Here is a 57,671-nt window from a genome sequence, read left to right as displayed (position 1 = left end):
TTATTCATGTCAAATAAAGCAAGTAATTTTTTAGGAGCTACATCGTATCCAGACTCTTCTTTTATTTCTTTAATTATATTTTCAGCTGGCGATAATCCTATGTCGCAAAAACCTCCTGGTAAAGACCATCGATTATCAATTTTTTCTTTTACCATTAAGATTTTGTTATCCTTAAATACGACTCCGCGAACATCTATTTTAGGTGTTGGATAACCTGATTCATTAGTGAATAAATCCTTAATTTTTTGCATTTCTAATCCCGTGTACTCTTGCATCATTTCTTCACTTATCTTTCGTAATTCTTGAAATCGTTCGATGTCGAACACGTCTTTTGAAAAAGCTAAGCCTGCTTGAGATAATGCTTGAATCCTTTTTGCCCATTCCAACCATTTATAACTCATAAGAAACACCTTTATTTAAAAAATGAAAAAGCTCAGATACACGATTAAAATTAGGTTCAATTGCATTTGTTTGTTTTCCTGCATCACAATCAAAAACGAAAGCTTTTATTAAAATCACTTCCTTTATTTTTAAATTTTTTTATCATTCTCCCAAATGTATGAAGAAAGAGGACAACTGATTTCTTTTGTATCCTTATTACCAAATGCTATTCGTGTCAAAAGCTTTTTCCAAATGACCTAAAACATCATCTAATCAAATAATCACGAATCCAAAATTCAAATAGCTCTTTATTCGATTTTCCATTCTATTCTTTTAGGTTTCGATTGGCGACGCTTGGTTACAAAAGTAGGCATAATCACTTAGATTTTAGTTATCTTGTCTATTTGGTTTATAGAAAGTTCATTAATAACGTGCAACATATTGTGCCATCAGAAAAGCATTATTCTGTTCTACATTTACCATGCAAAAAAGCCCGGCAACATGCCAAGCTCTTATCTAGGTCGAGATTGAAGCTCCTCTATGATTTTTTCACGACGAATCGGAAATTAACAGAAAAACTGTATGTATGTAATGATTAGTTCTTTGTCATTTGGATCAATTTTACACATGTCGAGAGTCTTTCACGTACCTGTCTATTTTAAAGGTACGTTCTAATAAAGAACAATGTTTTTTAAAACTTAAACATAAAAATAAGTTGCCATAATTGGGAGGTAAACGACTGAATTCTGTAGTTATATTCTTTTCCCTACGACTCCCGTTTAAAAACCAAAGCACTTTTTCCCCCTACATACGCCATTGGTAAATAAACCGCTAGACCGACGACCCAAAACCAGATCGGATGCGGTAACAATATAAGATTCAACAATCCCATGGCCATCAAGATTCCGCCCGTGACGAGTGGTAAGCGACGTTGATGACGTTTAGCAATGAGTTGAGTGACCAACCCACCTACAAACGAGCCAACTGCCCAGGCGACAGCCACTAGTACTAGTGCTCCAACAGGTGCTTGTTGAATGAATTCGCGAAGTGCGTCTGGATCATTGATGTTTATGTCCGCTGGTGGTGGATAAAAAATATGGCTAATCGTTTCGAGAAAAAAAATGGCTACTCCGCCAGCTACTAAACCAGCTACAACGGCCAAAAAGGTTCTCATGACGGTAACTCCTCTCCATCCATAGAAATTTTTTCTATCCTTATTTTAATATCGAACATATGTTCTTGTCAATTAATATTGAATTATTTATATTTTTGTTCATTGTTCTGTTCTTTATTCGGTAGGAATAATTTTCTCGCTTCCGCAACTAACATCATCCCAACGAGTCGATTGCGTTCGTATTCTTCCGGAAAGATGGTTAACGGTGGATTTGTTTCCCCGACATACGGACTTAATTCAATGGTCATCGCCGGTCTGTGGTACGTTTGAATAAACCAATCGGTCATCCCTGCCCCCATCGCATGTGGATCGGGGGTAGATAGTGGGTACCGAGTCAGACGAAATACCTTAATAGCTAATTGATGATCCCTTTGTGTAAATCTTCCATTATTGTAGAACCAAAAAATTTCACGACCGGATGTATGGTAGCTGATGGCAATCAACGGTTTCCAACCCTGAATCGATCGAACGAGTGCTTTTACTTCCCGCGCTTCAAACGGTCGCTGTCCTTTATAAAATTGATAATACGGAGAGTGAACACCTGTATCTAATTCCTTCCATCCTGCATCGTACTGCCGGTTTAAGTCAATACCAATTCCATTTGCTTTCCATCGTTGAAAGTTGTTCGAATAGTCGTTCATCATCCAGACAGCGTTTCTCCATCGCTTTGGTACGGTATGAAGGCCTTTTTGTTGAATCAACACACCATCGGGATTGATCATCGGCACAAACCAAATGGATACTTCATTTAGTAAGCTCGATGGATAGGGTCCTATGGCTGTTGACTGTTGATACGCTTGAGCATATTCTTCTAACATTTTCATCATCACCATTGTGGATAGCCATTCGCGTCCGTGATGCGCACCGACGATTAAAATGACATCCTTCCCTTTTCCTAAACGAAAAGCCCAAAGGTCTCGTCCAAACGTACTTTTTCCAATGGATTGCACAACAACAGATTCATTAAATTGTTTTTGAAATCGGTGAACATCATTTGCTAACTGTGAATATGAATAAGGTACATCTGTTTGTATATTCGCATGTACAAGGGGAGTAAAAAAGAAAAAACAGCCAATCCAAAACAAAATATGTTTCATACTTCCATCCCCTATTCATTTATTGGTAATGCCGTTATGACGGGATGACCAACTTTTTCAGTGAAACAAACTTCGATTTTCTCATACACTATCCTTAACTCCTTTCGAAGGAGGAATGACCATTGAACAAAGTTGATTACGATCGCGCTTTATATTACACCCACCGTTCAGAGTGGGATAACTTGCTCATCTTAATGGTTCGAACGAAAGACGACTTTCTTTCGAAAAAAATTGAACATTTCTTGCGTGCCTACCAATTTTCACATGATTATTCTGTCATTGAACGAAAATTATATGCATTGTTACGTTATATTGACCATGCCAACGAAACCGCAGCGAATCAGCAATTGGAAGAAACATTTATGTGGATGACATAAACAGGCAACCATCACACACAAAAGAAACTTTCCATCAAAAAACACGGCTTGTTACATAGCCGTGTTTTTATTTAAGGATGATTGATTTACCAATTGTTGGGCTGAAAGAAAAACGACCAATGTAGCAATAATAAGAATAACGGATAAAATATAGAAGCTGACGGTCACGAATTGGTGGGAAACGAGCGCCGTAAAAGTGGATAGCAAAACGATTCGAATCCCTAGACCAATGACTCCAAATAACGCCGTCACCCGTCCTATAATTTGATTAGGGACGATTTCCATGACTAATGTGTTCCGTGCCACCCGTGAACCTGCATTTCCAAACGCCATGAAAAATACGAGTACATAAAAAATTGCCAGTTGCTTAAACAAAAGAACGCTTGTAATTCCAATCGTATACAAGGTGACGGTCATCATGATCGTTTTCATCGAAGTCCATTTTCGAACAAGGATTGGAATCGCTAGCCCGGCAACAATTGCCCCAATGCCATATACCGTTGTTTGCAACGAATACGCCGTTCCACTAACTTGTAATTCTTCCGACAAGTATACTGGAAACAAATAGTTCGTCATCATCACACCAATAAACGGCATAAACGAACCGAGAAGAAGGAAAAACAACATCGGTCGTCTTTTCATATAACGAAACCCTTCCAGCATGTTAGAGAAAAAGGATGGAGAGGTAACATCCCGCTCTCCTTTTTTATAAGGAATGAGCCAAAAAAGGAAACAGGCGAGTAAATATGTAGTCGCATCCAAAAGTAAAATCCATTGTAGATCAACAACTGTCAGTAAAAAACTACTAATTCCACCTGCCAACATCGAAGCAACTTGACCTTGTACTTCCATCGCTCCATTCAGCGTATGGTAAACATCTTCATCAAACACCTCTTGGATAAACGCAAACATCGTTGGATAAAACAAATTGTAATAAAGCGTTCCTATCGCATAAATCAACAATAGTTGAATCGTCTCGTACCCATAAATAAACCCTTGAATGGTAAAGAACGTGATAACGAGAAATCCTAGTGCTTCTCCGGTAAGCAATATTTTTTTTCTAGAGAAACGATCCACCATTAGGCCAATCCATGGGGAAAGAAAAAAATGAATAATGGTCATCGTTAACGCCATTTGCCCGAACACTTTTCCACCATCCACTTGCACGAGCAACCATGGCACAGCAATCATCGTAATTCCTGTTCCAATGGATGAAAAAACGTTCGCGAAAAGTATTAAAAGAAACCGTTTATCCCGAGTTAATGTGCTCATGTTCTTTCCCCTTTCGTTGAAACATGTGAGCTGGTTGATAACTGGGGTACAAAATGGGGTTAATTGGCCACATGGGAAGTGCATGATAGAAATGACTAACGTTTCTTCAATAAAGATTTTTTATCGTAATTCAATCATTCCTCGCCAATTCCAGCAAATTGCTCACTGATTTTGGTATTTTACTTGCAGATTCATTCATTTACTAGGTGACTTTACTTTCCATTTCATTGAATTTACTTGCCGTTTTACGAGATTTACTTTCCATTCCATTGAATTTACTTGCCGTTTGCCGAGTTACACTTGCAGTTTATCTAATTAACATGCCAGTCTACATTTTACTTACTGACTTCGTACCAACAGACCTCTTTCTTGAAAAACTATTCTTAAAATCCACACGTATTTCTTATGATTTTTCCGCGTATAATTTAAGCTCTTCTACTAATTCGTGAACTTTTTGTTGAGCGCTTTCTGTCAATGTATCACCTACAAAATCGACCGGATCTAACACGAGTTGGCGAGGAATGACATTGGCATAGACACCACGAGCTACGGTGCGCATATTCGCTAAGCAGTTGATGCCCCCTTTTCCACCGCCAGCACAAGCAAGTAAGGCCACCGGTTTGTGTGCAAATTGCTCGCTACTTAAAAAATCGAGCGCATTTTTTAACGCACCGCTCATGCCGCTATGGTATTCGGGTGAGGCTAATAGAACACCATCTGCCTCTTCCATTAATGTTCGAAGCTTATGAACAAGAGGATGATGCTTTTGCTCCTCTTCTCCGTTAAAAAGAGGCAGAGGTTGGGTTGCTAAATCGAAAAGCGTCATGTTGTATTGATTTGCTATATAAGTTGCCGCTTTTCGAGTTCGACCATTTTTCCGTGGACTTCCGTTTATAATGACGATTTTCATGTTGAATAACTCCCTTCCAATCTTTCTGTACTATTAGTGTACGCAAATCCATGCAATAAGCTCATCCGCATGAATAAGGAAAATGCCTCGTCAAATCGGTCGATTTTTTGAATCCCTCTTTCCGTCAAAAGTCGGATTTATTCATCCTTCACTAGACCATGTTTGACCGCAAATAACGCCGCTTGTGTTCGGTCGGCCACGTTTAATTTGGCTAAAATATGTGATACGTGCGATTTGACCGTTTTTTCGGTAATAAAAAGCGAGGCCGCGATTTCTTTATTGCTTTTCCCTTTCGCGATTTCTTGAAGAACTTCTTTTTCCCGATTGGTTAACACGCTAAACGGATCTTCTTTCGTTTCTTTTTGGGTAAACCGTTGAAACAAATGCGTGGTTGCTTTTGGATGTAACGTTTTTTCTCCTCGAACGGTCCGACGAATCGCTTCCACCAGTTCATCCGGTTCAATGTCTTTTAACTGATACCCAGCGGCTCCTGCTTCGATCGCTGGAATAACATGCTCTTGGTCGGAAAAACTCGTTAGCATTAAAATCTCTACATTTGGGACGGATTTTTTAATTTCTCGTGTGGCTTCGATTCCATCCATCACCGGCATGACTAAATCCATTAACACGATATCCGGCTGGAGCTTTTTCGCTAGTTCCACTGCTTCTTCCCCGTTCTTCGCTTCCCCGACAATCTCAATATCTTTTTGTGTTTTTAAAAAAAAGACGAGTCCTCGTCGAACCACGTGATGATCGTCGGCAATCAATACCCGAATGGCCATCTATGTTCCCCTCCTAGTATTTAATTTTTACGTTTACTTTCGTCCCCTGACCTGGTTTGGTTTGTAATTGAAAAGAGCCCCCAATCGATTCAGCACGTTCCCGCATACTTTGAATGCCAACCGATGGAAGGTCCGATGTAGGTGAATAATAAAAACCAGAGCCTTGATCGGCAATCGTCAACGATACTTCGTCTTGATCGGCATACAAATGAATGGTGACGTCTTTTACTCCCGCATGCTTTTTACAATTGTTTAACGCTTCTTGACTAATACGCCATAACACTTCCTCGACTTTAGACGGTAGTTTCACGACTCCTTTCACGTTCATTTGGACCGATAAGCCAAGAACATCCGCATACGCTTGAATCGCTTGCACTAAGCCGTGCTCTAATCCTTTTGGACGCAGCTGCCAAATAAGCGCGCGCATTTCCGTTAACGCTTCTTGCGCGAGCTGTTGAATCGTCGAAAATGTTTCTTTTAATTCTGGTGAATCGGTTTGCTCCATCCCGCCTCGAGCCGTTAGCGACAAAGAAAACAACAGTTGATTCACGGAATCATGTAAATCGCGCGCTAAACGATTACGCTCTTCCATGAGGGCGACGTCTTTTTCGTTTTCCGTTAACCGAATGCGCTTAATCGCCGAGCCAATTTGAAAGGCGACCGATTCTAAAAGAGCTAATTCGTCGTCTGTAAACTCTTTTTTATAGGGCGAGGCGACATTGAGTAAGCCGAACCGCTCTTTTCCAGAAATAAGCGGCACCGTCGCATGATACAAAATCCCGTTCGTTTCCTTGCGCTTTTCCTCGAGCACATCTTCAATCCGTTTACACGATATGATATTCGTTGCTTTATTCAAACGACCATTCCGAAATCGGTCAACACACCAACAACCACCTTTTTTCATCGACTGACAACCGTTTCCTGAAAGAGCGGGTGGTAAATTCTCATACGCTGCTAATTGGTGTCGTCCCTTTTCATCGATCAAGAAAAACCAACCGGTCGAAAAACCCGTTAGCTGCAATAACTTCTTCAACACACCGGAAAGCAATGACTCAATGGCCGTCTCTTCATTTACCAGCTCTGCAATTTCTTTCAAAATCCGGAGGTGATTTTGTTTAGGTTGCATACCGTCCCTCTTTTCCTTACAGTCTTACAATTATTATACAAAATTACACTCCCTTCCCCTATTCGTTCAAGGTACGACCCGTTGTCAGACTAAAGTAGGAGAATAAAAAAACACCAGGCAGGGCTGGTGTGGAGAAAAGGTTTAACGTTAAACATTTTTAGAATCATTTATACAAAGAGTTATGTTTTACCCCCATAGTTAAGATAAAAACCAAAGTTTTAGTAAGACTCGCATTACCATATTTATTGGGTTTCAATTCCTCATAGTTAAGATAAAAACTTTTCAATTCGAGATAACATCCGAAGAGGGTATGAATTGTTTCAATTCCTCATAGTTAAGATAAAAACTTCGCCAGTCTCCGCCACTCATTCAAAAGCATTCCAGTTTCAATTCCTCATAGTTAAGATAAAAACTTGTTTCGTCATGGGCAATATTCACTATGATATTCAAGTTTCAATTCCTCATAGTTAAGATAAAAACAAAGAGCACGCATCGCAAAACGAGAATACCAATCCTAGTTTCAATTCCTCATAGTTAAGATAAAAACCGAAACGCTCCGGGGAAAACATGGGTAACGAATGATGGTTTCAATTCCTCATAGTTAAGATAAAAACTTGTTGTCTTCCCGCCACCAGTTCGACCAGTGAGAAGTTTCAATTCCTCATAGTTAAGATAAAAACCCTTTTTTCTTTTCAACCTCTTTTCTGTTTCAATTCCGTTTCAATTCCTCATAGTTAAGATAAAAACTATTCGCTATCAGTTGCGAAACGACTACATCACACCAGAGTTTCAATTCCTCATAGTTAAGATAAAAACAGTATATCAAGCGCGGAACCAATGAGACACCCAATGGTTTCAATTCCTCATAGTTAAGATAAAAACTACTCAACAGAACAAAAAAAGGGGTGTTGAGTATGGGTTTCAATTCCTCATAGTTAAGATAAAAACCAACCAACGTTTCGTGTTTGATTCGGCGGTGTTTCTTTTGTTTCAATTCCTCATAGTTAAGATAAAAACAAGTAAATTAAACAAAGAAGAAAAAGAACGTTTACTGTTTCAATTCCTCATAGTTAAGATAAAAACGAAGAAGCACATCTAAATTCCCAGTGATGGCATCAGGTTTCAATTCCTCATAGTTAAGATAAAAACGCGATTCAATTCGTTTTAGGTTATACTCTCTATATAGTTTCAATTCCTCATATTTAAGATAAAAACGGTAGTAGAACGCGTGTTCGATTTGCGAGGGGGTGGTTTCAATTCCTCATAGTTAAGATAAAAACATGCTTGTTTGGCTATCGCAACAGCTTCATCAATATCGTTTCAATTCCTCATAGTTAAGATAAAAACAGTTTTGCGATCAAGTCCGTTTTGTTTAGCAATCTCGGTTTCAATTCCTCATAGTTAAGATAAAAACGGTTTATGCGTGATACGGACAATATCACCCTTGCGAGTTTCAATTCCTCATAGTTAAGATAAAAACGCATTTTAGCAACCTCAAACAACCAACTGTGACATGGTTTCAATTCCTCATAGTTAAGATAAAAACGATTTCAAGGTGTTTTGCTTTTACTTCCTTCCGCAGTTTCAATTCCTCATAGTTAAGATAAAAACGTGGAAGCGCGCCGAAACGCTTTACTTCGACAAGGGTTTCAATTCCTCATAGTTAAGATAAAAACGAATATGTCGAGTTCGAGAAGTACGACCAAACCGAGTTTCAATTCCTCATAGTTAAGATAAAAACTGGTCAACTTTGTGGAGATTGTGACAAGGGAGGAGAGTTTCAATTCCTCATAGTTAAGATAAAAACAGTCGCCCTCCTTTCGGTTTAGTTTTCGTCTTCGAGGTTTCAATTCCTCATAGTTAAGATAAAAACGGACATTTTGCGCTTGAAAGTCGGCGACGTTCGCGGTTTCAATTCCTCATAGTTAAGATAAAAACGACGTGAATCCGTCTTGATATTCCCCGTTAACATAGGTTTCAATTCCTCATAGTTAAGATAAAAACCGAAAAAATCCAGTCCTGCATGGTATGAGGAGGAAGGTTTCAATTCCTCATAGTTAAGATAAAAACGCTTTACTTTGATGTTAGGGACTGGATAGAGAGTAGTTTCAATTCCTCATAGTTAAGATAAAAACCGCGTGTTCATTATCGGACATCATCGAGGAAACAGGTTTCAATTCCTCATAGTTAAGATAAAAACGGGTTCTTCCCATCACCTGTTTTACGAGCTTCCTTTGAGTTTCAATTCCTCATAGTTAAGATAAAAACTTCCAAACGCTGCCGCAATTTGTAATGCGGTGTATTGTTTCAATTCCTCATAGTTGTTAAGATAAAAACTTGAAAGAAAAGTTGTTGAAAAAATTAAAGTTTTAAACGTTTCAATTCCTCATAGTTAAGATAAAAACTTCAATGCGTTGTTTTGCCTGTTCGACTTCACGAAGTTTCAATTCCTCATAGTTAAGATAAAAACGCGTTTACTCGCCGTTCGGTCACGAAGACATTAGCGGTTTCAATTCCTCATAGTTAAGATAAAAACAGGGATCCAATCACAGGAAAGAGAAGACAGAAAACGTTTCAATTCCTCATAGTTAAGATAAAAACTTCTTATAGTTCATCCGATTATTACAGTCAGCCTGTCTTGTTTCAATTCCTCATAGTTAAGATAAAAACCAGCTTCTTCTTTGTTGGTCATAAAGCCACACTCAAGTTTCAATTCCTCATAGTTAAGATAAAAACATGCTCTGAAATTTGGGATAGTTACATTGAACTGGAGTTTCAATTCCTCATAGTTAAGATAAAAACTAATCCCCATGAGAAACACTCCGAAAGAGAATAGGAAGGTTTCAATTCCTCATAGTTAAGATAAAAACCCCAAAAAACATTGATACTATAATATTTTCATAATAAAAGAATCCCTGTTATTTTCATTTTATCGGTAAGGTAAAAATTTATCAATTTTTTTCTGTGCTTTTCATTTCTTCAATTTTCTCTTCTTTTTTTCTAAAAATAAATTGTCGTCGATCCCCTAGGTTTTTTGCACGATTGGAGGTCGACGACATTTTTTCGTTACTCACCAAGCAATTGTTTAATAGCTTTGACTTTGTCATATTGTTTTTTCTTTTGTTTTTTTACATTCCAATTACCGGTTTGTTGCCAGTATGCTTTTAACGCTTCTGCAGCTCGATGATTTTGTAGGGCTATTACTTCGTTGTACAGTTCTGTTTTACTCTTTTCTTGATCAACAGGGCTATCAGTTAACCTTTCAATCTGAAAAACTAATCTTTCATCCGCTGACATTTCAGTTAGACGTGATTCCTCTTCTTTTCGACGTTTTTCCTCTTCCTCTTTTTGTATTCGTTCTACCTCTAACAATTTTTGTTTTTTTTCTCTTTCCAGCTTACGCGTTTCAACTAAAGGAAAAAACTCGGTTTCAGTCACGTCTTCAATACTGGTAAAATAACCGTACCCCGATGATGTCTTTGAGCCAATTCCTAATTCTGATAAGGCCTGAGCTGTCCAGCTAGCTGCTTCCTTTAATAATTCCTCACTTGATTTTTTATCATACTTACTAGTGGTTAAATAGATATCAACATCGGAAACAGTCACTGTTAAAAATGTTACCGGATTCGGCTTTTGATCATCTGTTGCCGCCTTTCGACCACTATAATAATCATTGAAATGAACCGTTAATACATCCGGTTCAATCGTTAAATGATTCGTTAAGAATATATCATGAAACTGTACCGTTCCTCGCTGCTCCTGTGTTCCAAACACAAGCGCACCTTTTGGATGCAATGCTAATTGTTTTTCTTCCCCATCACAAAACGCTTGGATAAACCAATTGCGGACAACACCTTTTAAACTCGAAGCTGGGATATATGGAACCCCATACACAGGGTGGAGGGTCAGCGATGTTTCGCGAACATGTCCTCCCCCTAATCCGTGGATAATGCGGGCAATCGGTTTTGCATTTAGTTGACGAACGTAATAATAGCTTGATAAATCAGCAAACGCCATTCTTCGTTGTTGTGCTGTATTTTCCGCCATTTTTATTAGCTCGCGGCGAATGGGAATAGGATCAAACTTTTTCTTTGGAACGTACTTGACCTTCCAATTTTTTTCATAAAGAATGTATTGATCGAAATGAACATGGTACCATAAATGGGCAATTTCGTTTTTATTCGCAGGATTAAAAGCTTCTTTCGTATCAATTGGATGAAACAGCATGACATCCTCCCCTTTACGGTTATTTCGCCATGCCATCGGCAAATTTGCGCATCCAGTTTAATAATGCAAGTACCTCCATCGTCAGCACGCGATAGTCTGCACTTTTTAATCCTATGACAACTTCTACGAACTCTTTGTTATGCTCTTTGAAATATTGCGAATACTTTTCCTTTAACCATGTATGTAGTTGATCATAAATCACCCGGTATTCCTTCCCTTTTTGGTAACAAAAAGCCAGTGATTGTCCTAATCCATTCACTTGAATAAGAGAAGGCATTTTTTTCACATATGAACGGTAACTTTCGAATTTCACCTGATTGTCTTGGAAAGCATTCTTTACGCTCTCAAATGCAAACGATGCTCGTCCGTTTTCAATACTAACACGTTCAGCTGCCATGACTTTCAACCCCTTTATACCCAAATTCTCCGAAGCATTCCGCGACCAAGTGTGCTGTTCCCACCAAGCTGGAAGACATCAGGAAACCGTCCTTCCACCACTAAGAATTTTTCCACGTCTTCAGCTGACTTTAACCCTTCAACGCCGTTCCCGCGAATTTGACCAATGTAGAGGAAGCTGTAGAAAATCGTTTCCGGCGGAACATTTTCTTCATACCAAAGTGCTCCATTATCAACTGTTCCTGTCTCTTGGTTAATTTTAATACGCGCATTAATTTCAGTAGATAATTTCACGAAATCTGTAAAATCGTCATCATCTAATACAACGATACGATCACGCAAATCCGTGTACAACTCTTTCTTCACTAAAGAGGACAGTTGTTCAGCGAGTGTTTTTACCTCGTCGGTGATGTTTACGGAGAAATTATATTCTTCTAAAACAATATTCCCGTTAGCAACGATTAATCGTTCAGAAGATACCGTGTTAGCTCCTGGTACCACAAGCGGCTCAAGATTTGATTGATGAAGCATCATTTCATCATTAAAGCGTTTCAATACTTGCGGACATGTAATCCAAGCAAACACACCGCGCATGGATTTAACCGGGAACAATAGTATTCTTGCATCACTTAGTGCAATTGCGCTGGATTGGGTATCGTTATTATTCTGCTCTTTCTTACTTGAACCAAAAATTAGCTCAAATTTTTTCTTTTCATCTGGTTTTAAAGGAGCTTCAATTGTGTAACGAAGTGCCCCTTTTAACGAAGAGCTTTCGATTTTCGGAAAACCAGTATGTTTTTCCCGCTGAATTGGTAAATCTACAAGACCGATTTCACTGCCACTTCCTGCGTGAACAGACGTAATGGCATGTAATAAAAATGGACGAACTAACGTATACATTAGATTTCCTCCTTCATTTGATTTCCGCTGGCGATTACCGCAAATCCAAATCCTTCATGTGCACCTTCATCCGTCAAATGTAAGCCGTTAGCAATAGAAAGCAGTTCTGTAACTTGTCCCTTCTGTACCTTAACATAGAGCACAGAACCAGCCGGAACCATCGGCTTCCGCGGTTTTGGCCGATGATTGGCAATATCCCATCCGCCATATAATTCTGGTCGACCAATGGCAGCGGCTAATAATTTCACTCTAAGTCCGTTTGGCAATATGATGTGTTCACCGTCAAAACTTTCTGGTCGTGAACCGTTTTCCCAAATTGCTGGCGCCAATAATATGATTTTAGCGATGTTCGTCTTCTGGATTTGCTTGGATAATTTTTGCAGCTCTTCCTCCGTCCAAAGCGAGAAAACTTCTTCATTTTGTTTGACAATCCACGGACGATTTTCTCCGCCAATGCGCGCAAATTTTACAGCTGAAAAATCAGGACTAGAAGAAGTGTAAACGACAAAGGCACCCTCCTCTTTAAATCTCCATTTCACCATCTGGTATAGATAATGCTCTTCCGCCTTTCTCTCTTGATAATTAAGCGCAATTCCTAATTTCTCTTCACCCGACAACATCTGAGCGGCATGAGATAAATGGTGAATAGGCTGCTGCTGAAGAACTGCTTCTTTCCAATGCTGAATGGGCACATATTGCTGACTAGAACTTTTCGATTTTTCATTTCGGCTCGAAAATAATCTCCACTTTCCAGGTTGTGAAGAAAGCTGCGTATCTTTTTTTAATTGAAGCGGATACGCAATCGTTTTCTCGTCAGCTTCCACAACTTGATAATCTAAAGGAAGCGGAAGGAATAATGTTTTGTTGTACTCCAACCCGCAATAAGTAATCTGAAATTCTCCAAATTCGTTTTGTGTCCCCATCCATTTTTTTACTTTTTCATTTCTTTGTTGGGCGAACTCTTCAAACGTGGCGTGCTCATGAATAAACGCTGCCCGCAATGCACCATAAATAGTGTTTGGTCTTGGAGGGAAAATACCGTCCATCGCTGTATCATTTCCAGCCTCAGTTACCTGGTGATTTTTAAAGAAAAATGTATCAACCGGTTTTAACGTCAGCTTTTTCACTCTTTTTTCCCTCCGATCTCTTAAAGAATGTCAACATTTTCAACAGATTCAAGAAATCATAGCCTGATCTTGAGGCATTATGTAACATTAACAATACTTCCACGTGCTGTTCCAGCGATTCTAGTTTTCTTCCCTCTTTTACCGAACGCTTTAATAAACGCCGCAATTCCACTTGCATCATCTCATGATTCTTCAGTTTTCGATACTCTTCGCTTTCATGCAGCAGCGGGAAGAAGGCGTGAGAAAAATGATAAATAAACGTAGAAGATAAATCGTTCTGTAACAATGAAATAAAATCGTGCAATAGTTCCACCGTCCGTAACGAACCGATTTCCCACGGCAGTATCGCCTCAGAAATCTCACCTGATCTAGTATGAATGGCCAAAGCTAATGCATTCTTATTCGCTTTTGTTTCAGGATTGACATAGCCTTTCGCCTTTTTCTCCAGTTGGCGAACGTTATTTAACAAACTTTGTAAAGGAGCTTTCTTATGTCCAATGACTAATCCAATGGATGCAGTAGCTTTTTCCCCTAGTCCTTGCTCCGGGTTACTAAACGCAAAACGGAGTGCTTGAGCAACGGATAAAGCTTCCTCCACAGGCACAAAAGCGAGCACATCATCGCCACCAGCATATACAAGCCGCCCGTTGTAATCGCTTTCTACAATCTTTGGCACTACTTTTTGGGAAAAATGAGCTAAACGTTCGCTAATATGGCTATAGTCTTCCTTGTTCTCCCCTGAAAACCAATGCCCCATATTATCTCCGTCCATCAGAAGAATTGCATAATATTTTTCTTCACCGATATTCAATACAGACTGGAAGCGCCGGAAAGCCTTCTTATTCCCTAATTTGTTCGTAAAATAATCCCACGCTGTTCGTTTGCCAAGACAAATTCCGCATAAAAATTCGTTGTCTTTAATTCGCCCTGCTTGCTGTTCCTGATCGCCATTGTTGTTTGAAACTTTATATGTTTCTGAACGTTTTTTCCACGTTTCCGAAAACTTCCGTTTCATATCACCATACTTGTCTTCCAACCTTATATCCTCAAGACATAATGCTTCCCGCTCTTTACAAACACTGCATGTTAATCCGTATTGTACGAAACCCGGATAGTGTTTATCGTTTTTTAATGCCCCTAACCGTTTTTCCGCTCTTTCTCTTATTCCTTGGAAATTTATGTTAGAATCATATGGTTCAACAACCCAATACACTTCTAAAAACGCATCAATTTGATTAACCGCTTTTTTCTTTAGCGTCTCTTTTTCTTGTTTATCAAGGGATGGAAACACGGAGTGAATCGCAGAAGTGCACAAATCATAAAACACTCTCCGTACATGCCCCTCTGTTTCTTGTAGGATAGCCGCTGTCTCTTCTACATCTTTGTGAACAATGGCTGTGAAACGGTTCGGCAGTGAGGCAATATGAAGTGTTTTTACATCTGTTTCTTGTATATTTTTCGGAAAAATAAACTCACACTCCGGATCCAACTTGGATAGCATTTTCATCGCTTCACGGATAAAGTGCGATAATATATAACTCCCGCTCCAAAAATCTTCGGTTTTTCTTGCTGATGCGATAAACGATTGAACGGGACCTACCGTAAAAACAACTAAATGTTGATTGCTCATATCCTCACCCCAACTACGCGCAAAAACTCCGCACGATCACGTTCATACTTGCCGTTTTTATATCTTTCGTCCTTTGCTTGTACTTCCGTCACAATCGGATAATACAAATCTCCTATTTTCCTTACCGTACACCATAGCGGAGAAGCAAACCGCGGCTGCACAGAACCTAAATTGCCAAAGCGATTCGCTCTATGTGACGCTTCACCAAATCGTTTCAACACTTCATGTGGTGCTGCCTTGCCCTCACCAATCCATACAGCGGATAATACAGGATGAGGTGTAGTTGCTGGTTTTTTCCGCTTCAACACACCATCCCCGCTGTTAAAAAACGCAAACGGCTCGGCAACACCTAGTTGTTCCAATATTTGCTTTAGAGAAGCGGCAAACATTTCTTTGTTTTCCCACTTATGTTCTTCCCATTGACATGCACCAAATCCGCGTCTTGCCCGCTGCCCCATTCCCGCAAGATGCATCATATACTGGAAATATAAATGATATAATTCAAAGTGTTCGTCATGCTTGCGCAACGTTTGCATAGTTATCACGGCAGTTGTGTTAGCATCAATACTTTTAGGGCGAAAAGGACTACTTTTATGCGGCAATACATTTTCCTGCCTATTCCCTGTTACAGGTTGTTTGAGAATGAATGACACAGGTGATTTTTGTTTCTTCGTTGTACCGCCAAACCACATCTCTTCCTTTTCGCGCAACACGATTGGACGAGGCTCATCTTGTAACGTTCTCCACCAATAACGCAAGATTCCTTTGACAGAAGGAATCCTAAATTCTGCTATTTCTTTTGGTTTTGCTCCATGCATAACCATCGGAGTAACAAACGTTAAAAAAAAATCTTTACGAACAACCGCTGATATCTCTGCTGACCGAGCGATACTCATCGTTCTTTCCCCTTTATACCGTTTTTTCTTTCGAAATTTCCGACATTTTTTCGAACAATAGCTTTAATTCTTTTAAACTTTTAGATAACTGATTATAAAAAACCTTTGCCTCACGAGCATTGGCACTAGTTCCGGCATGATTAATATCATTGCGGTATTCGGTAATAGCGTTAAACGGCTTTAGCCATTCGCGATACGGTTGAAGCTTATCAATCATCTCTTCAACAAAGTTTATATCGCGGACACGCCATTTCTCCTTTGGAATCCGTTCCAATAAAATGCGAATCGCAGAGTGAATATCGCTGCGCTTGTTTTTATCCGTTTTGTCTATATGAAATACTCGGCAAATAGCGGTGACACAGTTCTCTTGTAACAATGTTAGCCCAGGCTGAATAAGTCGGTTTTCTTCACACCATTTTGCCATTACAAAATAATTGTCCAGTTCATCATCTGTAAATGCTTCATATTTCTTTTCGATTTCATCTAATAACGGAATAAGCGGTTTAATTGCATCGGTTTCTAGCTCACGAACTTTATGAAGCTGCTGACGTAATTTTTTAACTTCCTCCGCAATTTGCAGGCTGCGAGACGTTTGCAACGATTTTCCAACCAAGTCGAGCTGATCAGCTAAACCACGCAGTTCTGCCATTTGCCGTCTTTCTTCCGGCTTAGATGACCGATCACGAAATACTTTTCCGACTTCCGTATTAGTTAACTGTTTAATCATCGATGCATCTCCGGTACGAATAAACTGGTCAACTCCGTTCGTCCAATCGAGCAGCTTTGCCATGTTTGTTACATCGACAATCGGCGCAAGACGCTTTTCTGGTGGGATATTATCGACTTCCCATAGATTGCCCAACTGTTCAAATAAACCGTACATGATTTTTCCGATGGACGCCTTTTTCACGAGCCGTGCATAGTTCAATACAATTAGCGCAACAAATGGAATCGAACGGAAACTGTGGGTAATATCGAAATAAATTTGATCGCCTTCTTCGATTTCCTGCAATATCGCATCAAACAACTGCCAATTCGCTGCTTCATCCTGTGAACTCTCGATTTCTACCAATTTTACATTCGCCTCTGGAGCAATGCGATGAAATGCCGTTTCCAATCCTTCCAGCTTCTCGCCTTTGCGCTTAACTTTATCATGCCAATTTTCCTCTTTTGCTTCTTTCGTTACAAAAATAACAACGTCCATTTCTCCATCATTTTTCATAAATTCATAGATTGCTGTTTGGACAAAACGGGTATAAGTCGATTGCTTGCCTTGGTACGTATAAAAACACGGTTTATATTCACTTCGTCCTAAAAAAGATAATAATATTCTTCTTGACATTTCATTCACCTCGAAACAACGAAAGATAAATCTGTTATATCAACAAAGTCTTGCTTCGCTTGATAAATTCCCTGTCCTTTTGCCGCATCTCGTTCATAGCGATTATGGTTCAGCCATAAATAGTTGGCATATAGCGCATCTTCTTTTTCATCATAACGGTAAGCAAGACGAAACACAGTCTGTCCGTTGCTCGCGCCTTTATAAAGATGGTATTGCACTTTTTGTTGATTAATGGTTGGAAACTGTTTTTCATGCATGATTTCTCCCAACCGTCCCTCACCATGCTTTAATTTTTTCACTAACTCGCGCATTTGCTGGATAATAAAGAGCGATTGATGATGGTTTAGCTCCATAAATTCCCGAACTTGTTTAGATACAAAATATCGCGTATTGAATAAATGCTCATATTTGGTACGTTCAAACAAATATTGACCAAATGGAGATAACCCTACTAATCCTTCTTCCTTTTGAAATAATGAAGGATACTGTTCAATACAAGTTTGCTCAAAAGGAGAGAGTTCTTTAAATTTTATATAATCTTTCTGGCATTTTCGAAGAAGCATGATATTCTCGTGAACGAAATCATCATTAATATCTAGAGGTATTGGAGGAATTTTATGTAAAATTTGATGATATTCATGCAGGTAAGCAGTCGGATAATTTAAAAATGAACCGACGATATAACCAAAGGATGTCATCACTTTATATCCTCCGATGGGAGCAAAACATGTAGAGTTTGGCTCTCCTTGTCCTAAGGCATTACTTAACTTCCACATATAATCCCCGATTGTCTTATTCAGTTGTTTTGGATTTTCGACGTCAATATCAACGTATAAAACTTTCACATCCGCCTGAAACTGTTTCTCAAATAAATAACAAAGCAATTTTTCTGTAATAATACCGCCTACCGTCTTAGTCAAGAGAAGAATGATTGTCGGTCGTTCAGAAAGTTCCCCTCTTTTTCTTAATAAATACAACATGGAGTACTCAGCCGACACTTCTTTAGGTCTTATATTCACTTCATGAGCAATACTTTTTGCATATCGTACCCATTTTTCAATATCCTCGTTCATGCTCGACGTTATTTCTTTTTCCTGCAAAGATACATGCAGCTTAGGAAATCCTTCTCTTTTTATAAAAAAAACATTCGACTCCCCTGTTAATAGCGAAACTCCGCACGTCAACACAACAGTATGGTACATTAAACCTATATCAGCTCCTATTATTGTTTGAATTTACTAAATTTTATATTTATTTTAATTGATTACATAATAATCCATCAATACCAAAATAATAAAAAAATCTCTTAGAATTCTAAGAGATTAACAAATCGTCAAGGTATATCGGGATCAAATACCTATATCTAAATCATCGGAATACCTAGCATTGATCAAATTGCTATTAGCTAGGCTACTTTTATCAAGTGACAATTAATTTCTATGTCACTTATCCTCTTTTAAACCAACATATTAAAAACAAAAACTATGAAAGTAAAAAATATTATAAAAACGATTGGAAAATATCAATGGATGAATGCTCGTACACCATAGTTTCAAATCCTCATAGTTAAGATAAAAACTCGACGGAAGCTATGAAGGGGATTTTGCAACCGATACGTTGTTTCAATTCCTCATAGTTAAGATAAAAACAAATCCACCTGCGGTTTATTGTTGAAAGCCGATAAAGAGTTTCAATTCCTCATAGTTAAGATAAAAACTTTAGTGGGGGTTTATTGATATGATATTTATGGTCCAGTTTCAATTCCTCATAGTTAAGATAAAAACTAACTGGCAGAGCAGGAAGAAATACGAGAAGAGATGTTTCAATTCCTCATAGTTAAGATAAAAACGATTGTGCGTCATTGTCCATGAGCAAGCGCGTCAGTTTCAATTCCTCATAGTTAAGATAAAAACGTTCTTTCCGTCATCGCCAACTACGACACATCGCTGTTTCAATTCCTCATAGTTAAGATAAAAACGATGGGACTATATTACAAACGATCATCATGTTTTAGGTTTCAATTCCTCATAGTTAAGATAAAAACGGTGTGATATAGTCGTTCCGCAACTGGTAGCGAATAGTTTCAATTCCTCATAGTTAAGATAAAAACTTCATCCATTTCTCCATCCCCTAGTACGTTTTTTTGTCGTTTCAATTCCTCATAGTTAAGATAAAAACGAGAGTGAATTAGAGTTTATATGTCAACCTTGTTAGTTTCAATTCCTCATAGTTAAGATAAAAACGACGTATTTTAATCGAGAAAAGGTTATCTATCTAAAGTTTCAATTCCTCATAGTTAAGATAAAAACAAACCTCCTTTACCTTGTTTCACGTTCAAGGTATAGTTTCAATTCCTCATAGTTAAGATAAAAACGTAATAAGTTCACCAGCTTGAACCTTGTATTCTCCGTTTCAATTCCTCATAGTTAAGATAAAAACGGAATTTACACATATAAAACCCTCAATGCAAAGAATTGTTTCAATTCCTCATAGTTAAGATAAAAACCAACGGTACGGGGTGCCCGTACACTTCATACCAATGTTTCAATTCCTCATAGTTAAGATAAAAACAGCGAGGCGGTAGTGAGAGTGGACAATCGTTGGGAGGTTTCAATTCCTCATAGTTAAGATAAAAACTCGATTTTAAACGTCTTACGTCACTATGACGATCTGTTTCAATTCCTCATAGTTAAGATAAAAACAATTTTTTATAGTGAAGAAGACTTACATGACTACTTAGGTTTCAATTCCTCATAGTTAAGATAAAAACTGGGATGCTTTTGAATGAGTGGCGACGACTAGCGAAGTTTCAATTCCTCATAGTTAAGATAAAAACTTATACAATCGGATGTTACAGCTATCGCCTCCAACGTTTCAATTCCTCATAGTTAAGATAAAAACAGAATGTTGAAAGAGGATGTACTTGAACTACCAGAGTTTCAATTCCTCATAGTTAAGATAAAAACGAGGACATCGCGTATTACGTCGATGCCCACGCGGAAGAGTTTCAATTCCTCATAGTTAAGATAAAAACCCCAAAAAGTCGTTGATTATTCAAGGTTTTGATAATAATGGAAATTTTGTTATTTTCATTTTAGCTTAAACAGTAAATTTTATCAATTCTCCGTTTTCTCAGTATTTTTCTTCATTTTTTCATTGTTACTCTAAAAAATAAAATGTCGTCGATCCCCCAGGATTTTTACACGATTGGGGGTCGACGACAAACTCTCTATTACTACAGTTCTCGAATGACACGGAACATCCCAAACCCTTGAGAGTTTCGTCCACCTATTCCGGTTTGCAAAAGAAAAGTTAGATTCTTTGGGGTAGACCGTAAACGATATCTCCCCTGCCAAGCAGTGATATAGTAGTTTTTAAAAATTGTTACAACTTTATGTTTCTTAGTCACATGTAAAGGTTCGATGAACAATCTTTCTTGTGGTGGTTCTCCGTAATAAGCTTCATACTTATTACGAAAATTAGCTTCAATTAAATGTGGAAACACTTCATCATATGGAGAAAAAAACTGTGTTTTCTGTGTGCCATCCACCGTTTCATATGTGCTATAGACAGTTAACGGTGAAAGCATCTCAATTTCAATTTCAGAGCTTTTTACTTCGTATTCCTCCATTTTTACGCTTTGTATCTCTACCAATTGATCGCCTAAGTAAACTGCCTTCTGCAGTAAAAAATATTCCCCTAACTGCTGCGTCAGTTCAGGCAAAACGGTAGAAACGTACCAAGAAATTTCATCATAGAATAAAATCGTTTTCGTATTGAATTGAATTTTATGCTGACCGAAAAGACGGCTAAATGTAAATAATTTATACGTTCTTTTTCCTTTTTGAAAACCAATTTCATGCAAAAATGAAGCGAAACTCTTATCCTTTAACGAGCGATAAAGTAATCCCTGTAATAAATATTGATAATGTAAGGGTAGTATCACAAAATCATTTTTTGGCTTTATGGTTACCGTTAGTCGCATAGCTTGTCCTTCTTTCTACAAAATAAATTCGTCGTCTCCCTTTTTTAATCCAAACTCCTCACGTAACCAATATTTTTGCGTTCGAAATGTATAAAAGATAACCGAATCCTCATCCGGATTCATTATATTTTGCAATTCAATCTTGAGTTTTTTATAATTCGCTTGTGAAATTTCTCCCTCAAAAACAGAATTTTGTACCCAATGAAGATACTTTCTAGCAATTTTCAATGCTTTAGCTACACGTTTCTCATTAAAATCATACACAAGTATGACAAACATAAACATCCCCTACCATTTTGCTGCATATGGTTCATATAGCTTTTCACCAAGTAAATGCTTTTGTAATTTATACAATTCCAAGCGAATTAAGCGTCGGTATGACACAGATTTGCCTAGATGACGATGTTGTACAGTTGTTTGCATTTTTTTATCCAGTTCACTGATAAAAATTTTTCTTCCTTCCTCTGATAACAAAATTCCATCGGTCATTTTTTCAAAATGCTTTTTTATCAGCATTTTTTTATTTACAAGCGAAAAAATTAATCGATCAACGATAATGGGCTTAAATATTTCAGCGATGTCAAGATTTAAAGAGAAGCGTCGAAAATTTGTACTATGTAAAAAACCAATACGGGGGTCAAGATACGTTTTATAAATCTCGCTTAAACACATTGTATATACAATGGAGTTACCGAAACTAAGTAGTGCATTTAATCGATTGTGCGGCGGACGTTTTGTTCTTTTTTCAAAAACAAAATCGGGATGACGAATAATCGTATCAAATGTACGGTAGTACTTTTCCCGTATATGTCCTTCCGATGCCATTAATTGTTCAATGGTTTGAGCTGTTGGCAACTTTAGGAGCTCTTTTTGAAAATCTTCTAGCGTGTCATCAAACACCTCTTTCTCTTCCAAGCGAGAGCGATAATATTTCAAGACGCGGCTCATCTGTTGAATAGATCCTTCAATAAATCGCCTCGCCAAATCCATCCGCTTCTCTTCATCAAGATAGTGTTCCGCTTGTTTTAAAATAACGTGCCCAGCATTTAAGTGCTCGCGAGGATAAAAAGATCCAACATAATATCCATGATGATTAAAATAATGGACAATAATCTCTTTCTGCGCTGCAAACTCCAAAAATTTTTTCGAAACATCCACTTCACCGAAAATATAGATATCGTTTGTATTTTCAACTGGAATGTAGCGTTTTCGTTCTTCTGTTTCAAAATATAAACTATGATCTTTTCGACGAAGCTCACCACTTTGAAAGATATATAGTGTTTTCTTCATATTCATTCCTCCGCCCAACAATATTCACGGTATGCACATTTCCCGCAAAAATGAATTTTCTCTGGTACAGGCGGTACCGGCATGCGCGCAATACGGCGAATATCTTCCATTGTCTGTTTTAGTTCCTGCTTCGCTTCTTCTGTCCATTCTACCGTTTCTTTTTTTCTTTCTTCCGGAAACAGTAACTCTCCTTTTGCTTCAATCCCCATTTGACGAAGTGTGTCTAAATAGTAGAGTAATTGCATTTTGGCGCTTTTCATATATCGTGATGATTTTTTTACTTCTCCAATCACTAATTGACCATCTTCTTGTCGGACACGGTCTACAACAATATTGCCAATTGACATCTCCTTTTTATTTCGTTGATAATATGTTTCTGAAATAAAACGACCAATATCTAAAGCCTCGTCTTCTTTATCTGGTGCGATTTGGTGCTTCATCAGCCATACTTCTCTCTTACAAATGTAGTAATACCAAATATCAGTTCCAGTTATCGGCATTTGGTAATCCATTTGTTTACACCTACCATATGAGACCTTCACTTTTTGTTTTATATCCAAGAGTTTCATCATAAAAATCACTTAATGAATCAATATTGACGTAGCCAATACCATGGACTATTGGAGGTTTATGATCTACTTTTCTTGGAATAGAAATAATATATTGATAAAAAGAAGCTTTAATAGACGCAAATGCTTTTTGCCGTTCTAAAGGGTTCTTTATTTGAATAATGTCTTCAAAACATCTAAATAATTCAGCTGCTTCCTCATTTAATTCAATGAAAACATCGACTTTGTCTTCTCCTGATTCAATGAGACAAAACTGTGAAACAGGTATGCGCTCACTGGTTGCTTCTCCATCAAAGTAAAGGGTTTTTATTCCTCTTAATAGTTGTTTAGACTCCCGATTGCTCATTTTACTTGTTAAGTGTTGAAAATATTGTTCTATTAAATGGAAAAACTCTTTTTCTTCAACCATCTCATAATTTTTTAACATGGACTGCGTTAAATCGATGCGGACTAAATCATAAATATAGCTTGCATATCTCCGCCTTCCATCAGTTAATGAAATAACGTGCACTTCCCCTCTTCTTTGTCCGTGCCGATTACATCTTCCTGCCGCCTGGTGAATGGAATCAAAAGGGGCAAGATCGCGATAAACTACGTCGAAATCAATATCAACACCTGCTTCTACTAGCTGCGTACTGACAACGAACCGATACGTTCCTTTTTTAATTTCATCAATACGACGTAATCTCTCCTTTGGCGGAATATGGGTAGATAAAAAAGTCATTTCTTCTTCATGAACAATTTCTGATAATTGCTCATACAGCTTTTTTGCACAATCAATGGTATTGACAATAAATAAATAACTCTTCTCCGTATCTAGTTCTAATCTGTCTACAAACGACTCAATCGTTAAATTTTCTTCTACATGCGGAAACAGTTCTACTCTTGATAGTGCTTGAAAATAATCATTTGGATTTACAAGCTGTATCATTTTATTCTGATCAAAAATAGCAGGTGTTGTGGCAGAACTAAATAAAAAGTAACAATTCAACTCTTTCGCGAGTACCTCAAACATTTCTTTTACGACTAACCAATATCGATGTGGAATCGCTTGAATTTCATCGATAATGATGATTGAATTGGCTAAGCGATGAAATTTTCGCAACGCCTTATTTTTATTGGTGAAGATTGTATGAAAAAGCTGTACGAATGTTGTTAATACGATTTCTGAATTCCATCCTTCTATAAGCAGCTTCGCAACATCATATTCAACGTTATACTGTTCTTCCTCTCGTTCTACTGAGTAGCTCATCTCCGCTAAATGATGATGCGCTAAAAAGAGGCGATGATCAACAGAAAGCCCGTTAGCTCGAAAGACATTCGTTAATACTATGCTTGTTTGGTCAATAATGCTTAAAAACGGCAAGCTATATATAATACGGGAACAAACCCCTTTTTTCTTTTCAATCTCTTTTCTTAAATTTAATGCAAATTGAAACGAAGCAAGAGTTTTTCCCATTCCTGTTGGCAACTGCAAAGAATAAAAGTGGTTACTTAAATCAATTTCATGGTTTACTACTTCTCTAAATGCTTGCTCTCGCAGTTCGTTCATCGAATTGCTTTCCCATTGTTGTTTTTCTTTATAGACTTGAATCATCTGTGTCGGGAGATGGAGTCGATCCGAAAACGACCATGTTTCCTTTTGCATAATCCCTGCTTCCGATTTATCGGCATCTAAAAGAAGAGAAAACATAAATAACAATTGGACATAAGGCGCAAGTGACTCATTTCTATCATTCCACTGCATAATGCCACGGCGAATCTTACGGCCTTGTGTAAACATATCGTGAATCCACTGCTGAAACTGTGATTTTGTAAATGGTTTTTCTGATAATGTAGGAATTAATGGTTGATAAACTTGATTTAATTGTTCAAAGTCAATTGCTTCAATTTGTTTAAGCAGCTGTTGTTCCATTTCATCACTAAACTGCTTAAACTCTTCTAACCAATCATCTAAATTACCATGGTGGCGTTTAACAATTAAAAACGCAAACCATCTCCAAATCGGTCCAATCTCCTCACCTTGAGCCATAAATTGAGCTAGTAAAAAAGCGGAAAGCAACGCATGACTTCTTAATTTCTGCGGTGCTTCAAATTGACGAATATAATCTTGAAAATAACGATGAGCTTTTCCAATATCATGAAATAATGCAATGTATTCATTCAATGTTTGAAACCATTTTTGATCGGTAAGAGGTAATTTTTTTTCTTTAAGAAATAAAGATGATAATAAACGTACTCCGTCAATATGCTGTTGAAGTGGATAGTCAGGGTGTGAATATAATTCATTCATAAAATTCCCTCCATGTGTAAACAAAGCACGTATGAGTGAACATACGTGCTTTTTCTAGTTGAGAAAGACAATATTTTTACCTTGCTCATTTGTCCAGTATGAAGAAACAGAAGCTATAAGCGGTTGACCGTTTGCTTCGAATAATACTTCATCATAACTCGATACAATCCGTTCACTGTTCATTTCGATAGGTAGCCGTTCTTTTAAATATTCTTTTCCGGCTTCAATCTTCAATGTTTGCAGCAAACGCTCAGGGATTGCTGTTACAATCTCAACAGCTTCCTTATCTGTTCTATTCTTAAATGTTTCTAGAGATACAAACTCGATATTGGCTATGCACTCACTTAACCCCATGGATACAGTGTAAACGTTCTTATGTTCTTTTACATAGTAAACCAGTTGCTGAAACAGTTCCTCATTACGCAAATGAACATAGCACCGAAATCGTGGAAAACGTAAAAACTCTGTACGAATTTGTGTACGGGCTCCTTCTCTTCTTTGTTTTGGTATCCATACATTCCCTTTTGTGTTAATATGATTCAACCCGAGACGTATTTTTTTAACAGAGTTTATCAGTTGTATTGCTACTTTGGTTGTTTCATGATTAATATATTGTAAATACTTGTTCTCCTCTTTTTCTAATCCAATAATAGCGCCTATGATTCCATAAAAAGAGGTTGGTGGAATAATCGAATAGGTTAGGGGTGAAGAAGTCGAATAAATTTTGCGAAAATGACCAAAATCTGCACTGATATCAAAAGTTAGTACATTCATATGCTTCACCCTTAAAATTCTTTTCTCTCTACAGTAAGCCCTTTGCTTGTCAAACTTTCAAATAGATTTTCACTGCATACTAAACGTTCATCTTGCACTAATTCTACCCGCTCAATTCTATCTTTATACTTTTCTAGCAATTGGACAAGCGCGGTTACATCTAATACATAATCATTAACGTCACGAATCTCTTCATCTAGTTTTTCAGAATGTAAAGATACATACTTATCTAACTCGCCAATTTGGAAATGATTTTCTTTATATACAACTCTCATTAACAATCGAGGGATTTGTCCAGCTTTTGAGCGAGAAATGAGGCTTTTTGTTCCATTCCACATTGCTTCTAACATAAATTGAATATCTTCTTCGGTTAAACGTGTATACTTGGCAGCTGATTCATTGATAATACCGTAAAACGAGATAAGAGAATATGGCAATACATATTCTTCACGGAATGTTTTTTGTGACATCTTGCTTCCTGAAGCAAACGCACCTGTACCTTTTATATATTCAAGTTTCACTGCATGCAATGATTGACCCATCTTAAATTGAACAGGACCTGTATGAGTGATGGAGCTTTTTTCTTTATTGCTTTTTTCAATAGGCAATGTTACACCAAAAAGGCGAACATCGATGCAATCGTTCAAGACTTGCTCATTGATGATCGATTTCATCTCGACTAACGATACTTTTGATTTATCTACTTTTTCACCATTTTGAATTAAGAAGTCTTCTGCACGCAATTTCGCATCTTGAATATGCTCATTTTCATCAGCAATTTCACGAACAAAAATTTCCTGGCCACAGTATTCGTGTAAATAATCGCGAATCGTTCGTTTTAAGCGAACATCAGTCACAATGTTTTTTCCTGTTTCTTCATCAATGCGCGGTTTATTTTCATCAACAGGGTCGCCGTTAGGATTGGCCCATTGGATATCATACAAAAATAATAATTCAGAACGATTATTTAGCATCGATCGTCGCCTCCTCTTTAGCAAATAAAATGTCTTTTACCTTTGAAACAAGGTTCATACCGCAAACAAAATAAAAGTTCAACTCATCAACAGATATTCTCCATTTTTTTTGTGCCGTCATAAACAAAGTCGAAATCTCTTCGGCCAATTGCTGATGGCTTCGCTGATACGCATCATACTCTTGTAACTTATTAATCACTTTCGGAAGTAACCCTTTAATTGTTCGTTCGTCCATTTTCAGGCTCATTAACTGCTTTAAAAACGGCTTACTATTCCGCTTGGTTTGCTGCACCTCTAATAACATTTGTGTCAACGCACCAAGCAAAAAGATGGCTTTTTTCTCATTCGTATCCATTTGCTGTCCAAATACTTCAAACAAGGAGTCGAATCGGCTTCCCATTGCATTTCCTCCTTTCCTTTCTAGTACTCCCGACTGTTCTAAAAAAAGAACAACTGCAATTGCCTGTCGCACCTTATAAAAAAATGATGGATTAGATTCAGCTTCGTAAAAATCTTTACGAATTTCTTCCATCATAAATTTAAGTAAAAACGGAAAATGCAACGAACGCTCTTTAAACACGCTGTCAACAATATGTAAAAAATATTTGTCAACAGAACCGTTAAAAAAGGTTCGTATAAATCCAAAATGGAAAGGGTGATTTCCTTCTGAATATAATAATTGCTCAACATAAATTTTCGCTTTAAATAGCTCTTTTAGCCTTGACGGTAATACATCTTCAATCAATAGCAAGATCCGTTCTGCACTTTGAATTTTCTGTAAAAATATTAAATGAACCGCCAATGTATTATTAACATCTGCTAGAGTTTCTAAAATATCTTCCTCAGTTGTCATAAATGATTGTGCTTTCTTATGTTGTAAACGAATTTCCTTATTCTGCCGATAAAGAAACTCAAAAATTAACTGATAATCTTCATCATCTACATTTGGTGGAAGAATAAATTTTGGAACTAACAAATACGATAATCCATAGAAATTGAAACGTAGACGTTCCTCTATTATTCTCCTACCTTCTTCAATAAATGTTTTACAGGTAAGACACACCGGATAATTACGCCATGCTTGCTGTTCATCAAAGCCACCTGCAACAAATCCTGGTTTATCAAGTGTATAAAAGCGAAATACCGACATTTTTCCAATCACTGTATCTTTTCTTTGACCACATATAGAACATATTTGATTAGATGCAGATAATTCTAAATCTTTTTCATTTACAAGAAACAAAAACGCATCAACAAATGCGGGAATATCATATAAGAATTGCCCATTAATCTTTAAGGATAAAATGGCTCGGTCGTTTAATTGTGTAAATTTGTCTTCAAGCTCAGCTAAAATGCTATCTTGCTTATCCGTAAGAAGTTTATAAATAGCAGAAAAATATGTTTTTGTACTATTGCTACTTCGTTGAGCCTTTTTAAACCAACCAAGTACCTTTTGGTTAAATGTGTTGGATAATGTGGTAATCCGTGCTGTAGGTGAATAGTTCGTTCCTCGGGATGAACCATTTCTAAAAAGGTATTGTCTAAAATCCTCACTGGTTTCTTCAATCTCCGTTCCTTCCCAAGAAAATTCACCATTTTTCTCAGTAAATAAGATATTTAGAGAATAAGGATATCCTGGGTCTTCAATTAATTGATCGACTGTTGACTTTTGCTCACATTCCAATGACAACTTTCCTATCTGCGCAACCGCTTCTATCAAATTCTCACCCCAATCTACTAAATTCATATTTTTTTAAATATCGATTTACCTTTTTTAATCACCGCCTGAACATCCTTTAAAGGAAAATGAAAATTTTTATAAGTCAATAAAATTTTAGCAGTATTTACAAATATTTCAATATTTTTGTATAAATTATTTTATTATTAAAAAATGTTAAAATTTTTTGTGTTTACGTTTTCTACTTTTCGGGATAAATATTTATTTCTGACGTGTTTCCTTCCCATTTATATATTTAATTTGTTTGCCAACGCTCGTGGTTGGAGTTTTCGCTAATTATTCCGTATGAGTGAATCGAAAATCAAGAAATACGGGATCCATCATCGGGTTTGGTACGATACTTGAAGAAGAGGTTACATAAAGCACCTAAAAAAAATCGGAACTTTTAAATAAAAAAATCGGGAGCATAGCTAATTCCATACTCCCAAAAATAAAAAAAAGACATCGTGTCCATCGTCTTTAAAAAATTGTGTTCTACAAGTATTTTACATGTTAATGACTAAAAAAGCAGTATGTTAATGGAGGTGTCTGCGACACACCTCCTGCAAGTACATGTTTCAATCCTCATAGGTAAGATAAGAACGACTCACCTGCTACAAGATTCCTATGCCTTATGAGGTTTCAATTCCTCATAGTTAAGATAAAAACAATTTGCTCGTATTCGTACCAGTTGAGCTCAGGCTCGTTTCAATTCCTCATAGTTAAGATAAAAACGTCCTGGGTTTTACCCGATATATTACGTCAATCATGTGTTACAATTCCTAATAGTTAAGATAAAAACTCAGTTCAAGAATTTTTTTCATCCTATTCAACCTCCAAGTTTCAATTCCTAATAGTTAAGATAAAAACTATTGATTGCTTGTCCATATTTGGGGGGAACTGGTATTGAGTTTCAATTCCTAATAGTTAAGATAAAAACGAGTTCGGAAGAATTTCAGCAAAAAACGACGCTGTGGGGGTTTCAATTCCTAATAGTTAAGATAAAAACTAAAAGGTGATAGGAAAAGAGAACGTAGGGCGCAAACGTGTTTCAATTCCTAATAGTTAAAATAAAAACCGTGTATGCTTCAATCGTTATATCAGAGCCATTTTTGTTTCAATTCCTAATAGTTAAGATAAAAACAAATTCCCAAGCAAACACCAAAAGTCCCCCATAGGTAGTTTCAATTCCTAATAGTTAAGATAAAAACACATTTCGTCAGTTGGTGTTGGTATCAACCCTTCTTGTTTCAATTCCTAATAGTTAAGATAAAAACTTGAATTGACGTGTGCCACGTTTATTTGCTTTCCAAGGTTTCAATTCCTAATAGTTAAGATAAAAACCTTGCAAGGCTCGGCGCGTTTGGTGGACGGTTTAATAGTTTCAATTCCTAATAGTTAAGATAAAAACTCCTTTCTTTCGAAGACGATGGATTATTGAATGTTTGTTTCAATTCCTCATAGTTAAGATAAAAACCTTGATAGAAGGAGTGTAGAAAATGAAAGCGGTCGAGTTTCAATTCCTCATAGTTAAGATAAAAACTTTTAGTGGCGTAAAAGACGGAATCAAACAAACGCTGTTTCAATTCCTCATAGTTAAGATAAAAACGTGTGACGTGGGGAAGTGTGGAGCAGAGGACTACTATGTTTCAATTCCTCATAGTTAAGATAAAAACGGTTGACCATATCATACCTATTACGGTTGATTGGTGGTTTCAATTCCTCATAGTTAAGATAAAAACGTGCGGAATGCGCGACAAAATACGCTGACGAAATTGGTTTCAATTCCTCATAGTTAAGATAAAAACGGAAGGTCCTTCGTGTTGACTATAACTTTCAAGTGGGTTTCAATTCCTCATAGTTAAGATAAAAACTAATAAACCCCTCGTTTTTCTGTATGACGAGTGCAACGTTTCAATTCCTCATAGTTAAGATAAAAACACGGGGAAATTGAACGCCTTCAATTTGTCGAAAAAATGAGTTTCAATTCCTCATAGTTAAGATAAAAACCCCAAAAAGTGTTGAAATATTAGGAAATGTTTATTCCATTATACTTGGATTATTTTCCATTTTCAATAAAGCCGAAAGGGTTTTGGGTTAAAGATTTTCTTCGTTTTCCTTCATTTTTCTCAGGATTACTTTCATTTTTAACTAATAATAAAAATGTCGTCGATCCCCTGGGGTTTTGACGCTACTAGTGGTCGACGACATATTCTCTAACAATTTAAAGTGGATTTTATTTCAATTTTTTCTCTAAAATAATCTTTGATTCTCCCTTATTGTCCGTATACGTTCCGATAATGTCAAACCCATGCTTTAGGTTCAGTATGAGCATTTGTTTCCATTTATTTTTTGTTTTCGTTTGGACAATTTTGTATCCACGTTCTTTCAAAATTTGATGTTGCATCGTCATTAGCGTGGAACCAATCCCTTTGTTTCGATATTCTTGATCAACTCCTCCAAGCCAGCTGTAAAATTTATGCTTCTCCAATTCATAGCCCATTTTAAAGCCGACCACTTTTTCTTCATAAATTGCGACGAGTATAAGTAGGTTGTATTTCGTTTTCATTCGCTCTAAGAGACCAGCAGAATCACCAAATATCGTTTCATAAAGGGAAAGAACACCCGTCATCATTTCCATATTTCTATTTGGATCAATCCATTTGTATTCCATTCCGTCCACCTCACTGCCAATACGTATTCATTAAAAACGCCCTCCAATTACTGGAGGACGTACAGTCTTTACTTCACCAACTCATTCACCATTTGATCAATTTTCTCCATCATTTCATCCATATATTGATTTAGCTTGTTGTCGCTTGCTTCAAGTGTTTCGCCGACAACACCAAAGTAGAATTTCACTTTCGGTTCGGTGCCGGACGGACGTAAGCATACCCACGAACCGTCTTCAAGGAAATATTTCAATACGTTCGATTTTGGTAGGTGAAGAGGTTCTTTTTGACCCGTTTGGACATCAATTTTTTCACGGGTTAAATAGTCTTCGTAAGCAACGACGCTTATTCCACCGAGCTGTTTTAACGGCTCGTTTCGGAATTGGGCTAAAATGGACTGAATTGCTTCGGCTCCTTCTTTTCCTTTTAACGTGAGTGATTTTAAGCCTTCGCGGTAGTAGCCGTGTTTTTCATACAAATCAAGAAGCGCATCATATAACGTTTTTCCTTGCTTTTTATAATGAGCACACACTTCTACGGCCATGATGGCTGCTTGAACCGCGTCTTTGTCGCGAGCGAAATCGCCAATTAAGTACCCATAGCTTTCTTCATAACCGAATAAAAACGTATGTTCACCAGACTCTTCATATTGTTTCATTTTTTCTCCGATAAATTTAAAACCGGTTAACACATCTTCGGTCGGAATACCATAGTAAGCTGCTACTTTTCGTCCAAGTTCAGAAGTGACAATCGTTTTAAACACTTTTCCGTTTGCTGGAAGTGTTCCTTTTTCTTTCTTTTGTGAAAGAATGTAGTCCATTAAAAGGGCTCCCGTTTGATTTCCTGTTAACACTACATATTCACCGGCATGATTTTTTACAGCGACCCCAAGACGGTCCGCATCCGGATCAGTTGCAATTAAGACATCGGCACCGACGCGATTTCCTTCTCGAATGGCCAGTTCAAACGCCGCATGTTCTTCTGGGTTTGGCGCTTTTACCGTCGAAAAGTTTGGATCTGGAAGCTCTTGTTCTTTAACAACGACTACATGTTTATATCCAAGGGCTTCAAGAGCACGACGGACTGGCTTGTTTGCTGTTCCGTGAAGCGGGGTGAACACCACCCGAATATCGGAGGTCACCGCCAGGTTCGGTTGTTCTGAAATCGATACGAGCTTTTCAATAAACGCAGTGTCTACGTCTTCCCCGATGATTTGAATGAGCCCCTTTTCTTTTAACGTTGCTTCATCATCTACCTTAATCAGTAATTCGTTTTCGACCTCTGCTACCTTTTCAATAACCTTATCTGCTTCTTCTGGCGGTAGCTGAGCCCCGTCTTCTCCATACACTTTAAATCCGTTATACTCCGGCGGATTATGGCTTGCAGTAATCACGATACCAGAAAACGCTTGCAAATGACGAAGGGCAAACGATAATTCAGGTGTCGGACGTAGTTCATCGAACACATATGTTTGAATCCCGCGAGTCGCTAGGGTCTTCGCCGCTTCCATTGCAAATTCCGGCGATTGATGGCGTGAATCATAAGCGATCACAACTCCACGCTTTTTTGCTTCTTCCCCAAACGTTTCTATGTATTTGGCCAGGCCGAGCGAGGCTTTTCGAATGGTATACACGTTCATTCGGTTCGTCCCTACACCGATTTCTCCACGCATGCCCCCTGTACCGAATTCCAGTTCCTTATAAAACGCATCTTCAAGTAACTTTTCATCCTTTTTTAATTCATCTAGCTGCTGACGTAAGTTGCTGTCCAACTGAGGAAAAGAATCCCACCGTTCAAATGCTGTTTTCCATGACATTGATTTCACCTCACAAGAAGTCTCTCCCTTATTTATTTCCCCATGAAACAGTTATTTCCTTTTAAAACGTTTCGAGTAAATCCGACATATTTTGAAACCTTCGTCATTGTATCACAACTATGAGAGGAAATGTGTTGAGAGATGTCGTCTCTCGTTGAATCTCGGAATAAAATTCTTTATGATGGTTCTAAGAGGTGAAATTATGAACGGATTTGAGCGGAGAAAACAATTAAAAATGCAGCAAATACGTGAGGCGGCCTTAGATTTGTTTTCCCATTTCGGTGTCCAAAAGGTAAGCATTCAAGATATCGCCCAACGAGCAAACGTCTCCCCAGTGACGATTTATAACTATTTTGGCAGTAAAGAAGACTTACTCCTCGATGTGTTATCCAATTATTTTGAAACGAGATTACAACAATTTCTTAAGATAAAAAATAGCGATCTGTCTTTTCAAGAAAAAATCGGGAAAATGGTCGAAGCAAAAGTTGAAGAAACGAAAAAGCTAAGTCCCTCTTTTATTCAATCGATTTTCATGACAACCGGGCCAGTTCGGGAACTCATCCAAACCTTTGCTGCTGAAAAATCCATTCCTCATTTAATGGAACTATTAGAAGAAGGAAAAAAAGAAGGATATATCTCCAATGATCTTTCTCCAGAACTTCTTCTCTTTTATATTCAGCTATTATTCGACGGCATTTCAAAACAATCACACTTATTCTCCAGCGAAGACCAACGAGACAAACATACGAAACAGTTGATTCATCTATTTTTCTACGGTTTGATGGGCCAAAAAAAGGAAGACGAGCCTCCTAATTAAAATGGGGATTCGTCTTCCTTTTCCTTTATTCAGCCCAATGGTAGACGCGAACTTCCCATGGTCGGAGCATAATAGCCCCAGTTCGTTCTTCGCTCACTGGATAGTTCGAAATCCAAAGAGTTTTTTCTGCTGGAACGTCATCTGGGTAGGTGTAGCCTAGTTGATCATTCGACACGTTCCCAATCACTAGGAGATGTTCGTTTTCGTAACGACGGCGATAAACGAATAGCTGTTCATCGTTTTCTTCTAACAATTCAAACGATCCGTACACGACAATTGGATGTTGTTTTCGCAATTGAATGAGCTTGCGGTAATAATGCAGAACAGAATTCGAGTCTTCCGTTGCTTCTTTCACGTTAATGGTTCGATAGTTCGGGTTCACTCCAATCCATGGCGTACCTGTTGTAAATCCTCCATGTTCCGTCTCATCCCATTGCATCGGCGTGCGGGCATTATCACGACCTTTTACGTGAATGGCATGCAAAATGTCTTCTTCTGTCCACCCTTCCTCTAATTTTTCTTTATGCATATTTAGCGATTCAATATCTTTATAGTCTTGGATGGATGGGAAGCGAACGTTGGTCATACCGATTTCTTCCCCTTGGTAAATGTACGGAGTTCCTTGCATCATATGAAGCAATGTTCCCCATAATTTAGCTGATTCTTTGCGGTATTCTTCATCATTGCCAAAACGAGAGACAACGCGCGGCTGATCATGGTTGCACCAATATAGGCTATTCCATCCTTTTCCGTGGAGAGAGACTTGCCAATTCGCTAAAATGCGTTTTAGCTTTACTAAATCCAGTGGAACAAGATCCCATTTTCCATTAGGTCCCGCATCCACATCCATATGTTCAAATTGGAACACCATATTCAATTCATTGCGGTCTTCCCCTGTAAAAAGGATGGCTTCTTCCGGTGTCACCCCAGGCGTTTCTCCAACCGTCATCACATCATAACGGGAAAGAACACGGTCGTGCATTTCTTGTAAAAATTCGTGAATACGCGGTCCGTTGATAAAATACTGGGCCCCGGAGACATATTTTTTTCCTTCTGGATTCGGGGCATCTGGTAAGGACGGTACTTTTGAAATAAAGTTGATTACATCCATCCGGAAGCCGTCGACCCCTTTATCCAACCAAAAGGTCATCATCTTGTATACTTCTTCGCGAACCTTTTCGTTCTCCCAGTTTAAATCCGGTTGTTTTTTCGAAAACAGGTGTAAATAATACTCGCCAGTCTGTTCATCGTATTCCCATGCAGACCCGCTAAAAATAGACTCCCAGTTGTTCGGTTCTTTTCCGTTTTTCCCTGGACGCCAGATGTAATAATCGCGATACGGGCTATCTTTCGAAGATCGAGACTCGACAAACCATTGATGTTCGTCAGACGTATGATTCACGACTAAATCCATGACAAGCTTCATGCTACGCTTGTGAATTTCATCAATCATTTCGTCCCAATCTTCCATCGTACCGAATTCGTTCATAATCGCATAATAATCGCGAATGTCATACCCATTATCATCATTAGGGGAATCATACACAGGCGATAACCAAATGACGTCAATTCCTAACCATTTTAAATAATCGAGCTTGGAAATAATTCCTTGTAAGTCCCCAATTCCGTCTCCATTTCCATCCATAAAGCTTCTTGGATAAATTTGATAAACGACCGTTTCCTTCCACCATTGTTTGTTCATTCAACCATTTCTCCCCTCGCTATATTTTTTGTGCAACCGTTTGCATTTTTCGTTAAAAAAATATTCATTCTTTTTATCTTGAATGACCTTTTAATTTTACTTCTTACTTTTACCATACTATAATTTTGACGTAGAAAAAAGAAAGGATTTGAAAAAAATGCAAACCAATCGAAAAGAAACCAGCCTGTTTATCGCCTGGTGCGCTTCGGTAATCGCGATGCTGGGGAGCCTCTATTTTTCAGAAATTATGCAATACGAACCGTGTGAGCTATGTTGGTATCAACGAATGTTGATGTACCCTCTTACCGTAATTTTAGGAATCGCCGTCGTAAAAAAAGATTATGCCATTTCGTTCTATAGCATGGTTCTATCAGCTATCGGGATGAGCATCTCCCTCTACCATTATTCGATTCAAAAAGTATCGTTTCTAACGGAAATGGCACCTGCTTGCGGCAGAATTCCTTGTACGGGTGCATACATCAACTGGTTTGGCTTTATCACGATTCCGTTTTTAGCATTAACTGGATTTATCATTATTTTTATTTCTAGTTTCATTGTCTATCGTACGTTAAAAAAAGAGGAGGAAAACCGTTGAAAAAAGTTGTTATTTTCTTAGTTATTATTTTTGCACTATTTGGAGCGATTGCTTTTATAACGAAAATGCAACAACAACAATTAACAGAAGGCAATCCGTATGGAAAAGACGATCTCGATCCAGCCACGATGGAACAACTAGACGACCCGAACTATCAAAACATTATTTTACCTGAAGAATTAGAAGCCAAATTAAATAACGGCGAAGACATCACCGTTTATTTTTACAGCCCGATTTGTCCGCATTGTAAAGAAACCACGCCTATTTTAATGCCGCTTATGGACGAATTAGGCGTCGACCTCGTTCAATACAACTTACTCGAATTTGAACAAGGTTGGAACAAATACAACATTGAATACACCCCAACTATCGTCCATTATGAAAACGGCCAAGAAGTCGCTCGCACAGTAGGCTCCAACACCGAAGAATATTTCGAGAATTGGTTTAAAGAACATGTGTTAAATTAAAAAATTCCCCTAAACAACATAGGACTAAACTCCTAAGTCGTTTAGGGGATTTTTATAAAGTTCATTTATTATACAATAGTATCTTATAATATTACTGAAAATTATTAAATTTCTATCTCTTTTCATAGGAGGTATTCTTAATTTGCTAAAACTACTTAATATTAAACACAATATTTCCAAAGGAGGCTACTTACGATACAAACGAAAAAAATTAGGTTGGACACAAGAAAAAGTATGTGAAGGCATTTGCTCGGTTACGTATTTAAGTAAAATCGAAACCGGAAAAGTGGTTCCAAATGAAGAAATTTTCCTTCTTCTTTGTGAACGATTGAATATCTGTCCTAGCGATATTGATCAGTTCCCAACAGATGAATTAGAAGAGCTATTTGATCAAATCTATGAAGCTATTGAATGTCGACAAATTGAAAAAGCAAAAAAACTAGTAGATGAAATCAAACCTTTTGAATCTTTTATCGAGTTGGAACCAGAGCTGTACTTATCCTATATCCTTTTAATGTATTATTTTTATTTAACGATTGGAAATTTTCATAAAGCTAACTATTACATGACGAATCTCATGGATAATAAGGAACACCTTTCTACAGAACAAAAGCTTATGTTTCAATACTTTCGGGGTGTCCATTTATGTATCGATCAACAGTACGAAAAAGGTCTTTCATTTTTATTAGCCGTAGAAAAAACATTAGTGAAACAAGGGATTAAATACGGCAATTTATATTTTCACTTAGCAATGGCGTATAGTTTTCTTCAAAATAGTATTATGGCGGTATACTATGCCCAAACTGCCTTAAAGCTATATGATGAAACAACGAATTATTTACGAAGCCTTGACTGTAAAATGATTCTAGGAATCAACTATGCACGAACGAAAAACTTTCATGCTGCAGAAAAAGAATATCGACAAATTTTAGACTTGGCAACTACTTTACAAATGGACGATATTCTTGCCCGCGTTTATCACAATCTAGGATATATGTATTTTGAAAAAAAGTGGTATCAAGAAGCTGAAAAGATGTTTAAAGAAAGCATTCAATACCGTGAAGAACATCATAAGCAACGGATATGGACAACCTTATATTTAATTGACCTTTATATTGAACAACAACGTTTTGAAGATGCAAATACTTATTTACAACAATTAAGACATCATCATGCTATTCAAGAAATGGAAATTGAAATTGAATACCGTTTGAAACGAATGAATTACCTTCAACAACCCGATAAAGGAACATTTGAAGAAGCATATATCGATTTTGTAACTACTAACTATTTGCCATACATCGAAAAAATAAATGAGCATAAAAAAAGAACATTTCTACTAACTGAATTAGGGAATTATTTTTACAAAAAGAGAAAATATAAACTTGCTGCGGATTATTTTCGATTAGTGAATGAATATCAAATATCCTATTAGCACTTTTAACTTTATTTTACATGATTATTAATTTTTTTGAAGATTTAATTTTATGAATAATTGAATCTGTCCGCTTCCTTCAAAATTTTGTCCACAGTAGCAGGTCTTAAAAGTGTCTAGAAAACAAAACAAAATTATCCGTAAACTACAAAAAAGGTGAGAGCTATAATAGCACTCACCTTTTCTAATTTAATTATTGTTGTCTACTTGTACACTGCTTACCCCGAACCACGGTGGATGGTCTTCCGCTGCTGCTACTCCTGCAAAGAGAGTTGATAGTAAGCCGATAATGATAGCGGAAATGAAAATTTTTTTACCTTTTTTCATCAAAATTTAACCTCCTAAGTAATTAAAATTAATTCACAACCGCCAATGAGAATTTTTGCGTACCGCTTGGAACGTTGTATGCTTGAACTTCAATGGTGTACGTTCCTGATTGTGGATTGTTAATAAAGACGTTTTCGACGTTGTTGACGCCGTCCCAATTGTTGTCGTATGGATACGAGAAGTCGTTTCCGACATAGACTTGACCACTAGGAGAAGTAACAACTATGTCAAGGTCGTTTACTAATGAGTAGTAAGCGGATGTACTTCCAGGATAATCCGTCCATACAAGTGAAATGCGTAACGGTTTGGAGCTAGTTGCGTTGAATGTATATGTTGCTTTTTGCCCTGTTGATAGAGCAGTAGATTCATTGACATAAGCCACATTTAACGAGGTTTCCATGTTCACTCGTCCCCAGCCTTGGCTGTTGTTCGATAAACCGAGGTTAGTGGCACCAGCGATTAACGCTGCTTTTAATAAGGACGGCTTCGGAGTAATGCCGTAGTTCTTAATAAAGTTTTCACGAAGTAAGGCCACATTTCCTGCTGTTAATGGCGTGGCCATCGATGTTCCGCCCATGTACGCGTATTTACTATTATAATTTGCCCAGAAAGATGAATCTGGTGCAAGCGACGATCGGGAAGATAAAATATATGTTCCCGGAGCAACGACGTCTGGTTTTACACGACCATCTTTTGTTGGTCCACGAGAAGAGAAGCTCGCAATTTGGTCTGGATTATCCGAATACGAACCAAACGAAGGTCGATAATTTTCTGATGCACCTACAGTAATCGCATTTTTCGCTGTACCAGGTGCACTAATCGTTCCTGAACCAGGACCTTCATTACCTGCGGCAAATAAAATCGTCATATCGTTGTTATACACATATTGGTCCACCGTTCGCGAATCGGTCGTATAAGCCCCGTTTACTGGTGCTCCCCAAGAGTTTGTATGAATACGTGCTCCTGCATTATACGCTTGGGAGAATAAGTCGGATAAATTGGATGGTAAACCACCTAATCCACCATTAGCATCCATGATAGATTGGAAGACAAGGCTTGCGCTAGGTGCCATACCTTTAAAGCTCGCATTACCTAACACGGAACCAGCCACATGGGTACCATGTCCGTTCGGGTCACTCGCATTATTTGGACGACCCCATGCATAAATCGCCGTAATTTTCCCTCGGAACGATTCATGCATCGATGAATCATTTACACCTGTATCAAGACCTGTATCGGCAACTGCTACTGTTTGACCAGCACCATATAACCCGTACGTATTATTGGCGATCGTCGTTTTCGTTATGACAGCCGCTTGATCGTTCATCAGTTGAAATTCCGATTCTGGGGAAATATACGTGACATCAGTTTGGAAGGCGTATGAAATGAGCTCATTTAACCCTTTCGCTTCGACTTTTGTTGCCTTTTGATTCGATTTTTTCACAACTGCTTTCACGAGATTAGAAGCACCTTCTTCAAATAGTCGAGGGTCTAGTTTGTATAGTGGCAAATATGGGGTAACAGATTCAACAAGAGTGAGTCCTTCAACTTTTGAAAGGTCGCTATCTTTAATTGTGGCCACAAACGCATAGTCAGGAATGTACTCAATGAGTTGTACGCCTGCAGCTTCTAACATCTCTCTTTCGTCTTGAGTAATTACATCTTTTAATTGAATGACGTATAGTTCATTATTCGCTGGTACTTCTTTTAATGATTTTAATAGACCTTTAGGAATTTTACTTTGGTAGGATTCAATGAGAAAGTGAGCTTTCCCTGTTTTGATAGGTTTTGCTACATCATTGACTGAAACGGTGTTGACTCCTTTATAAACTAATTCACCGTTCGCTGCCGGGGCCGTATTGGGCGTCGAAAACACTAACGTAGAAAGCAAGCCGAGAGTGGTAACGCCCGAAATCAAAACCTTTTTCTTCTTCAAATTCATTCCCCCTTCAATCAAATAGATTACGTAATTATCGTACCACTCTCTTAAATTTCTGTGTATTGATAAAATTCTGATATTTTATGAGGGTAAACGGGACCAAAATAGGCCTTTTTTAGGAAACTTTCATTTAAAATAAGATATTTACACAAGTAATTCATTCGTTACAGGAGTATACGTACTAATGACATATTTTTTGGGACGTTCGAACTGATCGAGGGTAAATGGAAAATGTAAATGATATTGTTGTAAAATTTGTACGTTCCGCTCAAATATTTTTTTGTACCGTTCTCCTAATGCCTGCTTTTCATTTGCTTCGATTAAGGCGATAATTAATTGAAGACTGGAAAGAATTTCGAAGGCATCTTTTAATGTTCCCGTATAATCATGATGTCTTGATGGCGTATGTAACACTTTCATTTTTCGGAAATATTCAACCTCGTCTTCTGAAAAATATCGTGGAAATATGTCGGTGTACATATAGTCAATGAGTTGGTCGATTTCTTCTTCTTGTAATGAAGTTGATGCATACCTTACTTTCATCACTACCACCTACTTGTAAAGTTTGTAATCTTTTTAAAAATTACACTTTAAGAATAACATACTAAATTGTAGTTTTTATCTGGTAATTTTTAACCAGAAAAGGAGCGTAACCATGAATCGAAAAGGTCAAATATTAGAAGTGGATGTCAAACAACAGTGGACATCCTATACAATTGAACAATTGATAAAAAACGTCTGGAACGTACCGAAAAAACTGGCTCATGAACTACGGATGACGAAAGGGGTATTCGTGAATGGAAAAATAGTCCCATGGCATACGGTGTTAACAGAAGGGGACACGTTGTCTTTGAATATTTTGCATGACATAGAATCTCCTTTTTCCCCTTCGTTTGAACCAGTAGAGGTACTGTATGAAGATGAAGTATTAGTTGTTGTGAATAAACCAGCTGGTTTAGATACGCACCCGAATCATCCGACCGATGAAGACACCCTCCTTCAACGAGTGTGTGGTTATTGTTTGATGAATGGAGAGATACGTGCTGTTCAACATGTTCACCGGTTAGATCGAGATACGTCTGGGGCCGTACTTTTTGCCAAAGTTCCGTTTGTAAAAGGAATGTTAGATCGACAGTTAGAAACAAGGAATATTAAACGAACGTATATGGCACTCGTGCATGGTGTCGTTCAAAGAAAACAAGATACGATTTCAGCACCGATTGGCCGTGATAGGCACCATCCAACACGCCGTCGTGTATCTCGTACAGGACAATACGCTGTTACCCATTACCGGGTGCTAGAGACATATCCGAAAGAACGCGTTTCGTTAGTAGAGTGTACATTGGATACAGGACGGACGCATCAAATTCGGGTCCATATGAGTTCCATTGGACATCCGCTCGTCGGCGATACGCTGTATGGTGGAAAACCGGTCGTTCACCGTCAAGCCCTTCATGCGAAACGACTTACGTTTGTGCATCCGCTAACACAAGAAAAGATTACGTGCGAGGCCCCTATACCGGACAGCGTGTTTGAGCCATACATAGAATAAGCGACCGATTGATTGAATCACGGATTTTTTGTGCTGTTTAGCTGAATTTATTTCAGTTCGGACCATTTTATTACCGGTTGGACGTACTTAATTTCTAGTTCAAAAGTTTAAAATTTCCACTTATAAAAAAAAAAAAATCACCGTTCATCCGATTATTTAACGGTGATTTTTTATTTGCCAGTTTTATTTCGAAATATTCTTTTTTCCACCTTAAATCATGACAGTTTTGGCATAAATATAAGGCTGACTCACCTAAAAAAGGTAGTAGTCAGCCTTACCTCATTATTTTTGAATTCCGTTTTTCACCCATTGGGCGACTTCAACGGTACGTTTTGCTTGATGTTTCACTGCTGCTTCCACATCTTCGATCATATTGCCTTCTTGATCCACAGTTACAGAAGTGCCATACGGATTTCCACCAGCAGCAAACGCAGAACCATCCGTATAACCAGGTGCGGCAATAATCGCTCCCCAGTGCATCATCGTCGTGTATAGAGCTAAAATTGTTTGTTCTTGACCACCGTGCGCGTTCGCCGCTGAAGCCATAGCGCTCACTACTTTATTGGCCAGTTTTCCTTGCGCCCATAAGCCACCTGTTGTATCAAGGAATTGTTTTAACTGGGAAGGCACATTTCCGAAACGAGTAGGAACACTGAAAATAATTGCATCGGCCCACTCTAAATCTTCTAATGTAGCTGTTGGTACATCTTTTGTTGCTTCATAATGAGCTTTCCATGCCGGATTAGAAGCGATTGCGGATTCAGGAGCTAGTTCTTCTACTTTTAACACTTTTACTTCTGCTCCAACTTCTTTTGCCCCTTCTTCAGCCCATTTTGCTAATTGATAGTTCGTACCTGTAGAGCTGTAATAAATGATGGCTAAATTTACATTTGTCATTGAAATCTCTCCTTTAGTTTTTTATTATTTTCCATCCAACCATTAATGGTTAGAAGGTAAATCAATGAGCATGAAACGACTGTCTTCATTCGCTTTTATGTGTAATTTCGTCACATCCGTAATGCGTGCGGAATCTCTACGACCTAACGTAAACTCATCGTTTAACGTCACGTTTCCTTCAATGACGAAAAAGAAAATATAACGGTCAGGTTGCTGCGTAAAAGTCAATTCATTTTCTTTTTCAAGATCGGATAAATAAATCGTTAAATCTTGATGAATATAAGCAACTCCTTCTCCGGCTAATTTTTTGGATACTACCGGGAGAAGTTGATTTTTTAACTTGTTCACATCAAATTCCGTTTTTTCATAGGAAGGCGGCAAGCCCGGTGTATCTGGGACAAACCACATTTGTAAAAAATTCACTTCTTCCGTATCGGATGGATTCACTTCCGAATGAACGACCCCAGTACCAGCGGTCATCCGTTGAATTCCACCAAACGTTGTAATGGCCGATTGACCGGTGCTATCCTCGTGTTTTAATTGGCCTTTTAACACGATAGAGACAATCTCCATTTCTTCATGCGGATGAGCCCCAAATCCTCGAAGTGGCTTCACGACATCGTCATTAAGTACTCGCATCGGACCAAACATCATATTGTTCGGATCAAAATAATGAGCAAATGAAAAACTAAAATAGCTTTTTAACCAACCATGATCAGCAAAAAACCGTTCCTTTGCCGGATAAACTTGGATCATTTAGGCTTTCCCCCTATCGTTAAAACAAGAACGCGTCTAATGAATAATCTCCTGCACCAATGAACGCAACGGCAATCGCTACAACTAGTAACACTAGGTTGTATTCATAGCCGTTTTGTGTAATCCAAAGACCGTTCGCTCCATGAACTTTTGCAATCGCTACGACCATCGTTAAGGCGATCAATAGAGCCCCTATCGGCGTAAACAGACCGAGTGCAAATAATAATCCTCCAACAAACTCCATTAAACCAGCCAGTAGCGCCATCGTCTTTCCTGGTTTAATGCCAATTGAATCAAAATATTGTCCAGTACCTTCTAGACCATAACCGCCGAATGCACCAAAAAGCTTTTGGGCACCATGGCCAATAAACAACACCCCGATTACGACACGAATGATTAATAACCCAATACTTGTTAACATATAATCTCCTCCTTATAATTCCCTTCACATGTTGAAAAGAACTATTTATCTCGAATTTTATTATTTTGAATTCAAGATATTAATGACAAAAAAAGAAATTTATCTCGAATTCAAGATTTATGATACTATGATATTTTTTCTTTGTCAATAAAAAAATTCGTTTAGTCCGATAACCTTATTTAGCCTTTATAATTCTAAAAATCCGAATACCAATAAAGAAATAGATAATAAGATTCCAAAAAATACTCCTCTTTTTGGAGGAGCTGATCATTATTCATACTTTTAAATATAGTCTCTACAACGATACTGTTGATATTTATATATTCGCTGCAAGCGGACGCTTTCCGCAGGCAAGCCGCTCCCCTCGCTACGCTCAAGTATGGGTCTTGCGGCTTCTTGTTCCCGCTGAAGTCGCCGCCGTGCAAATAACTTACTAAAAATCAACAATGAAATATACATAGCCTATATATAAAACTTCTATCGGCATGTTTTCGTCCCTTGATGAAAGGTCATTTGCCAACGGCCGTTCAGGTGTTTCCAAATGGAGCTACGAAGCGTGTATTCATTTCTAGTCTCATCATAGACAAGATAAGTGGCTAACACAACATTTTCAGCTAATAGACGAATATCGAAGTCTAGAATGGTCATTTGGCGTACCGAGAGTCCTCCAGGTTGAACACAATCCGCTTTTACCCACACGTTTCCAGAGCTTCCAAACTCCATAAAGTCCTCCGCAAGAAGCTGGTCGAGTTCTTCTGGGGCCATTCGAACTTCTGGTTGAAGAAGCTTTTGTTCTAATTGGTAAATCTGCTCTTTCAATGTATCCATATCGTCTCCTCTTTCCTTACCGTTATGCTAACACCAGTGACAAACAAATGCCGAAAAAGATTTTCCGATCGATGACCGTCGCTTCTGGGTGAAAGTGAATAATCGCCATATTCGGATCTTTAAATCGCTGTTGCCATTCGACCGGCATCCATCCTTGTTTAAATTCTGCAATTGTTTTTCCTTGTTCATTAAGTAATTTTAAAAAGAACGCATCTCCTTTAAGCTCATATTTGCCATTCCCATCTTGAAATGTAAACGTTCCTTTTAATTCCCCGCTAAACGATAATCGTTCTTTATATGAACCGATCAGTGTCCCATCTGGTTCATAAAGTTCAATCGACGAATTCCATCCCGGGGTACGGACAATTGCAGCCACAATATTTCCCTCTTTATCCTTCACATGCGCCCGAAACGGTACCCAAAAGGCGAAACTTGTAAAATAGCGTACCCATCTCGATATTTTTTCAGAATCATCTTCGATTGTACCAATGACATCCCCTTTAGGATGAAATAGCAACGCCTGATACGTAAGAGTCTCCCCGCGTTCGATGAGGAGGTCATTTTGCGAAAACAAATGACTATCTACAACAGGGGCGCTATATCGAATTTTATTGATATGTGCAGTTCTTAATTGATTGGCTGCAATAATAAAAAAAAGAAATAGACCCCAAATCACATATTCTACTAAGGTAAGAGCTTTCAAAAAAGCACCTGCTATAAATAGTCCTATAAAGATGATCGCAAAAAGCGTTTGCCATTTTCTCCATTCCATTGCTCTTCCCCCCGTCTTTTTATACGAAGGAACGTACAAAAAGTTCCAAAAATGTGATATTCTTATAAAATTTTCGATAACCATTACAAAAAAGAAGACCGATTTCAGTAATTGACCCGGTCTTCATATAAAACATTTATTTTTATTGTTGAATGAACTGTTCAATCGCTTCTTTCGTCGGAATCGATGAAATGGCACCTTTTCCGGTTGTCGTTAAGGCCCCACTGGCATTTGCAAACATTAATAGTTCCTGATGGTGTTCATTTAACACGTCGACCAAGTTGTCAGGGTTTACTTCTTTTTCAAGAAGTTTATATAAAAAGCCGCCAATAAAGGCATCTCCTGCCCCTGTCGTATCTTGAACGTCTACTTTATAGCCGTTCGATTGATAAGCCGAATTCTTTGTATATAGGTCGGCCCCGTTAGCTCCTTTTGTGTAAATAACAGCTTTTACTTCACCTGTAAATAAGCTTTCAATGGCTTCTTTTTCATCCTTCATTCCAGTAATAAACGCTAATTCTTCATCGGAAATTTTAAGGAGATGGGCTTTTGGAATAAACTCTAAAATTGTTTGACGACATTCTTCTGCCTGATTCCAAAGTGGAAGCCGTACATTCGGGTCAAAGCTAATCAGTCCACCGATTTCTTTCACAAGACGGATTGCTTTTTCATGAGCTTGCTTCATTGGACTTTCTACCAAATCGACCGAACAAAAATGTAAAATATCTCCTTTTTGAAACCAATGTTCTTCGATTTCATCTTCCGAAAGTAATAAGTCGGCCGACGGATTACGATAAAAGGAAAAATCTCGTTCTCCATCTTCTCGAAGGGAAACAAAAGCTAATCCCGTATTGGCTTGATTTGTACGTTTAATTTTGTCCGTTTTGACTCCTGCTTTTTGCAACTCGTCTATTAAAAAGTCCCCGAAGGCATCCATTCCTAGCTTTGTAATCATCGAAGCTTCTGCCCCAAATTTAGCTACCGCCGCCGCGACGTTTGCTGGGGCTCCTCCTGGTGCTCGTACAAAAGCTTGAACATCCTTTAAGGCTTTTCCTTTTTCTTTTGGAATAAAATCAATTAACACTTCACCGATTGAAATTAATCTCCCCATTAGTTAATCCTCTCTTTCATTCATTGGAGATAAATTGTATTTGGTTGTATTTAATGCAACCTTTCCGTTTCTGGAAAAGAAGCGAATTTCTGTACTTTCTGGTCGTGGAAAAATTCGGCTGGTAAACACTTCTTCCCCGTCATTGAGAAAGATTTCAACAGAAGACGTATCAACAAATAGATGCATCTTTAACTTACTGCCTTGAACGATACACTTTCTTGTTGTTCCATACTCTTTCGCCGGAACTTGGCCTGAATGAGTACGGTCTAAGATGACTTTTTGTTCTTTTTTATTAAAGTAGATGACCGTTTTTTCCTCTTTTCCTGCCCGGAATTCGATTCCGACTTCCTCTGCCTCCATGTCCGTAAACTCACAAATCAGTTCATATATTGTTCCAGTAAACCCATCATACATTTTTTTCTCATTATGAAGAATATCTTTCACCTTTACGGAATGTTGACGCAAAGCTTCTAATTCTTTCACAGGGCGCTGAATTAACTTACCATTTTGGACACTCAATTCTCTCGGCAATGTTAAACAATGGGCCCAACCATCTTTGTCTGTTGGATACTCGATTTCAGGAAGACCCATCCAACCAACTAAAAGGCGACGCCCTTTATGATCCACAGTCGTTTGCGGTGCATAAAAATCAAATCCACGATCAAGCTCCACAAACTCTCCATGATGAAATACTTTTTTCTTTAAATCGAGCTTATCACCAAGAATATAGCCAGATTGATAAATATTTTGGAACTGATCCCCATTTGGCTCGACCCCTTGTGGTGAAAAGATCAAAACACCTTTTCCATCTAGTTCAAAATAATCGGGGCACTCCCACATAAATCCAAATTCCTGTAAGTTGGTTTGCACCTCACCTTCAAATGTCCAGTGATGTAAATCTGGTGAGGAATAAAGAACAATACAACCTGTTTTATTTTCCCGCTGAGCTCCAATGACAGCATAAAACGTGTTTTTGTCCTTCCATACTTTCGGATCCCGATAATGATCGGTATACCCTTTTGGAACTTCTTTGATGACGGGCTCACGTAATTTTACAATATGCCCGTCTTCATCCATCACCGCTAAACATTGATAGGGATGACGAACCCAATTTTCATCCCTTGTATTTCCGGTATACATAAGATGTAACTTTCCATTATGGCAAATCGCACTTCCTGAAAAAGCCCCATGGGAATCAAAATAGTCGTTCGGCTGAATACCTATCCCGACATTTTCCCAATGGACAAGATCTTTTGATTTCGTGTGATACCAATATTTTAGTCCATGAACAGGACCGAGCGGAAACCATTGATAAAATAAATGGTATTCCCCGTGAAAATAAGAAAAGCCGTTTGGGTCATTTAAAAGGCCCATTTCCGGTTGAATATGAAAAGATTGACGCCAAATACTTTTTTGGACTTTTTCTTTTAAAGCGTTCAATTCCTCTTGACTAGCCTCTTCTAGCCGTCGATATCGCTGTTCTCTCGTCCATTTCATGTGTCCTCAAACTCCCCTTAAACATGATGGGAGAATCTATGTGATTCTCCCTTCTCACATTCTATTAAGCTACTTTTTTCTGAGTTTGTTCTTTTATTTCTGCACGCTTCGCTAAAAGGATGGTTGTAACGAATGCTACAGCGAAGGAAATCACCATTCCAATGACATATGGAACAATGGAATCAGGTCGAATCGAAATGATACCTGGTAAACCAGCAGCACCAAGGGCAACTGCTTTGACTTTAAAGATTGTAATAAATGCCGATGAAACGGCTGCACCGGTAATCGCGCCAATAAATGGATAACGAAGCTTTAAGTTTACACCAAACATGGCTGGCTCTGTAATACCTAAAAGTGCTGAAATTCCCGCTGCAGACGCAATACTTTTGATTTTCTTATCTTTTACCATCATTAGCACGGCTAATGTAGCAGCACCTTGGGCAACGTTAGACATGGCCGCAACTGGGAAAATAAATGAACCACCTGTTTTCACGAAATCGGCTAATAATTGGGTTTCAACGGCAATAAAACTATGGTGCATACCCGTAATAACGATCGGGGCATAAACGAAACCAAATAAAGCACCACCGATCAAGCCTGTTGTATCATATAACCAAACAAGTCCGTCCGTTAATAGGTTCCCTGCTGAACGTGTAATCGGTCCTACGGCTGTAAAAGTTAACATACCAGTAATAAAAATCGTTAATAATGGGGTTAACAAGTTATCAAGTGCCGATGGTATATATTTACGCAAAAATTGTTCTGTTTTTGCTAAGATATAGGATGCAACTAAAACTGGTAATACGGTACCTTGATAACCGACTTTTTCAATTTCAAATCCGAATATACTCCAAACAGGAATTTCACCATTTACTAAGGCACCACCGTACCCCCAGCCGTTTAATAAATCAGGGTGAACCATTAACATCCCTAAAGTTGCACCTAAGTATGGATTACCACCGAAGCGCTGGACGGCTGAAAAACCAATTAATACAGGTAAAAACACGAATGCTGCATTAGCAAACGTATGAATAAGAGCTGCTAAGTCTGCCAATTCTGGATTCGCTTCAATGAGGGACTTACCTTCCATAAATAAGTCTTGTGCCGTTAACACATTATTAATCCCCATTAACAGACCGCCAGCAACAATGGCAGGAATAATTGGAACGAAAATATCAGATAGCAGTTTCACTAAACGCTGCAAAGGATTGAGATTTTTCGCTCCGGCATCTTTTACATCTTTTGTGGACATTTCTTGTAGTCCGGTTAACTTTTTCAATTCTTGATATACTTTTTGAACAGTCCCTGAACCTAAGATGATTTGAAACTGACCACCCGTTGAAAATGTACCTTTCACGGCATCCATTTGGTCAAGCGCTTCTTGATTCACTTTACTTTCGTCATTTAAAACCAAACGTAAGCGTGTCGCACAGTGAGCAGCAGCCGAAATATTTTCTTTTCCGCCAATAGCCTCTAAAATTCCTTTGGCAATTTGATCGTGTTTCATGGCTTCCTCCCTAAATTGTATATTGGAATAACCGAGAATGGAACCGGTTCCAACAACATATAAAAAATAGGAACCGGATTCAAGTACTTTTTTTGGAACTGGAACCGGTTTCAGTTACATTATAATGAACAACGATTTAAATTGTCAACGCTTTCACGTTCAATTATTTGAAAATTTGATAAAGTCCGTTTCGCAATTGCCTCTTCATTCACAAGCTTCACGATGTTTTGTGCCGCCATTTTTCCAGCTTCCTTAAAGAAAAATTTCACGGTCGTCAATCCAGGATGAATAATTTCAGTAACATCATATCCTCCAAAGCCTGTAATCGAAATATCTTTTGGAATGCTTAATCCTTTTAACTGGGCTGCCCTTAATGCACCAAGAGCGATATTATCTGTTGCGCATACAATAACGGTTGGCTGATATTCTTCTAACATTTTTGACGCTTTTTCTTGTGCGATAAACATATTAAAATCAGTTTCAAAGTAACGAACTTCACAAGATTCAACTTCTTCTATTGCCCGCTTAAAGCCTTCTTTTCTTTTTACGCCAACAGCCACGTCTTTTTCCGTCACACCTAAATAAGCAATTTTTCGATGACCTTTTTGTAAGATGTATTTCCCAATTTCATAGGCTGCCTCATAGTCATTATGAATAAGACTATGCACGCTCGGGTGTTCTTGTCCAACAAGAAGAATCGGGATCTTTACTTTTTTAAAAGCTTCTAGATGAGCTTTTGTAATTTGGGTGGCAAGTAAAATAATTCCTGCTACTTTTTGGCTTGCTAAGTTATAAATCGTTTCGATTTCTCGTTCAATATGTTGGCTTGTATTCGAAATTAATAATTGATAATTTAATTGTTTTAACTGTTCATCAATACCAATTAACGTACGAGATGTCGCATAAGAATCTAAACGTGGAACAATCGTTCCGATAAAATTGGTTTTTTTCGCCTTCAAGCTTTGAGCAAAAGGATTGGGGGTATATCCAGTTTCATTTATCGCCTGCTCTATTTTTCGTTTCGTTGCTTCACTAACCGAACCACCATTTAAATAACGAGAAACCGTACTTTTCCCAACCCCAGCAATTTTGGCGATATCAGCAATTGTTTTCATGATTGGTCCACCTCAAAATACCTTCTCATCTTTTAATTATACGAAAACGCTTTAAATCGAAGCAATGATACTGTTGATATTTATACATTACGCTTGTGGCGGACGCTTTCCGCGGGCAAGCCGCAAGCCGCAAGCCGCTTCCCTCGCTACGCTCAAGTATGGGTCTTGCCTGGCTTCTTGTCCCCGCTAAAAGTCGCCGCCGTGTAAATAACTTGCTAAAATCAACAATGACATATAACATAGCCAAAAAAAATTATCTAATAAAATCGCTAGGATGTTTTCCTATAAAAAACAACCGATGTAGCGGTCGGGTCATCGCCACATAAAGTAATTTCACGTCTAATTCGTTCGTTTCATCAAATACTTCATTTAATGAGCAAATGAACACCACATCGAACTCTAATCCTTTCGAAACATAGGAGGGTACAATGACGAGCTGGTCTTTCGGAATAGAAGCTTTCTCTTGTAACAACGTTACGTTATCTGAAAAAATGTTGGAAAGAAGTCCATACAATTGTTCACAATCCGTTCTTGTTTTTCCGATGATTGCAAACGTTTGATATCCTTCTTTTTTTAATTGATGAACTTGGTGATGGATCAAATGACTGATCTCTTCTACATCATTATAATGCAAAAACTTCGGTGGCTCCCCATGTCGAACAACGGGAGTAACTTTAGGAAATGTGTACGGTAATTTCTGAAGCAATTGATTGGCTTCTTCCATGATCTCTACCGTTGTTCGATAACTTTTTTGCAGCTCCGTATACGTTGCTCGTGGGAAAATTTCTTGATACACTTCTTCCCACGACTGCAATCCTCGATACGAATGGATGCCTTGAGCTAAATCCCCGACGATTGTAAACATATCCGTTTCTAAAGCTACTTTTAACGCCATTAGTTGCACATAACTATAGTCTTGTCCTTCATCGATCACCACGTTTTTTGCCATCAACTCTTTATCTATGCCATACAACTGCTTTTGTAAAAATAAAAGAGCACCTAAATCTTCATATTCATACTCCCCTTTTCGTAAATGTTTCTGAACGTAATGACAGATTTTAGACGCTTCCTGTCGTGATAAACAGCCTTGACTATATTCTACAAGCTTGTCTTCTTGGAATAACTCTTTATAATATTGCCCCAGCTTTTTGTTCTCAAATTGGCGCATAAACGAAGGAACCGCATGGCGAATGGCTTGTTGCACTTCCGCTAAACGTTTCGCTTTTTTATCGAGCGCTTGAGTGACATACGCTTTTCGTTTAGGAGACTGTTTCACATGAAAAAGAGCATACTCAATTTTTTCATCATAAAAAGCCTCTACTTTTTCGAGCATCTTTTTCTTGTTGGAACGAACGTAATTTTGTAGCACATGCTTTAACTTTTCTTTTCGGCGATATAATGGTAAGTATTGATACTCGACTAATAACAAATGATTATATTTTTTCGCCGAAAATAACCGATATTTGTCCACATAAAAATCTTCTTTCGTCGTAAAGCGCTGGGCAATATCGTGAACATATGCTTGTAAAATTTGAAAGAAGAGGCGTGACCCTTTAAATTGGGCGACTTCTGCAGCGATTTGTGCTTCTTTGTCCCCTTGTTCAATGAGTCGAACAAGCTTATCATCAGGACGAAGGCGAAGTTTTTCGTCTAAACAAGCGATCACATAGTCTTGAAACGTCGTTTGGCGGACTTTTTCAACCCCTAATTCCGGTAGGGCTTCGGAAATGTAATCGATAAACAGTCGGCTTGGTGCCAAAATCATCAGTTGTTTAGGATCAAAATAGTTTTTATAACGGTAAATAAAATAGGAAATGCGGTGTAAAGCAATCGTCGTTTTCCCACTTCCCGCCGCTCCTTGGACAATGATGGGCTTATTTAAATCGGCACGGATGATTCGGTTTTGTTCTTCTTGAATCGTCGTAATAATTTCTGTTAGACGATTGGAAGAGCTTTTCGCTAGCGACTCTTGTAACAGTTCGTCGTTTGTTGTTAAATCAATATCTCGTAATTCAACAATTTCCCCGTCTTCAATCATAATTTGGCGTTTTAACGTTAATTCCCCTTCGAACGTTTCATCTTCCGTTTCATACGTCACGTGCCCTAAACGACCTTCATAATACAAATTGGCAATCGGTGACCGCCAGTCCACGATGAGCTGCTCTTGATTTTCCCTTTGGTAGAGGGACGTCTTTCCGATGTAATGGACTTCAGTTTTATCATTATTCCGTTTAAAATCAATGCGAGCAAAGTACGGTTTTTTTCGCGCTTTTTTTAAATGCGCTAGCTCTTCCTTCGACATATCAAAAAAGCTGGCATTCGTTAAAATTTCGATGTACGCACCACTCGATTCTAACCAATCCACATCAGCAAACGCTTCTTGCATGTTTTGACGAAATTGTTCTTTGTTCGTTTCAGCTGTTTTAATGACGACATCCATATACGTTTTGGTAAATTCTAGCCGTTTCTTTTCCTCATGATAATCCGGGTGATGTTCCGGTGCTGTGGTCATACGTTTGCTCCTTTCATAGATAAATGTGGGTGTCTGATGGAGTAAACGAGGTGAGTAAAAATTACAGCAGAGGGCAAGTATCAATATTATCAGAATTATCCCAAAAATACAATAGTTTTCATATGATGTGAAGAAATAATCAAAATCCGTTACAATAAGCGCATACATTAAATGGAGAAAGGATGGATTTTGGATGAAAATCGCTGTCATAAGCGGAAGCTCCCGAAACAACGGTAATACCGAATGGTTAGCTGAACAAGCTGTTCAAGGGTATGACTACAAATTGTTTAAACTTCGTGAAAAGCAAATTCAGCCTATTCATGATTTACGCCATGATCCAAACGGGTTTCAACCAGTTGAAGATGACTATGATGAACTCATTAAAGAAATCTTAGAATATGATATTCTTGTGTTTGCGACACCGATTTATTGGTATGGACTATCAGGATATATGAAAAACTTTATCGATCGCTGGTCTCAAAGCTTACGCGACTGTGAATTACAATTTAAAGAGCGATTAGCAACGAAAAAAGCCTACTTAATCACCTGTGGAGGAGATCAACCGAAAATAAAAGGTCTTCCGCTCGTTCAACAATTCCAATACATTTGTCAATTTATTGGTATGGAATTTGCTGGTTATGTGATTGGCCAAGGAAACGCCCCTCAGGAAGTACAAAAAGATACGCAAGCGGTTGAAGCAGCCAAAGGACTTATTCGCGCGTAATAAAAAGCTTTCTCGTCTCTTCAGATGAGAAAGCTTTTCTCTTCTCGTCTTCCGCCGATGCCGCTCACTAACGAATCGACAGCCCTTATATGTTACGGCAATTGCCACATCCCTTTCCACATAAGAATACACCCCATTTGTATAAGACCATAGGCCCTTAAAAGAAAAATTTCCGTACAATCGAAAACAATAAAAAAACAGCGACTACAAACATCGTAATCACAAGTACTTTTTCTTGTTTATCTCCAAGCATGTGGTCTCTTCCTTTCCCTAAAGGTTTACTTATATTTTACGGCCTATAAGGGAAAATAACAAAAATGAATACTTTTATTGTTCGTCTACCGGACAATCCATCCACTGATTTGCCCATGATTGTACTTCAGCCATAACAGATTTTAACGCCATCCCTTTCTCCGTCAACTCGTACTCAATCCGGACAGGTGTTTCGGCATAGACATTCCGCCGAATAATTCCATGTTTTTCTAATAATTTCAACCGATCCGCTAACACTTTTTCACTGATCATCGGAATTTGTTCGGAAATCATTTTAAAACGCATCGGTCCATCAAATAATACTTTTATAATCAGTCCGATCCAACGCCTCCCTAACAATTGAAAGGCAGCTTCATATTTCGGGCACAAATTGGACATGGTCATCCCCCCGTTCGAACGCTTTTTCTTGACGATAAGTTCACCTTATTTTAAGCTAACAAAGTACTTTACTTACCAAAAGTAAGTAACTATTATTTTGTAATTCATGACAATACTTCATCATGAGGAGGAACAATCATGGCAGATATTTTTGGTGTTATTGAATCACGTCGTTCAGCAAAAGTGTACGACCCAAATCTTCCAATTTCGCGTGAAGAGCTTGTTGAGTTATTAGAAATTGCTGGTAAAGCACCTTCTGCTTGGAACTTACAACATTGGCATTTTATGATTTTTGATAATAAAGAAATTCAACAACGGTTACTCCCAATTGCTTATAACCAACAACAAATTGTTGATGCATCCGCTGTTATCGCGGTATTAGGGGACCTTGAGGCAAACAAAAATGCTGAGCTGGTATTTGCCCCAGATGTAGAAGCTGGTATGATGACCCCTGAAATTAAAAATACGCTCATTCAACAAATTGAAGGAGCTTATCAAAATAAACAATATGCACGCGACGCTGCGTTCAGTAACGCGTCATTAGCGGCGATGCAATTCATGTTAGCCGCCAAAGCGAAAGGCTGGGACACATGCCCGATTGGTGGTTTTAATCCAGTCCAGTTTATGAAAGAATTTAACGTATCTGATCGCTATGTACCAGTGATGCTTATTACCATTGGAAAAGCGATCAAAGAACCACGTAAATCCAATCGTCTCGACATTCATCAATTAATTACGGAAGCAAAATAATTTTCCTAAACAGGGACCAACAACGGTTCCTGTTTTTTTGTTCGTTTATACTCCTACCTATTTTAATGGTTTTATAAAAAAATGGGAACATTTCTTAAAAAAAGGTTGCACATCTCCCAAAAAACGAATATTATAATAATCGTGTTAAAAAATGTTCGTGTTTTGGAGGAGTTAATCATGTTTAAATTGCAAGAACATAACACGACGGTAAAAACTGAGTTAATTGCTGGTTTAACGACCTTTTTAACGATGGTTTATATCGTCATCGTAAACCCGATTATTTTAAAAGACGCGGGTGTTCCATTTGATCAAGTATTCACTGCGACGATCATTGCCACAGTGATCGGAACGTTATGGATGGCCCTTTTTGCCAACTATCCAATAGCAATCGCACCTGGTATGGGTTTAAATGCATATTTTGCGTATTCTGTCGTTGGTTCAAATGAACATGTGTCTTATGCCACTGCCTTTTCTGCGGTGTTTGTCGCTGGTATTATTTTCGTCATTTTATCATTATCTCCTTTCCGTAAAAAATTAATTGAAGCCATTCCAGAAAACTTAAAACATGGAATTACGGCTGGAATTGGTTTGTTTATTGCCTTTATCGGTTTACGCTTAACCGGTATTATTACCGACCATCCAACGAATTTAGTCGCGTTAGGCGATCTTCATTCCCCATCGGCCTTGTTGGCACTTGTTGGTTTAGCGGTGACGCTAATATTGATGGTGTTAAATGTCCATGGTGCATTATTTCTCGGGATGATTATCACGGCCATTATCGCTTACTTTACTGGTCAACTTTCCTTTGACCAAGGGGTTGTGTCCATGCCAAAACTTCCAGAAGGACTTATTGTGTTAAACCCAATCACAGCTTTTACAGATGTCATTCAACATGGATTATACGCCGTTGTTTTCTCCTTCTTACTAGTTACGATTTTTGATACAACAGGAACAATGATTGGTGTGGCTCAACAAGCGGGATTAATGAAAGGAAAAACAATGCCACGTGCCCGAGAAGCATTATTAGCAGATTCGGTTGCCACTACTTTTGGAGCTATGTTCGGTACAAGCCCAACAAGTGCATACATTGAATCTTCTGCTGGGGTAGCGGCTGGCGGACGTACAGGCTTAACGACGTTAACCGTTGCTGTACTTTTCATCCTATCCGCCTTTTTCGGACCTTTAGTCAGTGCGATTTCAGGAATTAGCGCGATTACCGCACCAGCGTTAATTATTGTTGGTAGCTTAATGATGAGTGCCATCACACATATTAAGTGGAATGAATTAGATGAAGCGTTTCCTGCTTTCCTCATTATTTTAAGCATGCCACTTACATCGAGCATTGCGACAGGTATTGCGTTAGGATTTATTTCATATCCGATTATGAAAATCTTCAAAGGACAATGGAAAACGGTTCATCCGCTTGTATACTTATTTGCAATTCTCTTCTTCTATCAATTAGCATATTTACCTCACTAACACCGGGAACCTCTCCCGGTGTTTTTTATATAAAGGCTATTGTTTAAGTCATTGTTGATTTTTAGCAAGTTATTCACACGGCGGCGACTC

The 57,671-nt window shown here is 38.1% G+C and carries 49 protein-coding genes and 4 CRISPR repeat arrays (1 of these 53 running past the window's edge); of the genes, 9 read left to right on the top strand and 40 right to left on the bottom strand.

All coding sequences use genetic code 11. The annotated features are described in order from the left end of the window. The 3 genes from ABES52_RS13990 to ABES52_RS13980 all read right to left on the bottom strand — a co-directional run. Positions 1 to 401, bottom strand: partial view of an NUDIX hydrolase gene (locus tag ABES52_RS13990; RefSeq protein WP_429651800.1) — the 5' portion only. Its footprint begins 217 nt before the window's first position; only the first 401 of its 618 coding nucleotides appear in the window; it begins with the start codon at positions 399 to 401; its stop codon lies beyond the left edge, outside the window. A 746-nt stretch (positions 402 to 1,147) separates the two neighbouring features. Further along, positions 1,148 to 1,555, bottom strand: coding sequence for a hypothetical protein (locus ABES52_RS13985; protein WP_429651799.1), 408 nt, complete (start codon positions 1,553 to 1,555; stop codon positions 1,148 to 1,150). 83 nt (positions 1,556 to 1,638) lie between these two features. After that, positions 1,639 to 2,652 carry a M14 family zinc carboxypeptidase gene (locus ABES52_RS13980; protein WP_429651798.1) on the bottom strand — a complete coding sequence of 338 codons (1,014 nt, stop codon included), beginning with the start codon at positions 2,650 to 2,652 and terminating at the stop codon, positions 1,639 to 1,641. A 122-nt stretch (positions 2,653 to 2,774) separates the two neighbouring features. On the opposite strand from ABES52_RS13980, the gene ABES52_RS13975 reads away from it, so the two are divergent. After that, positions 2,775 to 3,029, top strand: coding sequence for a YhdB family protein (locus ABES52_RS13975; protein WP_429651797.1), 255 nt, complete (start codon positions 2,775 to 2,777; stop codon positions 3,027 to 3,029). Between the two features lie 51 nt (positions 3,030 to 3,080). On the opposite strand, the gene ABES52_RS13970 is transcribed toward ABES52_RS13975, so the two are convergent. The 22 genes from ABES52_RS13970 to ABES52_RS13865 form a co-directional block, all read right to left on the bottom strand. Continuing rightward, positions 3,081 to 4,301 carry an MFS transporter gene (locus tag ABES52_RS13970; protein WP_429651796.1) on the bottom strand — a complete coding sequence of 407 codons (1,221 nt, stop codon included), beginning with the start codon at positions 4,299 to 4,301 and terminating at the stop codon, positions 3,081 to 3,083. Between the two features lie 403 nt (positions 4,302 to 4,704). After that, the gene (locus ABES52_RS13965) at positions 4,705 to 5,211 is read right to left on the bottom strand and encodes an NADPH-dependent FMN reductase (RefSeq protein ID WP_429651795.1); all 507 of its coding nucleotides are present in this window, start codon (positions 5,209 to 5,211) and stop codon (positions 4,705 to 4,707) included. A 137-nt stretch (positions 5,212 to 5,348) separates the two neighbouring features. Next, on the bottom strand, positions 5,349 to 5,993 hold the full coding sequence (locus ABES52_RS13960) for a response regulator (protein ID WP_429651794.1): 645 nt from the start codon (positions 5,991 to 5,993) through the stop codon (positions 5,349 to 5,351). A gap of 13 nt (positions 5,994 to 6,006) precedes the next feature. Further along, a complete protein-coding gene (locus tag ABES52_RS13955) occupies positions 6,007 to 7,119 on the bottom strand; it encodes a GAF domain-containing sensor histidine kinase (RefSeq protein WP_429651793.1) in 1,113 nt (370 codons plus the stop codon). A 249-nt stretch (positions 7,120 to 7,368) separates the two neighbouring features. After that, positions 7,369 to 9,387: a CRISPR direct-repeat array (repeat unit 30 nt; unit sequence GTTTCAATTCCTCATAGTTAAGATAAAAAC). Between the two features lie 106 nt (positions 9,388 to 9,493). Next, positions 9,494 to 9,989: a CRISPR direct-repeat array (repeat unit 30 nt; unit sequence GTTTCAATTCCTCATAGTTAAGATAAAAAC). Between the two features lie 196 nt (positions 9,990 to 10,185). Next, positions 10,186 to 11,346 carry a type III-B CRISPR module RAMP protein Cmr6 gene (gene cmr6, locus ABES52_RS13950; RefSeq protein WP_429651792.1) on the bottom strand — a complete coding sequence of 387 codons (1,161 nt, stop codon included), beginning with the start codon at positions 11,344 to 11,346 and terminating at the stop codon, positions 10,186 to 10,188. 19 nt (positions 11,347 to 11,365) lie between these two features. Next, the gene (gene cmr5, locus ABES52_RS13945; RefSeq protein WP_429651791.1) at positions 11,366 to 11,743 is read right to left on the bottom strand and encodes a type III-B CRISPR module-associated protein Cmr5; all 378 of its coding nucleotides are present in this window, start codon (positions 11,741 to 11,743) and stop codon (positions 11,366 to 11,368) included. Between the two features lie 14 nt (positions 11,744 to 11,757). Next, a complete protein-coding gene (gene cmr4, locus ABES52_RS13940) occupies positions 11,758 to 12,642 on the bottom strand; it encodes a type III-B CRISPR module RAMP protein Cmr4 (protein ID WP_429651790.1) in 885 nt (294 codons plus the stop codon). Continuing rightward, positions 12,642 to 13,769: a type III-B CRISPR module-associated protein Cmr3 gene (cmr3, locus tag ABES52_RS13935; RefSeq protein ID WP_429651789.1), complete on the bottom strand. Its 1,128-nt coding sequence runs from the start codon at positions 13,767 to 13,769 to the stop codon at positions 12,642 to 12,644. Before cmr3 ends, cmr4 begins: the two co-directional genes overlap by 1 nt. Continuing rightward, complete coding sequence (cas10, locus tag ABES52_RS13930) at positions 13,741 to 15,399, bottom strand: type III-B CRISPR-associated protein Cas10/Cmr2 (protein ID WP_429651788.1); 1,659 nt, start codon at positions 15,397 to 15,399, stop codon at positions 13,741 to 13,743. The genes cmr3 and cas10 overlap by 29 nt, the downstream gene beginning before the upstream one ends. After that, complete coding sequence (gene cmr1, locus ABES52_RS13925) at positions 15,396 to 16,295, bottom strand: type III-B CRISPR module RAMP protein Cmr1 (protein WP_429651787.1); 900 nt, start codon at positions 16,293 to 16,295, stop codon at positions 15,396 to 15,398. Before cmr1 ends, cas10 begins: the two co-directional genes overlap by 4 nt. Before the next feature lie 13 nt (positions 16,296 to 16,308). After that, positions 16,309 to 17,637 carry a TIGR02221 family CRISPR-associated protein gene (gene csx2, locus ABES52_RS13920; RefSeq protein WP_429651786.1) on the bottom strand — a complete coding sequence of 443 codons (1,329 nt, stop codon included), beginning with the start codon at positions 17,635 to 17,637 and terminating at the stop codon, positions 16,309 to 16,311. 5 nt (positions 17,638 to 17,642) lie between these two features. Further along, the gene (locus ABES52_RS13915; protein ID WP_429651785.1) at positions 17,643 to 18,839 is read right to left on the bottom strand and encodes a CRISPR-associated protein; all 1,197 of its coding nucleotides are present in this window, start codon (positions 18,837 to 18,839) and stop codon (positions 17,643 to 17,645) included. Positions 18,840 to 19,186: 347 nt separating this feature from the next. Continuing rightward, positions 19,187 to 20,671: a CRISPR direct-repeat array (repeat unit 30 nt; unit sequence GTTTCAATTCCTCATAGTTAAGATAAAAAC). Positions 20,672 to 20,872: 201 nt separating this feature from the next. After that, complete coding sequence (gene cas6, locus ABES52_RS13910) at positions 20,873 to 21,622, bottom strand: CRISPR-associated endoribonuclease Cas6 (protein WP_429651784.1); 750 nt, start codon at positions 21,620 to 21,622, stop codon at positions 20,873 to 20,875. A gap of 15 nt (positions 21,623 to 21,637) precedes the next feature. Next, positions 21,638 to 21,901 (bottom strand): CRISPR-associated endonuclease Cas2, encoded by a 264-nt coding sequence (gene cas2, locus ABES52_RS13905; protein ID WP_429651783.1) that lies wholly within the window; start codon positions 21,899 to 21,901, stop codon positions 21,638 to 21,640. Between the two features lie 9 nt (positions 21,902 to 21,910). Further along, the gene (gene cas1b / locus ABES52_RS13900) at positions 21,911 to 22,912 is read right to left on the bottom strand and encodes a type I-B CRISPR-associated endonuclease Cas1b (RefSeq protein ID WP_429651782.1); all 1,002 of its coding nucleotides are present in this window, start codon (positions 22,910 to 22,912) and stop codon (positions 21,911 to 21,913) included. 2 nt (positions 22,913 to 22,914) lie between these two features. Further along, on the bottom strand, positions 22,915 to 23,424 hold the full coding sequence (cas4, locus tag ABES52_RS13895; RefSeq protein WP_429651781.1) for a CRISPR-associated protein Cas4: 510 nt from the start codon (positions 23,422 to 23,424) through the stop codon (positions 22,915 to 22,917). Positions 23,425 to 23,434: 10 nt separating this feature from the next. Continuing rightward, positions 23,435 to 25,774, bottom strand: coding sequence for a CRISPR-associated helicase Cas3' (cas3, locus tag ABES52_RS13890; RefSeq protein WP_429651780.1), 2,340 nt, complete (start codon positions 25,772 to 25,774; stop codon positions 23,435 to 23,437). Positions 25,775 to 25,828: 54 nt separating this feature from the next. Then, positions 25,829 to 26,548, bottom strand: a complete 720-nt coding sequence (gene cas5b / locus ABES52_RS13885) for a type I-B CRISPR-associated protein Cas5b (protein WP_429651779.1) — start codon at positions 26,546 to 26,548, stop codon at positions 25,829 to 25,831. A gap of 11 nt (positions 26,549 to 26,559) precedes the next feature. Beyond that, on the bottom strand, positions 26,560 to 27,522 hold the full coding sequence (gene cas7b / locus ABES52_RS13880) for a type I-B CRISPR-associated protein Cas7/Csh2 (RefSeq protein WP_429651778.1): 963 nt from the start codon (positions 27,520 to 27,522) through the stop codon (positions 26,560 to 26,562). Continuing rightward, complete coding sequence (locus ABES52_RS13875; RefSeq protein ID WP_429651777.1) at positions 27,512 to 29,206, bottom strand: TIGR02556 family CRISPR-associated protein; 1,695 nt, start codon at positions 29,204 to 29,206, stop codon at positions 27,512 to 27,514. Before ABES52_RS13875 ends, cas7b begins: the two co-directional genes overlap by 11 nt. A 672-nt stretch (positions 29,207 to 29,878) precedes the next feature. Further along, positions 29,879 to 31,249: a CRISPR direct-repeat array (repeat unit 30 nt; unit sequence GTTTCAATTCCTCATAGTTAAGATAAAAAC). A gap of 226 nt (positions 31,250 to 31,475) precedes the next feature. Further along, positions 31,476 to 31,913, bottom strand: a complete 438-nt coding sequence (locus ABES52_RS13870; protein ID WP_429651776.1) for a GNAT family N-acetyltransferase — start codon at positions 31,911 to 31,913, stop codon at positions 31,476 to 31,478. Between the two features lie 68 nt (positions 31,914 to 31,981). Continuing rightward, the gene (locus ABES52_RS13865; protein WP_429651775.1) at positions 31,982 to 33,727 is read right to left on the bottom strand and encodes a phospho-sugar mutase; all 1,746 of its coding nucleotides are present in this window, start codon (positions 33,725 to 33,727) and stop codon (positions 31,982 to 31,984) included. Between the two features lie 202 nt (positions 33,728 to 33,929). On the opposite strand from ABES52_RS13865, the gene ABES52_RS13860 reads away from it, so the two are divergent. Then, positions 33,930 to 34,544 carry a TetR/AcrR family transcriptional regulator gene (locus tag ABES52_RS13860; protein ID WP_429651774.1) on the top strand — a complete coding sequence of 205 codons (615 nt, stop codon included), beginning with the start codon at positions 33,930 to 33,932 and terminating at the stop codon, positions 34,542 to 34,544. Between the two features lie 25 nt (positions 34,545 to 34,569). Here the strand turns inward: ABES52_RS13860 and ABES52_RS13855 are convergent, their stop codons facing one another. Continuing rightward, positions 34,570 to 36,246: a glycoside hydrolase family 13 protein gene (locus ABES52_RS13855; RefSeq protein ID WP_429651773.1), complete on the bottom strand. Its 1,677-nt coding sequence runs from the start codon at positions 36,244 to 36,246 to the stop codon at positions 34,570 to 34,572. A 157-nt stretch (positions 36,247 to 36,403) separates the two neighbouring features. Here ABES52_RS13855 and ABES52_RS13850 point away from each other — a divergent pair, with 157 nt between their 5' ends. The 3 genes from ABES52_RS13850 (at position 36,404) to ABES52_RS13840 (ending at position 38,743) form a co-directional block, all read left to right on the top strand. Further along, on the top strand, positions 36,404 to 36,841 hold the full coding sequence (locus tag ABES52_RS13850) for a disulfide oxidoreductase (RefSeq protein ID WP_429651772.1): 438 nt from the start codon (positions 36,404 to 36,406) through the stop codon (positions 36,839 to 36,841). Then, a complete protein-coding gene (locus ABES52_RS13845) occupies positions 36,838 to 37,308 on the top strand; it encodes a thioredoxin family protein (RefSeq protein ID WP_429651771.1) in 471 nt (156 codons plus the stop codon). The genes ABES52_RS13850 and ABES52_RS13845 overlap by 4 nt, the downstream gene beginning before the upstream one ends. A 142-nt stretch (positions 37,309 to 37,450) precedes the next feature. After that, a complete protein-coding gene (locus ABES52_RS13840) occupies positions 37,451 to 38,743 on the top strand; it encodes a helix-turn-helix domain-containing protein (protein WP_429651770.1) in 1,293 nt (430 codons plus the stop codon). Positions 38,744 to 38,932: 189 nt separating this feature from the next. On the opposite strand, the gene ABES52_RS13835 is transcribed toward ABES52_RS13840, so the two are convergent. The 3 genes from ABES52_RS13835 to ABES52_RS13825 all read right to left on the bottom strand — a co-directional run bounded on the left by ABES52_RS13835 (position 38,933) and on the right by ABES52_RS13825 (position 41,552). Next, positions 38,933 to 39,070, bottom strand: coding sequence for a hypothetical protein (locus ABES52_RS13835; RefSeq protein ID WP_429651769.1), 138 nt, complete (start codon positions 39,068 to 39,070; stop codon positions 38,933 to 38,935). Positions 39,071 to 39,098: 28 nt separating this feature from the next. Further along, the gene (locus ABES52_RS13830; protein ID WP_429651768.1) at positions 39,099 to 41,006 is read right to left on the bottom strand and encodes a S8 family serine peptidase; all 1,908 of its coding nucleotides are present in this window, start codon (positions 41,004 to 41,006) and stop codon (positions 39,099 to 39,101) included. Between the two features lie 147 nt (positions 41,007 to 41,153). Next, positions 41,154 to 41,552: a DUF5365 family protein gene (locus ABES52_RS13825; RefSeq protein ID WP_429651767.1), complete on the bottom strand. Its 399-nt coding sequence runs from the start codon at positions 41,550 to 41,552 to the stop codon at positions 41,154 to 41,156. Positions 41,553 to 41,664: 112 nt separating this feature from the next. Between ABES52_RS13825 and ABES52_RS13820 the strand changes: the two genes are divergently transcribed. Beyond that, positions 41,665 to 42,561: an RluA family pseudouridine synthase gene (locus ABES52_RS13820; protein ID WP_429651766.1), complete on the top strand. Its 897-nt coding sequence runs from the start codon at positions 41,665 to 41,667 to the stop codon at positions 42,559 to 42,561. 282 nt (positions 42,562 to 42,843) lie between these two features. On the opposite strand, the gene wrbA is transcribed toward ABES52_RS13820, so the two are convergent. From wrbA to helD, 10 genes are all read right to left on the bottom strand, one after another. After that, positions 42,844 to 43,458 carry an NAD(P)H:quinone oxidoreductase gene (gene wrbA, locus ABES52_RS13815; RefSeq protein ID WP_429651765.1) on the bottom strand — a complete coding sequence of 205 codons (615 nt, stop codon included), beginning with the start codon at positions 43,456 to 43,458 and terminating at the stop codon, positions 42,844 to 42,846. Positions 43,459 to 43,500: 42 nt separating this feature from the next. Continuing rightward, positions 43,501 to 44,214, bottom strand: coding sequence for a pirin family protein (locus ABES52_RS13810; RefSeq protein ID WP_429651764.1), 714 nt, complete (start codon positions 44,212 to 44,214; stop codon positions 43,501 to 43,503). A gap of 19 nt (positions 44,215 to 44,233) precedes the next feature. Continuing rightward, positions 44,234 to 44,635, bottom strand: coding sequence for a DoxX family protein (locus ABES52_RS13805; protein WP_429651763.1), 402 nt, complete (start codon positions 44,633 to 44,635; stop codon positions 44,234 to 44,236). A gap of 477 nt (positions 44,636 to 45,112) precedes the next feature. After that, on the bottom strand, positions 45,113 to 45,463 hold the full coding sequence (locus ABES52_RS13800; RefSeq protein WP_429651762.1) for a nuclear transport factor 2 family protein: 351 nt from the start codon (positions 45,461 to 45,463) through the stop codon (positions 45,113 to 45,115). Between the two features lie 22 nt (positions 45,464 to 45,485). Then, positions 45,486 to 46,235, bottom strand: coding sequence for a hypothetical protein (locus ABES52_RS13795; RefSeq protein WP_429651761.1), 750 nt, complete (start codon positions 46,233 to 46,235; stop codon positions 45,486 to 45,488). Positions 46,236 to 46,377: 142 nt separating this feature from the next. After that, positions 46,378 to 47,346, bottom strand: coding sequence for a carbohydrate kinase family protein (locus ABES52_RS13790; RefSeq protein WP_429651760.1), 969 nt, complete (start codon positions 47,344 to 47,346; stop codon positions 46,378 to 46,380). Positions 47,347 to 47,349: 3 nt separating this feature from the next. Beyond that, positions 47,350 to 48,843, bottom strand: coding sequence for a glycoside hydrolase family 32 protein (locus ABES52_RS13785; protein ID WP_429651759.1), 1,494 nt, complete (start codon positions 48,841 to 48,843; stop codon positions 47,350 to 47,352). 64 nt (positions 48,844 to 48,907) lie between these two features. Then, the gene (locus ABES52_RS13780) at positions 48,908 to 50,350 is read right to left on the bottom strand and encodes a sucrose-specific PTS transporter subunit IIBC (protein ID WP_429651758.1); all 1,443 of its coding nucleotides are present in this window, start codon (positions 50,348 to 50,350) and stop codon (positions 48,908 to 48,910) included. A gap of 119 nt (positions 50,351 to 50,469) precedes the next feature. Then, positions 50,470 to 51,465, bottom strand: coding sequence for a LacI family DNA-binding transcriptional regulator (locus ABES52_RS13775; protein ID WP_429651757.1), 996 nt, complete (start codon positions 51,463 to 51,465; stop codon positions 50,470 to 50,472). A gap of 253 nt (positions 51,466 to 51,718) precedes the next feature. Continuing rightward, positions 51,719 to 53,977 carry an RNA polymerase recycling motor HelD gene (gene helD / locus ABES52_RS13770; protein ID WP_429651756.1) on the bottom strand — a complete coding sequence of 753 codons (2,259 nt, stop codon included), beginning with the start codon at positions 53,975 to 53,977 and terminating at the stop codon, positions 51,719 to 51,721. 193 nt (positions 53,978 to 54,170) lie between these two features. Between helD and ABES52_RS13765 the strand changes: the two genes are divergently transcribed. Then, on the top strand, positions 54,171 to 54,701 hold the full coding sequence (locus tag ABES52_RS13765; protein WP_429651755.1) for a flavodoxin family protein: 531 nt from the start codon (positions 54,171 to 54,173) through the stop codon (positions 54,699 to 54,701). Between the two features lie 327 nt (positions 54,702 to 55,028). Here the strand turns inward: ABES52_RS13765 and ABES52_RS13760 are convergent, their stop codons facing one another. Next, the gene (locus tag ABES52_RS13760) at positions 55,029 to 55,358 is read right to left on the bottom strand and encodes a winged helix-turn-helix transcriptional regulator (protein ID WP_429651754.1); all 330 of its coding nucleotides are present in this window, start codon (positions 55,356 to 55,358) and stop codon (positions 55,029 to 55,031) included. Between the two features lie 132 nt (positions 55,359 to 55,490). Between ABES52_RS13760 and ABES52_RS13755 the strand changes: the two genes are divergently transcribed. Next, positions 55,491 to 56,102 (top strand): nitroreductase family protein, encoded by a 612-nt coding sequence (locus ABES52_RS13755; protein ID WP_429651753.1) that lies wholly within the window; start codon positions 55,491 to 55,493, stop codon positions 56,100 to 56,102. 177 nt (positions 56,103 to 56,279) lie between these two features. Continuing rightward, positions 56,280 to 57,581: an NCS2 family permease gene (locus tag ABES52_RS13750; protein ID WP_429651752.1), complete on the top strand. Its 1,302-nt coding sequence runs from the start codon at positions 56,280 to 56,282 to the stop codon at positions 57,579 to 57,581. The last annotated feature ends 90 nt before the right edge of the window (positions 57,582 to 57,671 follow it).

The sequence above is a fragment of the Aeribacillus pallidus genome, from assembly GCF_050478865.1.
GTDB lineage: Bacteria > Bacillota > Bacilli > Bacillales > JACDOC01 > JACDOC01.
This window is presented reverse-complemented; position numbering and strand designations above follow the sequence as displayed.

Excerpts from the sequence above, each read along its gene's own strand:
- ABES52_RS13755 (WP_429651753.1), top strand. The coding sequence starts at position 55,491 with ATGGCAGATATTTTTGGTGTTATTGAATCACGTCGTTCAGCAAAAGTG.
- ABES52_RS13835 (WP_429651769.1), bottom strand. The coding sequence starts at position 39,070 with ATGAAAAAAGGTAAAAAAATTTTCATTTCCGCTATCATTATCGGCTTA.
- ABES52_RS13750 (WP_429651752.1), top strand. The coding sequence starts at position 56,280 with ATGTTTAAATTGCAAGAACATAACACGACGGTAAAAACTGAGTTAATT.
- ABES52_RS13870 (WP_429651776.1), bottom strand. The coding sequence starts at position 31,913 with ATGGAATACAAATGGATTGATCCAAATAGAAATATGGAAATGATGACG.
- ABES52_RS13850 (WP_429651772.1), top strand. The coding sequence starts at position 36,404 with ATGCAAACCAATCGAAAAGAAACCAGCCTGTTTATCGCCTGGTGCGCT.
- ABES52_RS13965 (WP_429651795.1), bottom strand. The coding sequence starts at position 5,211 with ATGAAAATCGTCATTATAAACGGAAGTCCACGGAAAAATGGTCGAACT.
- cas3 (WP_429651780.1), bottom strand. The coding sequence starts at position 25,774 with ATGAATGAATTATATTCACACCCTGACTATCCACTTCAACAGCATATT.
- ABES52_RS13915 (WP_429651785.1), bottom strand. The coding sequence starts at position 18,839 with ATGTACCATACTGTTGTGTTGACGTGCGGAGTTTCGCTATTAACAGGG.
- cas2 (WP_429651783.1), bottom strand. The coding sequence starts at position 21,901 with ATGTTTGTCATACTTGTGTATGATTTTAATGAGAAACGTGTAGCTAAA.
- cas1b (WP_429651782.1), bottom strand. The coding sequence starts at position 22,912 with ATGAAGAAAACACTATATATCTTTCAAAGTGGTGAGCTTCGTCGAAAA.
- cas5b (WP_429651779.1), bottom strand. The coding sequence starts at position 26,548 with ATGAATGTACTAACTTTTGATATCAGTGCAGATTTTGGTCATTTTCGC.
- cas7b (WP_429651778.1), bottom strand. The coding sequence starts at position 27,522 with ATGCTAAATAATCGTTCTGAATTATTATTTTTGTATGATATCCAATGG.
- cas10 (WP_429651788.1), bottom strand. The coding sequence starts at position 15,399 with ATGAGCAATCAACATTTAGTTGTTTTTACGGTAGGTCCCGTTCAATCG.
- ABES52_RS13820 (WP_429651766.1), top strand. The coding sequence starts at position 41,665 with ATGAATCGAAAAGGTCAAATATTAGAAGTGGATGTCAAACAACAGTGG.
- ABES52_RS13970 (WP_429651796.1), bottom strand. The coding sequence starts at position 4,301 with ATGAGCACATTAACTCGGGATAAACGGTTTCTTTTAATACTTTTCGCG.
- ABES52_RS13860 (WP_429651774.1), top strand. The coding sequence starts at position 33,930 with ATGAACGGATTTGAGCGGAGAAAACAATTAAAAATGCAGCAAATACGT.
- cas6 (WP_429651784.1), bottom strand. The coding sequence starts at position 21,622 with ATGCGACTAACGGTAACCATAAAGCCAAAAAATGATTTTGTGATACTA.
- cmr1 (WP_429651787.1), bottom strand. The coding sequence starts at position 16,295 with ATGAGTATCGCTCGGTCAGCAGAGATATCAGCGGTTGTTCGTAAAGAT.
- ABES52_RS13865 (WP_429651775.1), bottom strand. The coding sequence starts at position 33,727 with ATGTCATGGAAAACAGCATTTGAACGGTGGGATTCTTTTCCTCAGTTG.
- ABES52_RS13795 (WP_429651761.1), bottom strand. The coding sequence starts at position 46,235 with ATGGAATGGAGAAAATGGCAAACGCTTTTTGCGATCATCTTTATAGGA.
- ABES52_RS13805 (WP_429651763.1), bottom strand. The coding sequence starts at position 44,635 with ATGTTAACAAGTATTGGGTTATTAATCATTCGTGTCGTAATCGGGGTG.
- cas4 (WP_429651781.1), bottom strand. The coding sequence starts at position 23,424 with ATGGATTACCAAATGCCGATAACTGGAACTGATATTTGGTATTACTAC.
- ABES52_RS13810 (WP_429651764.1), bottom strand. The coding sequence starts at position 44,214 with ATGATCCAAGTTTATCCGGCAAAGGAACGGTTTTTTGCTGATCATGGT.
- helD (WP_429651756.1), bottom strand. The coding sequence starts at position 53,977 with ATGACCACAGCACCGGAACATCACCCGGATTATCATGAGGAAAAGAAA.
- csx2 (WP_429651786.1), bottom strand. The coding sequence starts at position 17,637 with ATGTCAAGAAGAATATTATTATCTTTTTTAGGACGAAGTGAATATAAA.
- ABES52_RS13985 (WP_429651799.1), bottom strand. The coding sequence starts at position 1,555 with ATGAGAACCTTTTTGGCCGTTGTAGCTGGTTTAGTAGCTGGCGGAGTA.
- ABES52_RS13855 (WP_429651773.1), bottom strand. The coding sequence starts at position 36,246 with ATGAACAAACAATGGTGGAAGGAAACGGTCGTTTATCAAATTTATCCA.
- ABES52_RS13825 (WP_429651767.1), bottom strand. The coding sequence starts at position 41,552 with ATGAAAGTAAGGTATGCATCAACTTCATTACAAGAAGAAGAAATCGAC.
- cmr4 (WP_429651790.1), bottom strand. The coding sequence starts at position 12,642 with ATGTATACGTTAGTTCGTCCATTTTTATTACATGCCATTACGTCTGTT.
- ABES52_RS13980 (WP_429651798.1), bottom strand. The coding sequence starts at position 2,652 with ATGAAACATATTTTGTTTTGGATTGGCTGTTTTTTCTTTTTTACTCCC.
- ABES52_RS13960 (WP_429651794.1), bottom strand. The coding sequence starts at position 5,993 with ATGGCCATTCGGGTATTGATTGCCGACGATCATCACGTGGTTCGACGA.
- ABES52_RS13765 (WP_429651755.1), top strand. The coding sequence starts at position 54,171 with ATGAAAATCGCTGTCATAAGCGGAAGCTCCCGAAACAACGGTAATACC.
- ABES52_RS13780 (WP_429651758.1), bottom strand. The coding sequence starts at position 50,350 with ATGAAACACGATCAAATTGCCAAAGGAATTTTAGAGGCTATTGGCGGA.
- ABES52_RS13955 (WP_429651793.1), bottom strand. The coding sequence starts at position 7,119 with ATGCAACCTAAACAAAATCACCTCCGGATTTTGAAAGAAATTGCAGAG.
- ABES52_RS13760 (WP_429651754.1), bottom strand. The coding sequence starts at position 55,358 with ATGACCATGTCCAATTTGTGCCCGAAATATGAAGCTGCCTTTCAATTG.
- ABES52_RS13775 (WP_429651757.1), bottom strand. The coding sequence starts at position 51,465 with ATGAAAACAATTGCTGATATCGCCAAAATTGCTGGGGTTGGGAAAAGT.
- wrbA (WP_429651765.1), bottom strand. The coding sequence starts at position 43,458 with ATGACAAATGTAAATTTAGCCATCATTTATTACAGCTCTACAGGTACG.
- cmr5 (WP_429651791.1), bottom strand. The coding sequence starts at position 11,743 with ATGGCAGCTGAACGTGTTAGTATTGAAAACGGACGAGCATCGTTTGCA.
- ABES52_RS13790 (WP_429651760.1), bottom strand. The coding sequence starts at position 47,346 with ATGGGGAGATTAATTTCAATCGGTGAAGTGTTAATTGATTTTATTCCA.
- ABES52_RS13800 (WP_429651762.1), bottom strand. The coding sequence starts at position 45,463 with ATGGATACATTGAAAGAGCAGATTTACCAATTAGAACAAAAGCTTCTT.
- cmr6 (WP_429651792.1), bottom strand. The coding sequence starts at position 11,346 with ATGCTGTTTCATCCAATTGATACGAAAGAAGCTTTTAATCCTGCGAAT.
- ABES52_RS13785 (WP_429651759.1), bottom strand. The coding sequence starts at position 48,843 with ATGAAATGGACGAGAGAACAGCGATATCGACGGCTAGAAGAGGCTAGT.